This is a genomic window from Halomonas stenophila (genome assembly GCF_014192275.1).
GTDB lineage: Bacteria > Pseudomonadota > Gammaproteobacteria > Pseudomonadales > Halomonadaceae > Halomonas > Halomonas stenophila.
The window spans coordinates 1-56,518 of the sequence record NZ_JACHXR010000001.1; the positions used below are offsets into that span (position 1 = coordinate 1).

Sequence of the window (56,518 nt, forward strand, 5' to 3'; positions counted from 1 at the left end):
GTAGAGCGTGACATCAACTGCAACCGGCATCCCTGAGGTAGAACACCCCAACATCGTAACAGCCTAATTTATGACACAGTAGTACTAGGCTTTGTACGAAAACTGCCTGCGCTTGCCCATACGGCGTTAAAAATCGGCTCAAAGTACTCATTTACACCTCGTAAACTCCATCTTTTCGCCGATTTTTGCCTTGTCTGGCCATCGCTCGCCGACTTTTCGTAAAAAACCTGGCGCCGAGGGATCGGCGGGGGCGCAGGCCCATAAGAAAATTGCATGCCGGGGGATAAGGCGCCGGCTCTACTCGTGCGGCGGCGCGCCCGTCACCATGCCAGCGATCGTCAGCGTGATGACCGAAGCCACACGAGGAAGCCCGAGATGCCCACCCGCCATGCGTTCGTCGTTCATGAGCAGCCCCCTTCGATCGTCCTCGACGACGGGAAGCACTCACGGGAGATCAGCCCGCTGTGGCTGCGCGAACGGACCCAGGCGCCCGACCAGCTGGAGCCGTTGACCCGGCAGCGTCTGTTCGATTCCCACGCCATCGATACGGCGCTGACGCTCGATAGTGCGACCCGGCTCGACGAGCACCATGTGGTGCTCGCGTTCAGCGATGGCCATCGCGAGACCTATGATCTTCGCGTGCTGGCCGGCGAGCTCGACGGTGCCACGATCTTTCCCGCCGCCGAGCCCTGGGACGCCAGCCTGGATCGGCAGCGAGTGCGCTTCGACTGGCGGCGGGTGCGCGAGGAGCCGGCCTACTTCCGGGCCTCGCTGGAGGCCTACCTGCGCTACGGCTACCTCGTGCTCTACGGCGTGCCCACCGACCCCGAGCGCATCCTCCAGGTCGGCGGCCACTACGGCTACGTCAAGGAGACCAACTTCGGCCGCTACTTCGAGGTCTACTCGCGGCCCAGCGGCAATGACCTGGCCTATCGTAGCGTGGCGCTCGGCCCGCATACCGACAACCCGTATCGCAACCCGGTGCCGGGCATCCAGTTGCTGCACTGCCTGGTCAACGAGACCAGCGGGGGGCTCTCGACGCTGGTCGACAGCCTCAAGGTGCTCGAGCGGCTGCGCCACGAGACCCCCGACGGCTACGCGTTGCTCAAGACCATGCCGGTGCGCTTCCGCTTCGTCGATGCCGGGACCCAGCTGGTCACGCATCGCACCATGATCCAGACCGATGACGACGGCCATCCGACCGGGGTCCACTACAGCCCGCGCCTGGATGCCCTGCCGCTGCTCTGCGACGCCAAGACGCGCCTGTTCCATCGCGCGCGCCAGCGGCTCGGCGAGCTGTTCACGGACCCGACCTACGAGGTGCGTTTCGCCCTCGACGCCGGCGAGCTGCTGCTGTTCGACAACAGCCGCGTGTTGCACGGACGCACCCGCTACGATACCCGCGAGGGGCATCGCCATCTGCAGGGCTGCTACCTCGACAGCGACGGCCCGCGCGAGCGCTTCGCGAGCCTGCTGAAACATCGTGATTCGATCGAGGAGGTCGCCTGATGGAACAGGTCGCGTTCCGACAGATGAAGGAGGGCACCCGGGAAGAGTACGTTTTTCTCGAGCGCCTGGAAGACCAGTTCAACCAGGGCCTGGTGGATCGCCTCCTGCAGGCGCTGCGCCATCTGGAGCACGGCCTGAGCGGCTACCGGGTCTCGCGGCTGGAGCATTCGCTGCAGTCGGCCGCCCGCGCCGAGGCCGACGGCGCCGACGAGGACATGATCATCGGCGCCCTGCTGCACGATCTCGGCGACGAGCTTGCGCCCTACAACCACTCCCAACTGGCCGCGGCGATCATTCGCCCCTATGTGCGCGGCGAGGTCACCTGGGTGGTGCACCACCATGGCCTGTTCCAGACGTTCTACTATGCCCACCACTTCGGCGGCGACCCGAACGAACGTGACCGCTATCGGGATCACCCCTGGTACCAGAGCTGCGTCGACTTCTGCGAGCGCTACGATCAGGCCGCCTTCGATCCAGCCTATCCGATGCCGCCGCTCGAACACTTCGAGCCGATGCTGCGTCGGGTGTTTTCGCGCCCGCCCTTCGACCCGGCGGTGATCGGCGAGGAGCACCCGCTGGAGCCATGACGGGCCTGCAATGGCCTGATGCAGGCGCCCCTGCCTGGCGCTCGCGACATCGGCATCGCCCAACCCCTGGCATACGCTTCGATGTTGTCAGGCGCGGGAAGCTATTTCTTGCTGATGGACGGCGTCGATCAGCCAGTCGCCGATCGGCTGGATAACCGCGCTGCGATGATGCTTGACGCTGAGCCAGTAGCCATAGTCCTTGCGCGTCACGCGGGGGCCCAGGGCGATCAGCTGACCGCTCGCCAGGTAGTCCTTGACCAGCGGCGACCAGCCCAGCGCCACCCCCTGGCCGGCCAGCGCGGCGTTCAGCAGCAGGGCATAGTTGTGGTAGGCGAAGACGTCGTCACTCGGCACCAGGCTCAGCCCGGCATGCTGGCACCACTGGGTCCAGTCGAGCCAGCGCGGATCCTTGATGTCCTGGTGCAGCAGCGAGAGTTGCGTCAGATGCGATGCCGTCAGGGTGTCCGCCAGGCCATGCTCGCTCGCATAGTCGGGACGGCACACGGGAAAGACCGCCTCGCTGGCCACCAGCCGCCCCGCGTCCTGCGGCATGTAGGGGCCGAAGCGGATGGCGATGTCGGCGGCCTGTCGTTCCGGGTCGTCGGCACGGTCGATGGGCATCAGCTTGAACGTGAAGTCCGGGAAGGCCCGTTTGAGCGCCGGCAGCTGCGGCAGCAGCCAGAGGTGCGTGAAGCCCGAGCCGGCGGCGATCGTCACCGAGGGCGAGGGCCGTTGGCCATGGTGAATCAGTCGCTCGCAGGCATCGCGAATCTCCTTGAGATTGGGCGAGATGTCCCGAAAGAAGCGTTCGCCCTGGACCGTCAGCGTCAGGCGGGATCCCTGTCGATCGAACACCGGTAGGCCCAGCCGTTCCTCCAGGGTCCGGATACGCTGCGAGATGGTTGGTTGTGTCGTGCGCTCCTCCTCGGCGGCGGCCGTCATGGAGCCCAGCCGCACCGTGGCCTCGAAGGCGACCAGGGATTGCAGGGAAGGGAGTCTGTGGTTCATCGGGGCGATCGTTGGCCTGCGGAGCGTGGAGGAGGTATCGACAACGCCGTGGAGCGATAGCGTCGTACGCGTCCAAGGATTATCGCCAGGCGAGCGGGGGGAACGCCATAGCGCGCGCCCCCTAGACGATATCCAGCGGCGCCTTGCGCGTCGGCGCCGGGAAGGCGGCCTCGAGCCGGGCCAGGGCGTCATCGTCCAGGGTCACGTCGAGGGCGTCGGCGTTGTCGCGGACGTGGTCGGGCTGCACCGCCTTGGGGATGGCGATCAGATCGCGCGCTCCGTCGAGGGGCCTCACCGCCCAGGCCAGCAGCAACTGGGCCGGGGTCAGGTCGCGCTCGGCGGCCACCGCCTGCACCTCCGGATGGTCGAGCAACCGCCGGCGCAGCCGACCGGCCTGGGCCAGGGGGCAGTAGCCCATCAGCGGCATGCCGTGGTCGCGCTGCCAGGGGCGCAGGGCGTGCTCGATGCCCCGCGAGCCCAGGTGGTAGAGCACCTGGTTGACGGCACAGTCATTCCCTCCGGGCGTGGCCCGCAGGGCGTCCATGTCGTCCACGTCGAAGTTGGAGACGCCGAACCGGCGGATCTTGCCGGCCGCGCGCAGCCGCTCGAAGGCCTCCAGGGTCTCGTCCAGGGGAATGCCCCCGGGCCAGTGCAGCAGGTAGAGGTCGAGGTGGTCGGTGCCGAGCCGCCGCAGGCTCGCCTCGCAGGCGGCGATCGCGGTGTCACGACCGGCATTCCAGGGATATGCCTTGGAGACCAGGAAGGCGTCCTCGCGGCGCCCCGCCAGGGCCTCGCCGACCACTTCCTCGGCGCCGCCATCGCCGTACATCTCGGCGGTGTCGATCAGCCGCAGGCCGCGCTCCAGGCCCTGCTGGAGGGCGCGCACCTCGTCGCCCCGGGGGGCGAGGCCCTCGCCCATGAACCAGGTGCCCTGGCCGATGGCGGGCAGCTCGATGGCGGGTTCATGGCCGGTGGCGGCCAGGGTGACACGGGGTGGGATCGTCATGACGCCTCCTTTCGGTGTTTGTGGAAGTGTTTTCCATATATATTGGGATCAGGCTGGCCGGGATGCAATGCGGTCTTGTGTCCCGGGGAGATCAACCGCATGGTCTATCGTGTAGGAGCAAGGCTTCGACCCACCCAACGATCGAGGAGACGACATGAGCATCAAGAAGAACGGAAGCGCCGTCTGGCAGGGCGGTCTCAAGGATGGCCGGGGCACGGTCTCCACCCAGAGCGGCGTGCTCAGCGACGTGCCTTACAGCTTCGCCAAGCGCTTCGAGGGCGAGGCCGGCTCCAATCCCGAGGAGCTGATCGGGGCCGCCCATGCCAGCTGCTACTCCATGGCGCTGTCCATGATCCTCGGCGAGGCGGGCTTCACCCCCGAGCGCATCGCCACCCAGGCCACGGTCTCCCTGGAGGAAGTCGAGGGCGGCTTCGGCATCACGGCGATTCACCTGGATACCCGGGCCAGCGTGCCCGGCGCCGACGAGGCGGCCTTCCAGGACGCCGCCAACAAGGCCAAGGAGGGGTGCCCGGTCTCCAAGCTGTTCAATGCCGAGATCAGCCTGGACGCCAAGCTGGAGGGCTAAAAAGTGTCTGCGCTCGGCTAGACGGCGTTAAAAATCGGCTCAAAGGACTCATTTACTCTCCGTAAACTCCGTCTTTTGACTCGCGGCCTCCGTGTCGCTCGCTCTGCGAGCAGCGGAACTGCCCAAATCGGCATTCCTTGCCGATTTGTCGCAGATTTTTGCCTTGTGACCCACACGGATGTGGGAAATGCGTGGGCCCGTAGGGAACGGGCCTAGCTCTAGCCTTCGCTCGACGACTTTTTAGATATTGCTTGATATATGTCGCTGTATGACTCGCGAGGCCACCTTCGGGTGGCCTTCGCGCGTTCAGGGACGGCGCCGGGCGGCGTCCACCAGGGCGTGGATCAGGCGCTGCTGGGGACGGTTGAACACCAGCCACTCGGGATGCCACTGCACGCCGATCAGGAAGTCGTGATCGCGGGACTCGATGGCCTGCACCAGGCCGTCCCGGTCTCGGGCGACGATCGCGATGCCCTGGCCGGCCTCCTTCACCGCCTGGTGGTGCAGGCTGTTGATGCGGCACCAGGTGACCCGCAGGATGCGGTTCAACTGGCTGTCGCCGACGATGTCCACGGTCTTGCGGGGCAAGACGGTACGCCGCCTCTTGAGCCCCTCGTGGGTGGTATAGATATCCGGGTCCAGGGTGCCCCCCAGGTGGACGTTGATCAGCTGGGCCCCCCGGCAGATGCCGAGTACCGGCCGGCGCGCGGGGATGAAGCGTTCGAGCAGCTCGAGCTCCAACTGGTCGCGCTCGGGGTCGACCCGCACGTCGAGCTGCATCTCGCCGCCGTAGTGGTGGGCCTCGATGTCATCGCCGCCGCCGATGATCAGGCCATCGAGGGCCGTCGGCCGGGCGCGCGAAGGGGACAGCCGCAGGGGCCGGCCGCCGTGACGCCACACGGCGAACCAGTCGAACCACCAGGCGATCCGGCTCTTGCGATCCGAGGTAGTGATGCCGATCAGCGGACGCGGGTCTCGACTCATGGACGACGGCTCCAGCGACACAGGGCGGTCCACCAGCGGCGCGGAAGCGAAGGGCGGTGAAGGGCGAGGTACTGGGCGCCACGCTCGGCCAGGGTGGCCGGCGAGGTCGCCAGCACCTCCACCTCGAGCCAGCGGTTCCACTCGGTGACGGCCCCCCAGCCGGTCTCCGACAGCTGGGCATTGGGCAGCCGGTAGTGGAAGGTGGGGCGTGGCTTGACCAGGGCGTCGCTCAGCAGTTCGTGGGGGTGCTCCGGGTGCAGGTAGGCGAACAGCGGCAGCAGGTCCAGCTCGCGGTTGCGGGTCGGGTTGTCCTCCAGGTAGTCGTCGATCAGGGTCTCCAGGTCGGGCGTGTAGCCCGGGTCCAGCACCTTGATGGCATAGGCCCGGGGGAAGGGGTTGGCATGGGGCAGCATCTCCCGGGTGATGTCCACCCGGATCTGTTCGCGCAGCCACTTCGCGGTGAGCAGGTAGGCCCGCAGGTAGGCCAGGATGTCCTCGACGGCCAGGCTCGACACCTCGGGATTGAGATGCAGGCCGAAGCCGTACAGCAGGCTGGCGTCAGTGCCCTTGGCGCCATGGTGGCGCAGCGCCTCGAACAGCGCGTCGAGCTCGTCGAGCTCGTCCCAGGGCACCGGCGGGCAGACGATCTCGGTGGGCACCAGGCCGGTGACCACGTCGCCGATCAGTTCCCGGGTTCGCGTGTGGAAGTCCTGGCGCATGCGCTCCCACTCGCTGTCCTGGTAGGCATCGGGATCGATGAGCCGGTTGTCGGGATGGGCATACTGGGTGTCCAGCTCGATGCCGAAGTCGCCCCAGCGGGCGCCCGTCACCTTGAGACGGTGGGCGCTGACCACTTCCAGCCGGCCGCCGAACAGCGACTGCACGAGGCTGGCCGTCTCGCGGGGAGGCATGCCAGCGAACTCGATCTCGACGCCGACCCGGCGGCGGCGGCCATCGGCCTTGCAGGGCACGGGTGGCGGTTGGGGCGTCATGTCGGCATCCTGTGGCACGTTCGTCGGCAGCCTAACACACTGCCGTTGGCGGACAGGATGCGGCAAGATGCCGGCATGCCACACAAGGGAGACCCGACGTTGCCACGCCTGCCCCCCCTACGCGACGCCCTGCGAAGCCTGTTGACCCTGGTGCTTGTGCTGCTGCCCCTGGCGGTGGCGGCCCAGTCCCTGCCGCTGTCCGCCCTGGGGGGCGGTGAAGCCCAGCAGAACCACGACCCCGAGGCCATGCAGGCGTCCCTGGAGCGGATCATCGCCACCCTGGAGGACGAGGGGCGCCGCGGGGAACTGCTCGCCGACCTGAAGGCCCTGCGCCAGGCCAACGACGAGGTAGTGGACCAGGAGGGCATCGCCACGCCCCAGGGCCTGCTGGGGGCGCTGGCCGAGGCCTTCAACGCGATCGGCGAGCAGGCCGAGTCGGGGCGCTCGCCGCTCGACGAGTGGGGACGCCAGCTGCGCCGGGGCTGGTCGGAATTCTCGGCGCTGGTCCTGAGGACCGGCAATGCCGAGCTGCTGCGCTTCGTGATCGAGATGGCCGTGCTGACGGTGATCTGGGGCGGCCTGCTGATCATCCTCATCGCCCTGGGCCGCATGCTGGCCCAGCGGCGGGGATGGCCCCTGGACCTGCCCCGGGAGCCCAAGGGCGGCCTGCTGGCGATCCACTTCCTGCGCCGCCTGCTGCCTTGGGCGCTGGCCTTCGCCCTGGTGCTGGGCATCGCCCAGCTGGTGCCGGAGAGCGCCGGGCGCACCGCGTCCCTGGTGATCGCCTATGTGGCCCTGTGCGGGCGCACCCTGTCGGTGGTGGTGGAGTCGGTGATCTCGGTGTTCACCCGGGGGCACCGCTTCACCGCCGTGCAGATCCTCCAGCATCGCGGCCTGCGGCCGCTGTTCAGCATCGGCGCGCTGATCGCCCTGGGCGATGCCCTCAACTCGTCGCGCCTCAGCGAGCTGATCGGCGGCGACCTGGCCAGCCTGCTCTCGGTGCTGACCAACATCCTGGCGGCGCTGCTCAGCGGACGCTTCATCCTGCGCTTCAAGCGTCCCATCAAGCACCTGATCCGCAACCGCTCCTACCGCTATCGTCGCGAGCGCGGCGGGGCCACCGAGGTGGCCCGAGTGGTCGGTGGCCTGTGGCACGTGCCGGCGCTGCTGCTGGTGTGGGGCTCGCTGCTGGCGATCTTCGTCACCGGCGGCGACGTGGGCGCGGCCCTGGCCCGTTCGATCATCTCCGCCTCGCTGCTGGTGCTGACCCTGGTGGTGACCGGCCTGATCCGCCGCCATGCCGAGCGCCGCTCGAAGCGGCGGCGCCAGAGCGACTACCGTCGGCGCCTGGAGCGCTTCGGCTATGCGCTGTCCCATGTGCTGGCCTGGATCGCCTTCGCCGAGCTGTCGCTGCAGGTCTGGGGTGGCTCGCTGGTCGGCATCGGCCGGCAGGGCGTGGCCAGCGTGCGCATCGGTCAGGCGCTGCTGGGCATCGGCTTCACCGGGTTGCTGGCCTGGCTGGCGTGGATCTTCGCCGACACGGCGATCCAGCGGGCCCTGGTGTCCTCGGCGCGCTCCCGGGGCCGGCGGGTCAACCAGGCCCGGGCCCAGACCATCACGCCGATGATCCGTAACATCATCTTCGCCACCATCGTGATCATCGCCGCCATCGTCGGCCTGGCCAACCTGGGCGTGAACGTCACGCCGCTGCTGGCCGGTGCCGGGGTGATCGGCCTGGCCGTGGGCTTCGGCGCCCAGACCCTGGTCCAGGACCTGATCACCGGCATCTTCATCCTCATCGAGGACTCGCTGGCGGTGGACGACTTCGTCAGGATCAACGGCCACACGGGCACCGTCGAGGGCCTGACCCTGCGCACCGTGCGGCTGCGCGACCTCGACGGCATCGTGCATATCATCACCTTCAGCCGCATCGAGTCGATCCATAACATGTCGCGGCAGTTCGGCATCGCCCTGATGAAGATCCGCATCCCCTTCGACATGCCCATCGACGATGCCACCGAGCTGATGCACGACACCGCCCTGGCGCTGCGTCAGGACCCGATGATGCGTCACCACATCTGGTCGCCGCTGGAGATGCAGGGCATCGACCACTTCGAGGACGGCTGCGCCATCCTGCGCATGCGCTTTCGCACCTCGCCGGAGATGCAGTGGGACGTGGCCCGCGCCTTCAACCTGCTGCTCAAGCAGCGCATGGAGGAGCAGGCCCTGGACCTCGGCGTGCCACGCCTGAGCGTCAGCATGGAAGGCATGGGCGGCGGTCGCCTCGACGGCAGCCGCGAGCGGGGCGAGTCGCGCGATGCCGCGGGCCGCGAGCCGGGCGAGGCCGGGGTCGCCGACCCGGCCGGCGACACCAACGCCCGGCGGGCCTCGCCGGACCCCGGCACCTGACACCCGACCACTGCCCTCCGACTCATGGCCGGGCCCGGCAGCCGCCGGGCCCGGCCGCTTGCCATCCGGACCGCCCGTCCACGACCCCGTTACCGGACCGTTGAGATGACGCCGCTGGCCGGTGCGCGGCAGAGCGAGATGCGACCATGGTCGTAATGAGTAAACGTTTACGGTGTGGTCGTAAACGTTTACCTTTTCGCCATGTCGCCGACATCGGCGGCGTCTCCACCGCCCGCCAGGGCAACGCCAAGAGGAGCCAACCCATGACGATCAAGGTCACGGTCTGGGGCGAGAACGTCCACGAGCAGACCAACGACGTGGTAGCGCGCATCTACCCCGAGGGCATGCACGCCTGCATCGCCGCCGGGCTCAACGAGGACCCCGAGATCGAGGCCCGGTCCGTCACCCTGCAGGACCCCGAGCACGGCCTCACCGAAGCGGTGCTCGACGACACCGACGTGTTGCTGTGGTGGGGCCACGCGGCCCACGGCGACGTCCGCGACGAGATCGTCGACCGTGTCCAGGCCCGGGTGCTGCAGGGCATGGGCCTGCTGGCGCTGCACTCCGCCCACTACGCGAAGATCTTCAAGCGCCTGATGGGCACCACCTGTTCGCTGAAGTGGCGCGAGGCCGGCGAGCGCGAGCGGCTGTGGGTGGTCAATCCCGGCCATCCCATCGTCCAGGGCCTCGGCGACTATCTCGAGCTGCCGCATACCGAGATGTACGGTGAGCCCTTCGCGGTGCCCAACCCCGACGAGGTGATCTTCATCAGTGCCTTCGAGGGCGGCGAGGTGTTCCGCTCCGGCCTCACCTACAAGCGCGGCAACGGCAAGATCTTCTACTTCCGTCCCGGCCACGAGACCTACCCGATCTACTACGACGACCAGGTGCGCCGGGTGCTCAAGAACGGCGTGAAATGGGCGCGTCCCGAGGGCGCACGGTGGATCGACAGCTGCCCCAACGTGCCGCCCGAGCGGGCGCCGAACCCGGTGGAGGTGAAGGGCGAGGGACTGCACAAGCCTGGCGAGGAGGGCTTCAAGTGATGCGACTGGCGATCATCGGCGCCGGCAGCATGGCCGGCGAGCATGCCAAGCACTTCCGGGCCCTCGATGGCGTCGAGGTGGTGGCGGTCTGCGACCTGGACGACGCCAAGGCACGCGCCTTCGCCGAGGCGCACGACATTCCCGAGGCCCATTCCGACCTGACGGCCATGCTGGCCCGCGACGACATCCAGGCGGTGAGCAACGTCACCCCGGACGGCGTGCACAAGGCGACGACGCTTGCCGCCATCGCCGCCGGCAAGCACGTCCTCTGCGAGAAGCCGCTGGCCACCAACGCCGCCGACGCCGAGACGATGGCCGCGGCGGCCCGCGAGGCGGGGGTGATCAACATGGTCAACCTCAGCTATCGCGACGCCCCCGCGATCCAGCTGGCCCGAGAGCTGGTGGCCGAGGGCCGACTGGGGCGGGTGATGCACGTCGACGCCAGCTACCGCCAGAGCTGGCTGGTGAGCGACGCCTGGGGGCGCTGGGACCGGGACAGCCAGTGGCTGTGGCGGCTCTCCGAAGCGCACGGCAGCAAGGGCGTGCTGGGCGACGTGGGGGTGCACATCCTCGATTTCGCCAGCTTCCCGGTGGGCGACATCGCCGCAGTGACCTGCCGGCTCAAGTGCTTCGACAAGGCCCCGGACAACCGCATCGGCGAGTACCGGCTCGACGCCAACGACAGCGCCCTGATGCAGGTGGAGTTCGCCGGCGGCGCGCTGGGCACCGTCCAGGCCACCCGCTGGGCCACCGGCCATCACAACTCGCTGGCGCTCTCGATCCACGGCGATCGCGGCGCGCTGCGCGTCGATCTCGACGCGGCCCGGGACCGGGTGCAGGTGTGCCTCGGCGAGGACGTGCACCCCGCGCGCTGGACCGAGCTCACTGCGCCGCCGACGCCGAGCATCTACCGGCGCTTCATCGACGGCATCGAAAGCGGCGTCAACGACCAGCCCGACTTCGCCCGCGGCGCCGCCCTGCAGCGGGTGCTGGATGCCTGCTTCGACTCCGACGCCCAAGGGCGAAGCCTGGCCCTGACTACCGGGGAGCCGGCGGAGCGCCAGCCCGCCTGAGCCCTGCCTGTCTGTCGGCCTTCCTTCCCGTCCCAGCCATCCCAGGGCCGGCGAGCGGGCCGCGGTCGCAGCGCCCCCTCCTTCGGGCACAATCGGCGGCCGGCAGGGCATGGCGGTCGGCGCAAGGTGTGACACGAATGGAATAAACAATAATCACCGGGCTTGGCCCGGACAGGTCATGAGACGGCATTGAGGTTTCAGGCAATGTCCGGGCCGGATGTACAGGAGACAACGATGCATTCAGCGCAAACCCACAGGCGATGGCGCGATCTTTGGCGGCCACTCGCTCTGGTACCTCTGCTGGTCGCCGCAGGCGTGAGCAGGGCCGAGGCCCAATCGATTGAGGAAACCCTGTATCTGCGGGGCGAAATGAACGGCTGGGGCACCGGCAGCCCGATGACCTACCTCGGCAACGACACCTGGCAGGCCAATATCGACCTGGTCGCCGGCTACTATCGCTTCAAGATCGCGAATGACGGCTGGGACATCAACTATGCGGTCTACCAGGACCAGCCGTATGAGTTCGCCGTCGACGATGCCGTCGCCGTCAAGAACTGGGGCTCCAGTGGCGGCAACGAGAATATCCTGCCGGTCGATACGCTCAGCGGCTTCACGTTCACCTTCCAGGTACGGGACGGCAATCCGGACAACGCCACCCTGCTGATCGAGCAGACCGACCTCAGTGGTCCCGAGCCGACCCCGTTGCCGGAGAACCCGGACGACACCCTCAGCTGGCGCGGCGAAACCGCCGCGATCACGGTCGACGATGCCAATGCCGCCTATCGCAGCTATCGACATTTCACCACCGTCCCGTTGCGCGACAACGCGCCGCCGACCCGCATGGTGGAGTACAGCGAGCTACCCGGCGATATGACGCTGCGTTCCGGCAGCCTGCTGTTCGACGCGCTCTTTGCCCGGGCGCTGGACGAGGCGCGCCTGAACAGCGTCGATGCGATTACCGACGGCAGTTTCAACAATGGCCAGCCGACGGATTGCGACTGCTTCCAGACCGGTGACAAGTGGCATTATGTCTGGACCCGGGATACGGCGTACTCGATGGCGCTGGGGCTGTCGCTGTTCGATCCGACTCGTGCCAAGAATTCGCTGCTGTACAAACTCTCCGAGCGTCGGCAGCACGCGGCGCCCCATCTCGAGGACGGGCCGGAGATCGTGCAGGACACCGGTTCCGGCGGCAGCTGGCCGATCAGCACCGACCGTGTGAGCTGGGCACTGGGCGCCTGGGAAACGCTGAAGTATCTGCAGGGCGATGAGCGAGAAGCGTTCCGCGACCAGGCGTACGAGGCGATCGTCACGACCGTCGAGAACGACCGGCGCGCGATCTTCGACCCCGAGGATGGGCTCTATCGCGGCGAACAGTCGTTCCTGGACTGGCGCGAGCAGACCTATCCGAGCTGGACGGCAACCGACGTGGTCCATATCGGGATGTCCAAGTCGCTTTCGACCAATGTCGCTCACCATACGATCCTGGAAGTCGCGGCCGCCCTGGCGGACGAAAAGGGCAACGAGGATGCCCGTGATCGCTACACCGAATGGGCGGACGCGCTCAAGACCGCGATCAACCAGGAGCTGTGGCTGGACGGCGCCGGGCTGTACAGCACCCTGAAGACGACCACCCTCGATCCGGAGCCGGTCAAGGCGTTCGACCTGCTCGGTGAATCGCTGGCCGTGACCGAGGGGATCGCCAGTCCGGACCAGGCCGCCTCGATCGTCGAGAACTACCCGGTCACCGCAGCGGGCCCGCCCGTCATCTGGCCGCAGTACCCCGACGTTGCGATCTACCATAACCGTGGCATCTGGCCTTTCGTGACGGCCTTCGCGTTGCGCGCCGCCCGGGACGCGCAGAATGACGCGGCGGTGAATCACAACGTCATGTCTCTGGTGCGCCTGGCGGCGCTGAACCTGTCCAATATGGAGAACTACGAGTTTCTGACCGGCAGGCATACCCTGCTGGACGGCGACCTGACCGGTCCGGTCATCAACTCGCAGCGTCAGCTGTGGTCGGTCGCGGGCTATCTGTCGATGGTGCTGGACGGCGTTTTCGGCCTGCAGTCGACCCAGGAGGGCATCCGTTTCAAGCCCTTCTTGACCCGGGAACTGCGCAATACGCTGTTCGCCGACACCGATACCCTGACGCTGACCGATTTCCCGTACAAGGGACGGCATCTCAGCGTCAAGGTGGAATTGCCGGCCGTCGACGACAGCAGCGAAGGCTACTACGCCGTCGACGAGGTCGTACTCAACGGCCACAAGATCTCGGCCGACGACGTCATTTCGGTCAACGACCTGGCGGACGGCGGCAACGAACTGGTTATCCGACTGGCCGACAACGACTTAGCGCAGCCCGGCACGATCAACCTGGTCGAGGTCGAGGATCCGCTGAACCTGACCGATTCGGAGTACGATCGGATCTTTGCGCCGCGCGAACCGGCACTGCTGTCGATCGATGAAACGCGCAGCGGCCGGCTGCAGCTGACGCTCGACGACAACGGCGAGGAAAATGCGCGGTTCAACATCATTCGCAATGGCGAGCTCTATGCCGAGGGGATCAGCGGCACTACCTGGACCGATCCCGACGATGGCATCTGGCAGGCCACCGAGCGGCTGCGTCGCTTCACCCCCCAGGCGGGAACCTTGACGAGTAACGGTGCCGATCCGGTGTTCGAACGGGGGCGCTGGCATTTCGCCGACTGGGGAGCGCCCGACGAACTACTGGAGATACCGGAGTTGGAGGCGCGGGAGACAGGAAAACACTATCTCCAGGTGACCTATGGCAATGCGCTCAACAGCATCAACACCGGCATCACGGCCACGACCAAATGGCTCGAGGTCCGCGATCTGGCCTCCGGTGACCTTGTGGCAGAGGGCGTCGTGACGATGCCGCACCGCAGTAGCTTGGACGACTGGGGTGACTCGAGCCTGTTTGCGGTGTCGCTCGAGGCGGGCCATCGCTACAGCGTGACGATCAGGGATCATTACAACATGTCCTATTTCGAACACTTCGCCATCTACAACGGTGCCGGCGGTAGGGATGGGCCGGTCAACCGGGCGAATATCGCCGAGGTGAAGCTGATGCCGGAATCGACGCTGTATTGCTATGCGGTCGAACTGGCGTCCATGGGCTCGGGCAACAGGTCGCATCATTCGGAGCCACAGTGTTACCTGCCGGACTTCGAGTCCCGGATAGTCGATCTCAGCCATGATGTCGAGGCGCTGTCAGCGGTTGGCACCCTCAATAAAGGCCAAGCCAGTTCGCTACTGAGCGAGCTGGAACGTGCGGAAGTGCAACTGAGTCACGCCAATGACGGCAGTGCAGTCAATATGCTGCACGCCTTCAGCAATGACGTGAGTGACCTCGAGGCAGAGGGAGTGCTGGCGACCGAGGACGCCGACGCGTTCCGGTCGGCGGCCGACGCCTTGGTGCAGTCGCTCCAGTAGCGCCTGCCGACACTGGCATAAAACCCGATGAGCTCAAGATCAACCCGGTGTGCAAGCGCCGGGTTGATCTTTTTCGGTTAACCGGCTCGGAGTGCTACCGCTGATAGAAGAGCACGTTCTCGGCGGTAATCAGATGTATGCTGTCAAACAGTAGAAAAGTAGTCATTCCGCAGGCGAATACCAGCCGGATCGCCCGCCTCGACGGCCGCCAGTCGTGGTTCCTCGGCACTTTGAATCCAGGAATCTCAACGTCACGCCCAGGCAACCACCCAGATGGAGAAGGCCGCCGACGAGCACGAAGACACGGCCCGGGGCCTGCCTCAGGAGGGCGGCGAGCATCTGCCTGGCTGCAGCAGTACAACTGGCATCGGCCACATGCCGGTCTGGATTATCTGTCTCCGGTCAGCCGGCCTGAGCCGTGCCCGTCCGTGTGGCCCGGCATCGCGCGGCCGGCGGGCGGGTAGCAGTCGCACCGCCCCGTCCATTCGGGCACAATCCCGTGGTCGGCAACGGACGGTATCCGGCAGCAGACGGCGGTCGGCGCGAGGCCGGCCGCCCGGGGATGAGGCAGGCGATGAGCAGAGATCCGTCGAAGACGGCCAATATCCGGGAAATCGCGCGGCGGGCGGGCGTCTCCATCGCCTCGGTCAGCCGCGCGCTCAACGGCAAGCCGGGCATCAGCGAGGCGCTGCGCGAGCGCATCCTCGCCATCAGCCGCGACGTCGAGTACCGCCCCAGCGCCGCCGCGCGCCAGTTGATCAGCGGCAAGGCCGCGGTGGTGGGCATCTCGCTGGGGCGCCGCGACTTCGAGCTGCGACCCTACTATATCCTGCTCTATCAGCACCTGACCGTGGCGCTGCACCGCCAGGGCATGGTGCCGATCTTCTTCGCCCATGACCGCACGGCGACCCTGCCCGAGCAGGCCGGCGCCGCTCTCCTGCTCGGCGAGTTCGCCGACGACCCGCGCCCGGCGCTGATGAGCTCCCGGGGCGTGCCCTTCGTGCGCATCGGCCGGGCCGGGGAGGGCTTCTCGGTGGCGCCCGAGGATCGCCACGGCATCTACCTGGCCACCCGCCACCTGATCGAGGGGGGGCGGCGGCGCATCGCCTTCGTCGGCGACGAGCTGGAGAGCCCCCACAGCCAGCACCGCCTGGGCGGCTATCGCCAGGCGCTCGACGAGGCCGGCCTCGAGGCCTCGCTGATCGACATTCCGCCCAACCTGGAGCCGGCGCTGACCGGCTATCGCTGGCTGCGCCGGCGCCTCGCGCAGGACCCGCACGCCTATGACGGCCTGGTCTGCGAGAACGACGAGCTCGCCAGGGGCTGCCTGACGGCCCTGGAGGATCACGGCCTGCGCGTTCCCGGCGAGGTCGCGGTCACCGGCTTCGACGACCTGCCGACCCTGGCCGAGTCCCTGACCACGGTGCGCCAGGACATCGCCGGCATCGCCGCCATGAGCGTCGAGCTGCTGGGCGAGGCGCTGGCGGGCAGGCCGCCGCGCCATGTCTCGATGCCGGTGGAGCTGGTGGTTCGCGAGACCGGCTAGGGAGGCCGCTTCGCCTAGAGGAGGAAGCGACCCAGGGCGATGCCGGCGCCCAAGCGCCGCCAGGCCGTCCAGCGATCACTCCCTGACCCATGGCCAGGTGGGGCCTGCGGCGATCTCGATGGCCCCGGCCGGGTCTAATGAGAATGTGCTAGGTTGGAACATCGGCGGCGAGCGCCGAATCTTGACGGATGAGAGGGAGCCCGACCATGCGACCTTCCTTGAGGACCCTGCTGGCGCCGGTGGTATGGGTGGCCAACAAGCTCGGCACTCGTCGGGAAGTCTCGCGCGACGAGGCGCAGCAGGCCGAGGTGGACCAGGCCTGCGAGACCCTGGCCCTCTACCAGGCCTGGAGCGAGCCCGACTGCATCCAGGTGAGGCGGGAGATCACCCGGCTGGGGCTCGAGATCGAGACCCGGGACGTGCGCCTCGACCCCGAGCACACCCGGGTCCTGAAGGAGGAGGGCGGCAAGCTGGAGGTGCCCTGCCTGTACATCCACGAGCCGCAGGGCGAGGCGCGCTGGCTCTATGGCGCCCAGGCCATCATCGACTACCTCAGGGAGCGCTTCGGCTGACGGGCGCGCGTCTCGACCGGCACGCTTGCCGGCTCACGGATTCCAGCCGCCGCTCCCATAGGGACGCGTCAGCACCTCCAGGAGGTGACCATTGGGATCTTCGAAATAAACGCCTCTGCCGCCGTCACGGTGGTTGATTTCGCCTTCCCTTTTCTGTGCCGGGTCGGCCCAGTAGTCGAGCTTCCTCTCGCGGATACGCTGGAAGATCGCGTCGAAATCCGCCTCGTCCACCAGAAAGGCGTAGTGCTGGGGCGTGACATCTCCGCTCTGCTCCATGTAGTCGAGCTTGGCACCATTATCCGTGACGACCATATCGAACGGCCCCCACCGGCGCGGTGCCGGCAACCCCAGCACCTCCGCGAGGAAAACCGCGGACGCGTGGCTGTCATGAGCCGCCAGGATGGTGTGGTCGAAGTTGATGGCCATGGTCGTTTTCCCCTTGGGTGCGTGGCGCCATCGAGAACGGGCTTCGGCATCGATATGACGAGTATCGGCTTGGCGGTGGGCACCCGCCACCTGGTCAAAGGGGGACGGCGCCGCATCGCCTTCGTCGGCGATCGCCGAGCAGGAGGGACAGCCTGCCGTGTCGTCGGGGCCGAACATGAAGTGATAGTCGAGCAGCTCGAGCCGTGCCGCCAGCCACTCGTCATGGGTCCCGGTCCTGTGCGTGGTCATCGCGCCTCCCTGCCGGGGGGTGGGTCTTGGGTATAGACTACGCATCAGGCTTCGCCCTGGGGAGTGACAAGTGTGGCGGGATTGCGATGGACGCGCTGATCACGGCCGCGTCGCGTGCGCTGGCGACGGGTGATCCCCTCGACGCGCTCAACCGGGTCGCCCTGCGCGACGACGCACCGGCACTGGCACTGCGCGGCATCGCCATGGCACAGCTCGGCGATCTCGGGCGCGCCAAGGCCCTGCTGCGCGCCGCCGCGCGGGCGTTCGGCACCAGAGAACCCGCGGCCCGCGCCCGCTGCGTCGTCGCCGAGGCCGAGATCGCCCTCGTCTCGCGCGACCTGGGCTGGCCGGCGACGGCGCTCGCCGCGGCGCGGGCGACCCTCGAGGCGCATGGCGACCGGGTGAACGCCGCGCATGCGCGTTATCTCGAGGCCCGTCGCCTGCTGCTGATCGGCCGCCTCGGCGAGGCCGAGCATGTCCTCGACGGGCTCGATCCCGCGTCCCTGCGCCCCGCCTCAGGGGCCGCCCGGGAACTGGTGGTCGCCGGGATCGCGATGCGCCAGCTGCGCACCCAGGCGGCGCGTGCGGCGCTCGCCCGGGCCGAACAGGCGGCGTACGCTGCCGCCATCCCCGCACTGATGGCGGAGGTCGAGAGCGTCGCCCGCGCCCTGGAGACGCCGGTGGCGCGCCTGATCGCCCATGGCGAGGTGCGGCCCCTGCGGCTCGAGGCGGTCGAGGCCTTGCTGACCTCGCCGGCGCTCGTGGTGGACGCCTGCCGTCACCTCGTGCGCGATGCACACACGGTCATCCCATTGGACCGCCGCCCGGTGCTGTTTACCCTCGTCCGCCTGCTGGGCGAGGCCTGGCCCGACGGCGTGCCACGAGGCACCCTCGTCGCGCTGGCCTTCCGGGGGAAGCGGGCCGATGACTCCTATCGCGCTCGCTTGCGGGTCGAGATCGGCCGGCTGCGCCACGCGCTCGAGCCGCTGGCCGGCGTGACCGCGACGCCCCGCGGGTACGCGCTGGCGCCTTCCGGCAGCCGCGAGGTCGTGGTGCTGGCGCCGCCCGTCGAGGAGGCGCATGCGTCCCTGCTGGCCCTGCTCGCCGACGGCGAGGCCTGGTCGAGCTCGGCCCTGGCGCTGGCGCTCGGCATCAGCCAGCGCAGCGTGCAGCGGGGGCTCGACTCGCTGGCCACCGCCGGCAAGGTGCAGGGCTTCGGTCGCGGGCGGGCGCGGCGCTGGATCACCTCGCCCGTGCCGGGATTCCCGACAACCTTGTTACTCCCCGCGCCCCTGCCGAGTGGCTAGGCTGGATGCGTGAAGCCACCTCATCGGGAGAACATCATGAAGCGATCAACGGCGGACATCCTGGCGGAATACGGCCCTTTCCCGGATATCGAGGGGGTACATGGGGTCAGTCATGACGGGCGGCAGGTCTGGTTCGCCAGCGACGGCCGGCTCACGGCCCTCGACCCGGAAAGCGGGAAGATCCGGCGCTCGCTCGACGTCGCCGCCGATGCCGGCACGGCCTTCGACGGCCGGCACCTGTTTCAGATGGCCGGGGAACACATCCAGAAGATCGATCCGGATTCCGGCCGGGTGCTGGCCCGGATTCCGGCGCCACCGGGCGGCGGCAACTCGGGACTCGCCTGGGCCGAGGGGGCGCTGTGGGTGGGGCAGTATCGGGACTGCCGGATCCAGAAGGTCGATCCCGAGACGGGCGAGATCCTGCGCACCCTCGAGTCCGAGCGCTTCGTCACCGGGGTCACCTGGGTCGACGGCGAGCTGTGGCACGGCACCTGGCAGGACGACCAGAGCGATCTGCGGCGGCTCGACCCACGCACCGGCGAGCTCCTGGAGCGGATCGAGATGCCGTCGGGCGTGGGCGTCTCGGGGCTCGAGTCCGACGGTGGCGAGCGCTTCTTCTGCGGCGGCGGCAACAGCGGAACGGTGAGAGCCGTGCGTCGCCCCGGTCACGGCACCGCGATCGATTGAGGCCGGCTCTCGGGGCCGGCGTCGATCATCCATCTGGTGAGTCACCCCGCTGGTGGCCCGATGAGCGCTCGGGCGTCGTGCACCCCGCCGCCCGCGCCAGCAGCAGGGCCCGCTCGCGTGCGTTGCGGGTGAGTGCCGCGGCGCGTTCGAACTCGTCGCGCGCCTCGGGGATCCGGTCGAGCCGGACGAGCAGGTCGCCGCGCACGCTGGGCAGCAGGTGGTAGTGCGACAGGGCGGGTTCCGCGAGCAGGGCATCGACCAGCTCCAGTCCCGCCGCCGGCCCATAGGCCATGCCGACGGCGACGGCGCGGTTCAGCGCCACGACCGGCGAGGGGGCGATCGCGGCAAGGGCGTCGTAGAGCGCGGCGATGCGCGACCAGTCGGTCTCCTCGGCGCTCGCGGCCCGGGCATGGCAGGCGGCGATCGCGGCCTGCAGGGCATAGGGGCCGAAGGCGCCGGGCAGCGCCGCGGCGCGTTCGAGCGCGGCCAGCCCGCGTCGGATCAGCAGTCGGTCCCAGCGGCCGCGGTCCTGGTCGGGCAGCAGGATGGGGTTGCCGTCTGCGTCCACCCGCGCGGGCAGGCGCGAGGCCTGGATCTCCATCAGCGCCGTCAGGCCCTGGACCTCGGCCTCCTCCGGCAGGAGCCCGGCCAGCACGCGGCCCAGGCGCAACGCCTCGTCGCACAGGGCCGGTCGCATCCAGTCGTCGCCGGCGGTGGCGGCATAGCCCTCGTTGAAGATCAGGTAGATGACCTCGAGCACCGAGGCGAGACGCGGCGCGAGTTCGGCGCCATGCGGTACCTCGAAGGGCACCTGCGCCTCGGCCAGGGTGCGCTTGGCGCGCACGATGCGCTGGGCGATGGTCGGCGTGGCCTTGAGGTAGGCGCGGGCGATCTCGTCCGTGGTCAGTCCGCCGACCACCTTGAGGGTCAGGGCGGCCCGCGCGTCGGGCGACAGGATCGGGTGGCAGGCGGTGAAGATCAGCCGTAGCAGGTCGTCATCGATGTCGGCGTCGAGCGCGGCATCGAGGCGCTCGGTGAAGGCCGCCTCGGCCAGGGCGTGGCGGATCTCCAGCTCCCGGGCCAGCTCGCGATGCTTGGGGGCGGCCATGGTCTGGTGGCGCAGCTGATCGAGAGCACGGCGCCTGGCCGCGGTCATCAGCCAGGCGCCGGGATTGTCGGGAAGACCCGTACCGGGCCAGGTCTCCAGTGCGGCGACCAGGGCGTCCTGGGCGCAGTCCTCGGCCTGGCCCAAGTCGCGGGTCAGGCGCGCGACACCGGCGACGACCCTGGCCGCCTCGATGCGCCAGATCGCCTCGATGGTCTCGCCAAGCTTTCGGTCCGTCACGATGTGTTCCCGGGTGCTCCCGTCATGTGCACGAGCTCCCAGATGTGGCCGTCGAGATCCTGGAAACCGTGCTCGTACATGAAGCCGTGATCCCGGGGCTCACGGTAGCTCGCGCCGTCGGCGGCGAGGGCCTCGCGGACCATGGCGTCGACCGCCTCGCGGCTGTCGAGCGCGATGGCGACCAGCACCTCGGTGGCGGCACGCGCATCGCTCACCGGCAGCGGCGTGAACTCCGCGAACCTCTCGCGGGTGAGCAGCATCGCGAAGATATGGTCGCCGATGATCATGCAGGTCGCCGTGTCGTCGGTGAACTCGGGGTCGAAGGTGAAGCCGAGCCGGGTGAAGAAGGCGATCGACGCCTCGAGATCGGCGACCGGCAGGTTGACGAAGATCTGTCGGGTCATGATCGTCTCCTCAGGATCCCGGACAGGCGGTCCTGGCGGCGGCCTCGATGTAGAAGTCCATCGCCGCATTGGCGTCGCGGCAGACGAGATGCGGGGTGAGGCTGTGCATCCCCTCGGGGATCGGTGGGGCCGTGGTGTTCATAGGCGTCTCCTGGGAGCCGATAGGTTGCGATGAGGACGGCCCGCATGCCGCGGGCTCGATGGATCGACGAACGGCGGGCCGGCGGATCGACACTCGCCGAGGCTCAGTCAACCCACGTAGCAGGGGGCGCATTCGCGCACCTCGACCGTGGCGAAACGCGCGGCCGGGCACTGGCCGGCGATCGCCATGGCCTCCTCCCGATCGGCGCAGTCGATCAGGAAGAAGCCGCCGACCATCTCCTTGGATTCGGCGAAGGGGCCATCCCGCAGCGCCGGCTTGCCGTCGCGTTGCCGGAGCCGCACGCCGTGCTTGTCCGGGCGCAGCGAGCGGCTGGCCAGCAATTTCCCGCGGGCGGCGAGGTCGTCGCCGAAGCGGGTCATCTCGTCATACAGCGCACGTCCCTCGTCCTCGCCGCGCGATTCGCGATCCCCGCGCGCCTCGACGATCAACAGCAGGTAGTCCATGGCTTCCTCCACAGCAAGGTCAGCATAACGAATACTGGTCAAGCGGGTTGTCGATGACGTCAGGTCAGGACGCGCCACCGACCCCCAGGGTCTTGAAGCGATCGATCACCTCGGACTCGCCGAAGTCCTCCAGCTCGAACAGGCGGCGGACCTCGATCTCCGTCTCGCCGCCGTCGATCGCCGGGTTCGGAAAGCGTCGCACCCATTCGGCCGCCTCCTCGCGATTCTTGACCTGGATGAGGGTATAGCCGGCGATCAGCTGCCTGGATTCGGTGAACGGGCCGTCGACCACGCTGCGTTCGTCGCCGGCATACTGGATCCGCCATCCGCTCGAACTGGGTGCCAGGCCGGAGCCGTCGAGCAGCACCCCGGCCCTGGCCAGCTCTTCGTGGTAGGCGGCCATGCGGGCGAGCAGCGCCTCGCTCGGCATGACGCCGGCCTCGGACTCCTGGGTGGCCTTGACGATGATCATGTAGCGCATGGCATTCTCCTCGAATCGGCCGGCCGTTCAGCGATCGACCAGGACCTCGAACCCGCCATAGATCAGGCGCTTGCCGTCGAAGGGCATGGGGTTCGACTCGGGTTGCAGGCGGGGGTCGGCCATGACCGTCTCCATGCCCTGATTCCGGACATCACGGGAGGGCCACAGGATCCACGAGAAGATGACGGTCTCGTTCGGCTCACGCTTCACCGCCATCGGGAAGGACGTGACCTCGCCGTCGGGCACGTCGTCTCCCCAGCACTCGATTACCTGCAGGGCGCCATGCTCCTTGAACACCTCGGCCGCCTTGTCGGCGTGCTGCCTGAATGCCTCCTTGTTTGCGGTGGGGACTGCGGCAACGAATCCATCGACGTAAGTCATCATGGGTCTCCTTCAACGGCTGGGGGAAACGACAGCAACGTGCGTGCCCTTGCGCACCACCGCTGTCGCGGTGAACCATCCTCGAGCAGGTCCGGTGGCGGGGTGCACGTCCCTGCGTATCCCTACGACGGTTGACGCCGCCAGGAATCGACCGGTGCGTTGCTCAACGTGGAGACCGGCCCGCCGTCGAGCGCGGTGAAGACATGACAGCCGGCTGAGGCAAACGTCGGGCCGGACCATGGCAGTCGCCTCGACTCGACTATACTGATTGCCCGCTTGACGCTGGCGGAAGTACGGCATATCGGCGGCGTCTCCCTCGCAGGCCATCGCCGGTGGACGGGCGCCCCCTCGGCTGTGCCGGTCATCGACGACCGACGCGGGTGTCGAATCCGGGACTTGCCGTTCGACATGGTGACAGGGGCATGGTGGCCTCGGCGGTGGTTCACGGCGGGCCGCTGCGTTGAGCCACCGAGATGGCGCCATGCTGCCGTTCCGGTCCTGACGGGGCTCGGTTGGGTCGCGTCGAGGCGTCCATCGGAAGAGGCCTTCATGCTGAAGAAACTGCTCCTCGCCGCCCTCGGCGTGGCCATCCTGGTCGGCGCCCTCGTCTATGCCAAGCTCGACCAGTTCTCGACGATGGGCGAGGCCGCCGAGAACATGGTGCCGCCGCCCGAGACCGTCACCGCCATGACCGTGGTCGAGGCACAGTGGGAACAGTCGCTTCCCGCGACGGCCACGGTCTCGGCGGTGCAGGGGGTGACCGTCGGCGCGGAGATCGGGGGACGGGTGACGCGCATCGGCTTCGAATCCGGGGAGACGGTGACGGCCGGCGAGGTGCTGCTGCAAATGGATACGGCCAGCGAAGAGGCGCAACTCGCTTCGGCCGAGGCGACCGCCGCCCTGGCCAGGGCGGATTTCGCGCGGGCACGCGAGCTGGCCAGGAACAACATGGTCTCTCGAGAGGCGGCCGATGCCGCCGAGGCCAGGCTCAAGGAGAGTGCCGCCCAGGTCGACAACATGCACGCTCTGATCGCCAAGAAGACGGTCCGCGCGCCGTTTTCCGGCCGCCTGGGACTGCGTCGGGTCAATCTCGGTCAGGTCCTGAGCGAAGGCGATGCCATCGTATCGCTGCAGACGCTGGATCCGATCCATGTCGATTTCTCGATCCCGCAGCAACAGATCCGGCGACTGACACCGGGCATGCGCGTGCGGGTGACCACCGATGCCGCCCCCGGCGAGACGCTGGCCGGTGAGATCATCGCGATCGATCCCGAGATCGATCCGGCGACGCGCAGCGTGCGGGTCCGGGCGCGGGTCGCCAATCCCGACGAGGCGTTGTATGCGGGCATGTTCGCCCAGGTCGAGGTGCTGCTGCCGGACACGCAGTCGGTGCTGCCGATCGTGCAGACCGCCGTGCTCTACGCGCCCTACGGCGATTCGGTGTTCGTGGTCGAGCGCATCGAGAACGCGCAATCCGGCGAGACCGAGCGGGTGCTGCGCCAGCGGTTCGTCCGCCTCGGGCGGGCGCGCGGCGATTTCGTCGACGTCGTCGAAGGCCTCGCGGCCGGCGAGACCGTGGTGACCAGCGGGGTGTTCAAGCTGCGCACCGGCATGAGCGTGGTCATCGACAACCTGCTGGCGCCCCGGGCCGAGCTCGAACCGCATCCGGCCGAGTCCTGAAGCATGGAGCCATGAACGCCTTCACCGATATCTTCATCCGGCGCCCGGTGCTCGGCATCGTCGTCAACCTGATCATCGTGATCGCCGGACTGAATGCCTGGCATTCGCTGAGCGTACGCCAGTATCCGCTCAGCGAGAACGCCTCGGTGCAGATCACGACCGCCTACGTCGGCGCCAGCGCGGAGCTGGTGCGCGGCTTCATCACCACGCCCCTCGAGCGCGCCATCGGTGCGGCGGAAGGCATCGACTATGTCGAGTCGAAGAGCCTGCAGGGCATCTCGATCATCACCGCGCGGCTCAAGCTCGACTACGACTCGACCAAGGCGCTGGCCGATATCTCGTCCAAGGTCGACCAGGTGCGCAACGAGCTGCCCGCGGAGGCGGAGGTGCCGGCGATCAGCGTGCAATCGGCCGACTCGGAGTTCGCCGCCGCCTATCTGAGCTTCTCGTCCGACATCCTGACGCCGGAGCAGATCACCGATTACCTGACCCGGGTCGTGCAACCGCGACTGTCCGCGGTCACCGGCGTGCAGCGCATCGAGATCTTCGGCGCACGCACCTTCGCCATGCGCATCTGGCTCAAGCCCGAGCGCATGGCGGCGCTGCATATCAGCCCCTCGCAGGTACGCGAGGCACTGGCCGCCAACAACTACCTGGCGGCGATCGGCAGCACCAAGGGCGCGCTGGTCCAGACCCGGCTCGCGGCGAACACCGATCTCCAAAGCGTCGAGGACTTTCGTCGCCTGGTCATCTACCGGCAGGGCGACACCATCGTGCGCCTGCAGGACATCGCGGACGTCGAACTGGGTGCCGAAGACTACGACACTTTGGTGCGCTATTCGGGGCAGACGGCGGTCTTCGCCGGGGTGTTCCCGCAGCCCAATGCCAACATCGTCGAGGTGATCGACGGCGTGCGCGTCGAGCTCGACCGGCTGCGGCGCGACCTGCCGGCCGGCCTCGAGGCCAGCATCGGCTATGACGCCTCCGAATACGTCGACAACGCCATCCGCGAGGTGACGGGCACGCTCATCGACACCCTGTTGATCGTGATCGCGGTGATCTTCCTGTTCCTCGGTTCGGTGCGCTCGGTGCTGGTGCCGGTGATGGCGATCCCGGTCTCGCTGATTGGCGGCATCTTCCTGATGCAGGTGTTCGGCTTCACGCTGAACCTGCTGACGCTGCTGGCCATCGTGCTCTCGGTCGGGCTGGTGGTCGATGACGCCATCGTCGTGGTCGAGAACGTCGAGCGGCATCTGCGCGAGGGCCGCACGCCGCGCGAGGCCGCTCTGCTCGGGGCGCGTGAGCTCATCGCCCCGATCGTCGCCATGACCGTCACCCTGGTCGCGGTGTATATCCCGATCGGCCTGCAGGGCGGCCTGACCGGCGCGCTGTTCCGCGAGTTCGCCTTCACCCTCGCCGGGGCGGTGGCGATCTCCGGCGTGGTCGCCTTGACGCTCTCGCCGACCATGTCGGCGTCGCTGCTGCGCAGCGCCCAGGACGAAGAGCGCGGCCTGACCGGTTGGCTCAACCATCGTTTCGACCGCCTGCGCGAGGCCTATGGCCGCGGGCTCGGCATGACCCTCGGGGCGCGACCCGCGGTCTATCTGGTGTGGGGCGTGCTGAGCCTGTGCACCATCCCGATGTTCCTGTTCTCGCCCAAGGAGCTGGCACCGACCGAGGACCAGAGCGTGCTGTTCGGCATCATCAACATCGCCGCCAACGCGACCACCGACCAGAATGCCGTCTACGCCCAGGCGGCCGAACAGGTCATGCTGGAGGTGCCGGAGGCCGAACTGACCTTCCAGCTGCTGTTTCCGCCCTCGGTGGGCGCGACGCTGGGCGCCGACGGCTTCAGTGGCGTGGTGGTGAAGCCCTGGGGCGAGCGCACCCGGACGGTGACCCGCATCCTGCCGGAGGTCCAGGCGGAGGTGTCGAGGATACCGGGTATCCAGATGTTCATGACCACGCCGCCGGCGCTGCCGGGCGGCAGCAACTTCCCGGTCGAGTTCCTCATCACCTCGACCGCCGATGCCGAGCGCCTGTTCGAGTTCGCCCAGGCGTTGCGGGACCGGGCGCTCGAGAGCGGCCTGTTCGCCTTCCCTCCCGACATCGACATGAAGCTCGATCAACCGCAGGCGACGGTGGTGTTCGATCGTGACAAGGTGGCGGCGCTGGGGCTGAGCCTAGCCCAGGTCGGTGCCGATCTCGGCGTGGCCACCGGCGGTGACTTCGTCAACCGCTTCAACATGGGCGGTCGCAGCTACAAGGTGATACCGCTCGTCCAGCGGGTCGATCGGCTCAACAGCGAGCAGCTTCGCGACATCCATGTCGCCGGTCCCGATGGCCAGATGATCCCGCTGTCGGCGATCGCCCACCTCGAGCACTCGGTCGTGGCACGCTCGCTCAACCGGTTCCAGCAGCTCAACGCCGTCAAGCTCTCGGGGGTGAGCACGCGCACCCTGGACGAGGCCCTCGGCTTCCTCGAAGACACCGCCCGCGAGATCCTGCCGCCCGGTTATTCCTTCGATTACACCGGCGAGTCGCGACAGTTGCGCACCGAGGGCAACAGGTTCCTGCCGGCCTTCTCGCTGGCCGTGGTGATGATCTTCCTGGTGCTGGCGGTGCAGTTCAATTCGTTCCGCGACCCCTTGGTGATCCTCGCCGGCTCGGTGCCGCTGGCGATGTTCGGCGCGCTGATCTTCACCGTGCTGAAGATGCCCGATCCCAACATGGCGTACTGGACCAACGGCTGGACCACGACCATGAACATCTATGCCCAGGTCGGCATGGTCACCCTGGTCGGGCTGATCGCCAAGAACGGCATCCTCATCGTCGAGTTCGCCAACAAGCGGCAGCAACAGGGCGCGAGCAAGCTCGACGCCGTCCACGAGGCGGCGATGATCCGCCTGCGGCCCGTGCTGATGACCAGCGTGGCGACCATCGCCGGCCATTTCCCGCTGGTGCTGGTGACGGGGGCCGGCGCCGCGGCACGCAACTCGATCGGCCTGGTGCTCGTCGGGGGCATGGCGATCGGCACGCTGTTCACCCTGTTCGTGGTGCCGTCGCTGTATGTGCTGATGGCCAGGGACAAGCAGGCGGCAGGCGGTATCGCCGGCGGGGAAGGCGCATACCGATCATGATCGGCATGCGCGTCTGACCCCGCACTTCCGGCCCGGATAGTTCGGGTGCTTCGTCACGGCATGGAGATTCGACGATCCAGCATGCGCCCCCTGCGCCAGCCAAGTCGGCAGCCGACGCCGCCATGCCACGGCGCTGGCGATGGCGTCGATGCGGGCCTGGTCGAAAGTGGCCGAGGCCGGAGGCGGTATATGTGACGGGGTAATCGGCGGACAGCCCCCCGTCACCCAGTTACCGGCCCCCCTTCGCCGTCGTCGCGGTCCCCCTGTACGGGACCGCCAGAGGACGGCGACGAACGTCGCCTTACAGCGTCTCGTCCAGCAGCATGGCCAGCCGCTTGTGATGCAGGGCGTCGGCGGCCGCGTCGTAGGAGGGGGCGTCCTTGGCCGTGAAGCCGTGGGCGGCGCCCTGGTAGAGCTCGGTGGTGAAGTGCACGCCGGCGTCGGCCAGCGCCTCGTCCAGGCGGGCGATCTGCTCGGGGGGCAGCAGCTCGTCCTTGTCGGCGTGGCCGAGATAGACGCGCCCCTCGATGGTGCCGACCACATGCACGGGGCTTGCCGGGTCGTCGGCCTCCGCCAGCCGGGCCGAGTGAAACCCGGCCGCGGCGGCCACCCGGCCGGGGTGTTCGGCCGCCATGCGCAGCGCGAAGGCCCCGGTCAGGCAGTAGCCGACCACGCCCACCCTGCCGTCCGCGAACTCGGCCTCGCTATCGATGCCGTCGAGGAGGGCGGTGAAGTCGCGGGATTGCGCCTCGGGTGTCAGGTGGGCGGCATACTCGAGCAGGGTGGGCCGCACGTCCGGATCGCGGAAGGACTTGCCCTCCGGCACGACGGCACCGGTTGCATCGCGGTAGTAGACGTTGGGCATCAGGACGGCGTAGCCGTGGTCCGCGACCCGCTGGGCCTTCTCGTGATAGCAGGGGCGCAGGCCGCCGATATCGGTGAACAGCACCACGGCCGGCAGCGGGCCGCCGGCGTCGTCGGGCGTGAAGACATGGGCGTCGATGGTGCCGTCGGCGGCGGGGATGTCGATAGCGCGAGACATGAAGGGGCTCCGGGGTGTCGATGGCGGATATCGTCAGGGACAAAGGTAACCAGAGACGAATCTAACCGGAGACGGGCCCGCTGGCGAGGTCGTTACTGCCCGGCCCCGATGGTCAGTCGCAGGGCCTGCAGGCCGTCGAGCTCGAGGCGCACCTCCTCCGAGAAGAGCGGATGGCCATGCAGGCGCAGGTCGACGGTGGCCGAGGCGCCCTGGTAGTTGACGTCGGCGGAGATCGTCGCCTCCGTGCCCAGGGGGGCCAGCGGGCCGTAGTCGACGCCCTCCACCTCCAGGGCGGTCAGGCCGACGTCGGCGAGCGCCTGCTCGACGTCGTCCTTGACGGTCATGCCATAGCTGACATAGAGCCCGCCATAGGCCAGGCCGACGATCACGATGAGGGACAAGAGGCGGCCCACGGCGGTCTCCTTGGTGAGGGCATGAGGAATCGTGGCGGCGTTTATACCACAGAACGGCGGGCGCGGGGCCCCCAGCCGCCCTCGCGGATCGCGAGGCAGCCCGCCACGTCGAGGTTGTAGAGATACAGCCAGGCCGGCCCGAAGGCGGTGGGGTGCACGACCCGGTCGTAGGTGCCGCTCGCCGGGTGGCGGACCCGGTAGTCCTCCAGCCGGTCGAGGTCGGCGAGCAGCGCCGCATCGACGCGAAACACCTCGATCTCGACGCCCCGCGAGGGCTCGAGCCGAGCGCCGGGGTAGGGGCCCAGGTCGTAGAGGGTGGCGTCAGTGAGCCGATCCGTGCCCACGAAGTCGGCACCCTCCAGCCAGTGGTGATTGCGCAGGCCGCGCTTCAGGGTGCCATAGACGGCGACCAGGGGCGTGCGCTCGATGGCGATGGCGGGGCTAGGCATGGGGGCTGTCCTCTCCGCGAGTGGGCGGACGCCAGTTTAACAAAGCTCGCCGTTCGGGGCTGATCCGGCGACAGCTCTACGAGGAGGCGCTGTGAACCCATCCCTGGGCGCTACCGACGCCCTGCGGCGCTCTCGCATCCTGCTCCGCTTGCAGGGCCGGTGCTGGCCATCCATGGCCAGCCCGTTCGGAGCAATGCTCCTCACCCATGGCGTAGGACCTCCTCTACAACCTGTCCCCGGCGCCCCTCACTCGTTCAGGGGGAGCGCCGAGGGCTCAGTCCATCGCCGAGTCGCGGCCCAGGTTCTCGGGGCCGAAGGAGTCCGGCAGCAGCTCGTCCATGGTGTAGCGGCGGAGCAGCCGGCCCTCGGCGTCGACCACGCGGATCCGCGTCTCGGGGGTGGCGAACTCGCGGAGGCGCTGGCGGCAGTCGCCGCAGGGCGTGCACAGGTGCTGGCCCGGCCCGATCACGTAGACCTCGCGCAGCTCGCGCTCGCCGGCGCTGGCCATGGCAGCGATGGCCGAGGCCTCGGCGCAGAGTCCCTTGTAGTGGGCCACCTCGACGTTGGCGCCGGCATAGCGGGTGCCGCTCTCGCTGACCACCAGGGCGCCCACCGGGTGGTGGGAATAGGGCGCATAGGCGCGGTCGCGCACTTGGATCAGCGCCTCGACGATGCTCGCCTCGATCTCGCCGCTCATGCGCCTGCCTCCCCGGCCGCATCGTCACGCAGCACGCCGTCCAGGGCGATGGTCACCATCTCGTCGAAGGTGGTGGCGCGCGCCTCGCTGGACAGGGAGTCGCCGTTGACGATGTGGTCGGAGACCGTGCAGATCGTCATGGCCCGGGCGCCGAACTCCGCGGCCACCCCAAAGAGGCCGGCGGCCTCCATCTCCACGCCGACGATGCCGTAGCGGCGCAGGGTCTCGATCAGCGCGGTGTCCGGGTTGTAGAACAGGTCCGCCGAGAAGAGGTTGCCGACCTTCACCGGCACGCCCTGGGCCGCGGCGGCATCCACCGCATGGCGGGTCAGGTCGAAGTCGGCGATGGCGGCGAAGTCGTGGCCGAGGAAGCGGGTGCGGTTGACGCCGGAATCGGTGCTCGCGCCCATGCCGATCACCACGTCGCGCACCGCCACGTCGTCGCGGACCGCCCCGCAGGAGCCGACCCGGATCAGACGCTTGACGTCGTAGTCGGTGATCAGCTCCTTGGCGTAGATCGACACCGAGGGGATGCCCATGCCGTGGCCCATCACCGAGATCTCGCGGCCCTGGTAGGTGCCGGTGTAGCCGGACATGTTGCGCACGCTGTTTACCTGGCGAACGTCGCTGAGGAACGTCTCGGCGATGTGCTGGGCGCGCAGCGGGTCGCCGGGCATCAGCACGGTATCGGCGAAGTCGCCGCGTTTGGCCTCAATATGGGGGGTAGCCATCAATGCTCTCCTTGGCGGGGGGGATCGGGGAGGAAGCTCTCGCCGTCGTCCATAGGCGGCAGGCCGAAGTGCTCGGCCAGGCTCTGGCCGATGTCGGCGAAGCTTTCGCGTGCGCCGAGCGAGCCGGCGGCGAGGCCGGCGCCCACGGCCAGCACCGGCACGTGCTCGCGGGTGTGGTCGCTGCCGGTCCAGGTCGGGTCGCAGCCGTGGTCGGCGGTGAGCACCAGCAGGTCGTCGGGTGCCAGGCGCTCGAGCAGCTCGGGGAGCCGGGCGTCGAGGGCCTCCAGGGCGGCGGCATAGCCGGCCACGTCGCGACGGTGGCCGTAGACCATGTCGAAGTCGACGAAGTTGGTCATGACCAGGGTGCGGTCCCCGGCCGCCTCGAGCGCCGCCAGGGTGGCGTCGAACAGGGCGTCGTGACCGTTGGCCTTGATCGTCTCGCTGATGCCGCAGTGGGCGTAGATGTCGGCGATCTTGCCGATCGCCACCACCTGGCCGCCATCGTCGTGCAGGCGCTGGAGCACCGTGGGGGCGGGCGGCTCGACGCTGTAGTCGCTGCGCGCGGCGGTGCGGGTGAAGCTCGCGGCGTCGTCGCCGGTGAAGGGGCGGGCGATCACCCGGCCGATGTTGTAGGGCTCGAGCAGGCGCCGGGCGATCTCGCAGACCTCGTAGAGCCGCGCCAGGCCGAAGGTCTCCTCGTGGGCGGCGATCTGGAACACCGAATCCGCCGAGGTGTAGACGATGGGCTTGCCGGTGCGCACGTGCTCCTCGCCGAGGCGGGCGATGATCTCGGTGCCGGAGGCGTGACAGTCGCCCAGCACGCCGGGTAGCTCGGCCTCGCGGATCAGTGCCTCGAGCAGCGCCCGGGGGAAGCTGTGCGTCTTCGCGGTGAAGTAGCCCCACTCGAAGCGCACCGGGACCCCGGCGAGTTCCCAGTGGCCGGAGGGGGTGTCCTTGCCCGAGGAGAGTTCGCGGGCATGGCCGTAGGCCCCGTCGACCGCCGTCGGCGGCGTGACCCCCTCGGCCCAGTCGCCGGTGCACTCGCGGTGGGCATGGAAGAGCCCCAGCCGGCCCAGGTGGGGCAGGTGCAGCGGGCCCTGGCGGGCCTCTCCGTCTGCTTGGCCCCGGGCGCAGGCCGCGGCGATATGGCCCAGGGTATCGGCCCCGGCATCGCCGAAGGCCGGGGCATCCGGGGTGGCACCGATGCCGAAGGAGTCGAGGACGAGCACGAGGGCGCGGGTCATGAGGCCTCCCGACGAATGACGTCTCGTATCAGTGTAGGGGGCTCGGCGGGGGGCTCGCCGATCTCGATGGCCTCGCGCAGGCGGTGCTCGGCGCGCTGGGCATCGTGCTCGCTTCGGGCATGGATCATCGCCAGGGGCTGGCCGGCCGAGACCCGCTCGCCCAGCGCGGCGATATCGGCCAGGCCCACCGCCGGGTCGATGGCGTCCCCCGGCGCGCGGCGGCCGCCGCCCAGCTCCACCACCGACAGGCCCAGCGCCCGGGTGTCCATCCGCCGCAGGTAGCCGGCGCGTTCGGCGCGAACCTCGCGCAGTACCGGCGCGGCGGGTAGGTGGCGATCGGCGGCCTCGAGCAGGTCGGCCGGCCCGCCGAGGCCGGCCACCATGCGCGCGAAGCGCTCGGCGGCCGCGCCCGAGGCCAGGCGCGCGTCGAGCTTGGCCAGGGCGGCCTCGCGGTCCGGGGCCAGGCCGCCGGCCAGCAGCATCTCCGCGGCCAGGGCCCGGGTCACCTCCAGCAGGCGGCCGTCGCGGCGCTCGCCGCTGAGCACCGCCAACGCCTCGCGGACCTCGAGGGCATTGCCGGCGCAGGGCGCCAGCGGCTGGCTCATGTCGGTGAGCAGTGCGGTGGTCGGCGTGCCGGCCTGGCTGGCCACCTCGGCGATGGTGGTGGCCAGCTCTCTGGAAGCGTCTTCGGTGGGCATAAAGGCTCCGCTGCCGACCTTGACGTCCATCACCAGGGCATCGAGGCCGCAGGCGAGCTTCTTGCCGAGGATCGAGGCGACGATCAGCGGTAGCGATTCCACGGTGGCGGTGATGTCGCGCACCGCGTAGAGGCGCTTGTCGGCCGGGGCCAGCTCGCCGGTCTGGCCGATGATCGCCACGCCGACGTCCCTGACCAGGCGCCGGAAGGTGGCGGTATCGGGGCTGACCGAGTAGCCGGGGATCGACTCGAGCTTGTCCAGGGTGCCGCCGGTGTGGCCCAGGCCGCGGCCGGAGATCATCGGCACATGGCCACCGCAGGCGGCCACCCAGGGGCCGAGCACCAGCGAGACGAGATCGCCCACGCCGCCGGTGGAATGCTTGTCGAGCACCGGGCCGGGCAGGTCGAGCCCGGCCCAGTCCAGCACCTCGCCGGAGTCGCGGACGGCCTCGGTCAGCGCCACGGTCTCGGCGGCGTCCATGCCCTGAAGATAGATGGCCATGGCCAGCGCGCCGACCTGGGCGTCGCCGAGGCCGCCGTCACTGATGCCGGCGACCAGCTCGCGGATTGCCGCGGCGTCCAGGGCCCCGCCGTCGCGCTTGGTGCGGATGGCCTCCTGGGGCAGCATCAGTAGCCCGCCTCGGGGGTGGCGACGCCACCCGCCAGGCCGAGGGTGACGAGCAGGTCGTCGAGCAGGCCGGAGGCGCCGAAGCGGAAGTGGGCCGGGGTGACCCAGGCCGCCCCCATGAGTCGCTCGGCCAGGGCCAGGTAGGCGTCGGCATCCTCGGCGGTGCGCACCCCGCCGGCGGCCTTGAAGCCCACGTCGCGGTCGCTGTCGCGGATCACCTCGAGCAGGATCTGGGCGGCCTCCAGGGTGGCGTTCACCGCCACCTTGCCGGTGGAGGTCTTGAGGAAGTCGGCGCCGCCGGCGACCGCGAGCTCCGCGGCACGGTGGATCAGCGCCGGGTCCTCGAGCTCGCCGGTCTCGAGGATCACCTTGAGGGTCTTGTCGCCGCAGGCCGCCTTGCACATCTCGACCAGTTCCTGGCCCACGGCCTCGTCGCCCGCCAGCAGGGCGCGATAGGGAAAGACCACGTCGACCTCGTCGGCCCCGGAGGCCACGGCCTCGCGGGTCTCCCGGGCAGCGCCCATGACGTCGGCGTCGCCGTGGGGGAAGTTGGTGACCGTGGCGATCTTCACCGTGTCGTTGAGCCGGTGGGCGGTCAGGGCCCGGCGGGCCGGGACGATGAAGTTGGGGTGGACGCAGACCGCCGCCGGTGTCCCCGCCGGGGTCTTGGCCCGCTGGCACAGCGCCTCGATGGTGGCATCGGTGTCGTCGTCGTTGAGGCTGGTGAGATCCATCAGCGAGAGAGCCTGGCGGGCAGCGCGTTGCAGATCGGTCATGGGATCGTCCTGTAAACGGGAATGGAGGCGCCGCGGTGGTGGCCGCGGCACGGGCCGGTTTCCTCAGGCGCCCAGCGCGAGGAAGAAACCGGCCAGGGTGGCGGACATCAGGTTGGACAGGGTACCTGCCAGCACGGCCTTGATGCCAAACCGCGCGATCTCGTGACGGCGGGTGGGGGCGATGCTGCCCAGGCCACCGAGCAGGATGGCGATCGACGACAGGTTGGCGAAGCCGCACAGCGCGAACGACAGGATCGCCGTGGTGTGGGCCGACATCACCTCGCCGGTGGCGGCGACCACCTGCTCGCCGTCGATATAGGGGGCCAGGTTGATATAGGCGACGAACTCGTTGACCACCAGCTTCTGGCCGATGAAGGAGCCGGCGAGCGTCGCCTCTTCCCAGGGCACGCCGAGCAGGAAGGCCAGCGGCGAGAACAACCAGCCGAGGATCAGCTCCAGGCTCAGCGACTCCACCCCGAACCAGCCGCCGACGCCGCCGAGCATGCCGTTGATCAGGGCAATCAGGCCGATGAAGGCCAGCAGCATGGCGCCGACGTTGGCGGCCAGGGCGAGCCCCGAGGAGGCGCCGGCGGCCGCGGCGTCCAGCACGTTGCTGGGATGGTGTTCCTCGGCATCGAGGCGTTCCTCCGCCTCGTCCATGTCGTCGTTCGGTGCCTCGGTCTCGGGCAGCAGCAGCTTGGCGAACAAGAGCCCGCCGGGGGCGGCCATGAAGGAGGCGGCCACCAGGTACTCCATGGGGATGCCCAGCGCCGCATAGCCGGCCAGCACCGAGCCGGCCACCGAGGCCAGGCCGCCGCACATCACCGCGAACAGCTGCGAGGGCGTCATGCGGGCGATGAAGGGGCGCACCACCAGCGGCGCCTCGGTCTGGCCGACGAAGATGTTGGCGGTGGCCGAGAGCGACTCGGTGCGCGAGGTACCCAGCGCCTTCTGCAGGGCGCCGCCGAGGATGCGGATCACCCACTGCATGATGCCGAGGTAGTAGAGCACGGCGGTCAGCGACGAGAAGAAGATGATCACCGGCAGCACCTTGATGGCGAACACGAAGCCGGTGGCCTCGACGTCGGCCAGGCCGCCGAACAGGAAGTCGATGCCGTCGTTGGCGTAGAGCACCACCTGGCTGACCGCGTCGGACACGGTCTCGAGTACCGTCTGGCCCACGGGCACGTAGAGCACGAAGGCACCGAGGCCGGCCTGGATGGCGAAGGCGCCGCCCACGGTGCGCAGGCGGATCGCCCGGCGATTGGAGGAGAAGATCAGGGCGATGGCGATCAGCGTCGCCATCCCGACGAGACTCATGAGCAGGGTCATGGTGAGATCCTTGTGGTTGGTGGCATGGGCCCGGTCACGGCCCCATGACCGGCGATGGCTCACGGGAAATGGTATGTCACAGGAAGTTGATCTTCAGGGTGTAGATCATCGCATTCTGGTAGTCGTCGGCGGTACCCAGCTTGTTGTGCGAGTAGCGATACTGCACGCCGGTGGTGATGGCATCGGTCGGGTGCCACCACAGGGCCGCCGCGCCATTGGTGCCGACGGGCCCGGCCTTGTCGCCGACGAAGTTCTGCTCGAGATAGGCGTCGTCGCGCTCGAAGGTCTGCTCGTGCCAGTTGGTGAGGCTGAAGGCCTGATCGAAGGCGGTGAAGTCGTAGCCGGCGACCCAGCCGGCCATGTAGCCATTCATGCCGGTATGGCCGCTGCTCTGCACCCGGGCCGCGCCGAGGAAGGGCTTGATCCACAGGCCATTGGCGAAGGTATGACGGTAACCGACCCCGAGGATCTGGTCCTGCTCGCGGACATCGAAGTCGTGGTCGCGGAAGTCGTAGACATGGACATAGACCGAGAAGGGGGAGTCGCCCAGATAGAAGTGCGAGGTCACCTTGGCGGCGGTGCGGAAGTTGTCCTTGCCGCCGCTCTGCTCATCGAAGCTGCCGTGGTTGGGGTTCTCGGCGTCGAAGAAACCGTAGACCTCGCCCCAGTCGAAGCCCACGCCGCCCTCGAGCTCGAGGTAGACGAAGTCGCCCTTGGCGGCGTTGCTCGCGGTGCGGCGTTCGGTGCCGTCGGACCAGTCGAGGTAGTTGATCGAGGCATTGGCGAACGACCAGCTCGGGGTCAGGCCGTCGGCCTGGGCGACGGGGGCGAGACCGGCCAGCAGCGATGCGCCGGCGATACTCAGGGGCAGGCGGCGTGCAGGGTAAGACATGGAATCCTCGTGTTGTCGTTGTATTGGGTGCGGGTGCCCTTCCGGCCGGCCGGCCGGACGACCGGCCGGAAGGGGCGTCAGTCGACCAGGCGCAGCAGTTCGTCGTAGGACTGGTCGAAGGCCGCGAGGCCCTCGCGCTGGAGGCGCTCGCCGATGGCATCCAGGTCGATGCCCAGGGCGTCCAGCTCGGCCAGTTGCTCGCGGGCCTGGTCGAGGCCGCGGGGCAGCGTCTCGGCCGCCTCGCCGTGGTCGGCGAAGGCCGCCAGGGTGGCATCGGGCACGGTGTTGACGGTGTCGGGGCCGATCAGCTCTTCCACGTACATGACGTCGGAATAGGCCGGGTTCTTGGTGCCGGTGCTGGCCCACAGGCAGCGCTGGGGCCGGGCCCCGGCCGCCCTCAGCGCGGCGAAGGCCTCGCCGCCGAAGACCTCCTGCCAGCGGGCATAGGCGGCCTTGGCCGAGGCCACGGCGATCCGGCCGCGCAGGTGGGCGGCGGCCTCCGGCAGCCGGGCGTCGATCAGGCTGTCCACCCGGCTGAGGAAGACGCTCGCCACCGCCCGCATGTGGTCGACCGGCTTTCCGGCGGCGTGACGAGCGGCCAGGCCCTCGCGGTAGGCGGCGAAGACGTCGTCCAGGTGGCGCGGCGAGAACATCAGGGTGACGTTGACGTTGAGGCCGGCGGCGATGGCGTCGCGGATGGCCGGCAGGCAGGCCCGGGTGGCCGGGATCTTGATCATGGCATTGGGCCGGTCGATGGCGGCCCACAGGCGCTCGGCGGCGGCCAGGGTGCCGGCCGCGTCCTGGGCCAGGCGCGGCGAGACCTCGAAGCTGACATGGCCCTGATCACCACCGGTGGCGTCATAGCGGGGCCGCAGCAGGTCGCAGGCCGCGCGGATGTCGGGCAGCACCAGGGCCTCGAAGCGACGCTCCGGGTCGGGTTCCCGGTCGCGCAGGCGTGCCAGGTCGTCGCGGTAGAGCGGATCCTCGGCGATGGCCTTGTGGAAGATCGCCGGGTTGGAGGTGACGCCGGCGATGGCGTCCTCCTTCAGCCAGCGCTCGAGGCGGCCGCTCTCGAGCAGCCGGCGCGACAGGTTGTCCAGCCAGACCTGCTGGCCGAACTCGGCGATGCGACTCAGACGACTCATGCGGAAACCTCCTGGGATGCGCGGGTGGGGGCCAGCCGCCGGCGGGCCCGTGCGGTGACGGCCTCGGCGGTGAGGCCGAAGTGGCGATACAGCGCGTCGGCCGGGCCCGATTCGCCGAAGCTGTCGAGCCCCACGACATCGCCGTCGAGCCCCACGTACTTGCGCCAGTAGTCGGTCACCCCGGCCTCCACCGCCAGGCGCGGCACGCCGGGCGGCAGCACGGCGTCGCGGTAGTCGCGCTCCTGTCGGTCGAAGGTGAAGGTCGAGGGCAGCGACACCACCCGGGCCTGGACGTCCTCGTCGGCGAGCCGGACCCGGGCCTCGACGGCCAGCTCGACCTCCGAGCCGGTGGCGATCAGCACGATATCCAGCGCTCCCGTCTCGCGGGCGAGCACATAGCCGCCGCGGCGGATCTCGGCCTGCTGCGTGGCGTCGCGCGGCTGGGCGGACAGCGCCTGGCGGCTGAGGATCAGGCTGGTGGGCGTGTCGGTGTGCTCGAGGGCGACCCGCCAGGCCACCTGGGTCTCCACGGCATCGCAGGGGCGCCAGACATCCATGTTGGGCATCAGGCGCAGGGTGGCGGTCTGCTCCACCGGCTGGTGGGTGGGGCCGTCCTCGCCGAGGCCGATGGAATCGTGGGTGAAGACGAAGATCGGGTTGATCTTCATCAGCGCGGCCATGCGCAGGGCGTTGCGGGCGTATTCGGAGAACATCAGGAAGGTGCCGCCGAAGGGCCGCAGGCCGCCGTGCAGGCACAGGCCGTTCATGACGGCGGCCATGCCGAACTCGCGCACCCCGTAGTGCAGGTAGTTGCCCCCGCCGCGATGGCCGACTGGGCGAGCCTGGTCCCACAGCGTCAGATTGGAGCCGGCGAGATCCGCCGAGCCGCCGATGAGCTCCGGCAGCCCCGCGGCGAAGGCCTGGATGGCCTGCTGGCTGGCCTGGCGGGTGGCGAGCCGATCCGCCCGCTTGGCCACGGCCTCGAGATGGCGTTGGGCTTGGGCCGCGAAGTCTTCCGGCAGGGCGCCGGCGAGGCGGCGCTCGAACTCCGCAGCGGCCTGGGGATGGGCCTCGGCGTAGCGGGCGAACAGCGCCCGCCATGCGGCCTCGTCCCGGGCGCCGGCGTCCCGGGCGCTCCATGCCTCGGCCACGTCGTCGGGAATCATGAAGGGCCCGTGGGCCCAGCCCAGGGCCTCGCGGGCGGCCCGGATCTCGGCGTCGCCCAGCGGCGCGCCGTGACTGGCGTGGCTGCCCTGCTTGGTGGGCGCGCCTTTGCCGATCAGGGTCCGGCAGGCGATCAGGGTGGGGCGGTCGTCGGCCTTGGCCCGGGCGATGGCGGCATCCACGGCCGCCACGTCGTGACCGTCGACGGCCTCGATCACCTGCCAGCCGTAGGCGGCGAAGCGCCCCGCGGTGTCGTCGGTGAACCAGCCCTCGACCTCGCCGTCGATGGAGATGCCGTTGTCGTCGTAGAGCACGATCAGCTTGCCCAGCCCCAGGGTGCCGGCCAGGGAAGCGGCCTCGTGGCTGATGCCCTCCATCAGGCAGCCGTCGCCGACGAAGGCGTAGGTGTGGTGGTCGACGAGCGGGAAGCCGTCGCGGTTGAACGTCTCCGCCAGCAGCCGCTCGGCGAGCGCCAGGCCCACGGCGTTGGCCAGTCCCTGGCCCAGCGGGCCGGTGGTGGTCTCGACGCCGGGGGTGTAGCCGAGCTCGGGATGGCCCGGGGTACGGCTGTGCAGCTGCCGGAAGGCGGCCAGGTCGTCGCGCGAGAGGTCGTAGCCGGTCAGGTGCAGCAGGGCATAGAGCAGCATCGAGCCGTGGCCGTTGCTGAGCACGAAGCGGTCGCGGTTCGCCCAGTCGGGATTGGCCGGGTTGTGGCGCAGGTGGCGGTGCCACAGGGCGACGGCGATCTCGGCCATGCCCATGGGCATGCCGGGGTGGCCGGAGCCGGCCCGCTGCACGGCGTCCATGGCGAGGACGCGCAGCGCGTTGGCGAGGGTGTCGGTATCGGGCGTTGTCATTATCGGTGTCCAGCTAGTGAAGGATCAGCGGTTGATCGTGGGCTGAGAAAGTGGGCCTTTCCTGGCGACAAGCCCCGAGGTATCGGACCATCGCGGGGGCGCTGTGAACCCATCCCTGGCGTAGGCCCCTCGCTTCGACTTGTCCCCGGCGGCCCCGCCACAGAGTGTTTGGCGAAAGCGCTCACCCCCCCTGTGGCTTCTCGGGGGCGATGAAGGTGTCCATGAACAGCGTCATCAGGCGCGGGCCGTCCACGTCCACGCAGACCCGCTGCGACGGGTAGTCGTCCCACGCGGTGGGCGGGTAGTCCCGGTCGTCGGGGCGCTGGATGGTCTGGCCCCTGGCCAGGCCGTCGCGCACCGCCCGGACCGGGCCACGGCGTATCGTGAAGAGGCTCGGGTCGAGCACGTAGGCGGCGGCGCTGGAGTCGTGGACATAGCAGCCGTCGATGGCCTCGCGCTCGGAGTAGAAGTCCACGTAGTGGCGCGAGATTCGCCACATGAAGTCGCCGTCCTCGCCGCCCAGCTCGCGCAGTCGCGCGAAGTCGGCATTGCGCATCAGCACCCGGTGGGTGACGTCCAGGCCGACCACCGTGACCGGCCAGTCGGCGGTGAAGACGAGGTCGGCGGCGTGGGGATCGCCGTGGATATTGGCCTCGGCCACCGGGGTGATGTTGCCGCCCTGGCCATCGACGCCGAAGGCGCCGCCCATCACCACGACCTCCTTGACCAGGCCGGCGATCGCCGGAGCCTCCTTGAGCGCCAGGGCCAGGTTGGTCAGCGGACCGACGGCGATCAGCGTCACCTCGCCGGGGTGGCGGCGCACCGTGTCGATGATCAGTTGGTAGGCGGGGCGCGGGTCCAGTGGAAGGGTCGGTTCGAAGGAGAGGCCGGCGTTGCCCAGGCCGTCGTCGCCGTGGACGAAGGTGGGCGGCGCCGACTTGGGCATCGCCAGGGGCTCCGCCGCCCCCCGGGCGACGGGGACCTCGAGGCCGAAGCGCTCGGCCAGGTAGCGGGCGTTGCGGGTGGTGGTGTCGGTGCGGGCGTTGCCGTGCACCGTGGTGATGCCCTGCAGGTCGAGGCCCGGGTGGCGATGCAGGAACAGCAGCGCCATGGCGTCGTCGATGCCGGGGTCGGTGTCGAAGAGCACCCTGGTGGGGGCGTGGATGGCCATCGTCGTTCTCCTGTGGGAGGTCAGTGGTCGGCGAATTCGTCGCGGCGGGGAATCGACGCCTGAGCGCCGGCGCGGGTCACGGCGAGGGCGGCGGCGGCCTGGCCGTCGCGGATTGCCGTCGCCACGGTCTCGTCGCGCAGCAGCGCCGCGGCGAAGCCGCCGACGAAGGTGTCGCCGGCCGCGGTGGTGTCGACGGCCGCTACCCGTGGGGCGGGATGATGGTGCAGGCCGTCGTCGTCGGCCGCGACCACGCCCTGGGCGCCCAGGGTGACGAGGATCTGGCGGCAGCCCGACTGGCGCAGGCGCTGGATCGCCTGGGCCGCCTCGTCGGGATGGCCGACGGGGTGGCCGGAGAGGACGGCGGCCTCGCTCTCGTTGACCACCAGCCAGTCGACCAGCGCCAGGACGTCCTGCGGCAGCGTCATGGCCGGGGCGGCGTTGAGCAGGGTGGTGCAGCCACGCGCGCGGGCCCGGCCGAGGGCGTAGCGTACGGTCTCCAGGGGCACCTCGAGCTGGCAGACCAGCAACTTGGCTCGACCCAGGAGGGCGTCCCAGCGCCCCACATCCGCCGGGGCCAGCTCGGCATTGCTGCCGGGGATGACCACGATGCGGTTCTGGCTCGCATCGTCGACCTGGATCATGGCCACGCCGGTTTCGGCGGTGGGGCTCACCCTCACGCCCTGGCGCTGGATGCCTTCCTGGTCGAGGCCAGCGAGCAGGGCATGGCCATGGGCGTCGTCGCCGACGCAACCGATCATCGCCGTCGAGGCGCCCAGTCGAGCGAGCGCTACGGCCTGGTTGGCACCCTTGCCGCCGGCAGTCGTGGCCAGGCCATGGCCGGTCAGCGTCTCGCCTGGCTGCGGATGGCGCGGCGTGCGCACCACCAGGTCCATGTTCAGGCTGCCGACGACGACGACCTCGGCAGTCAGGTGGTTGTGGAGGGCTCCGTTGGGAGGTGTCGCGTCCGGGTGACGGGATTCCATGGAGGGATTCCTCTAGGGCATGTGATTGTTTTCTCGCCACACTAGGTTAAGAAAAACGTTTGCGCAATCGTTTTTCTGATACCCTTCAGGATATCAGCCTTTCGTCGAATGAGGTGGAGGGATCGAAGGCGCCAAGGGGTATGGTGTGGGATCGCCCCTCCTGATGAGCGGCGATGTCATTCTCAAATCAATGGGTTATGCTTGTTTTCGGCAGGTGAGGGAGAGGCAAGGCGATGACTGGTACTCAGGGGGCCTGCGAGAAGGCCCGGGACGGGGAAGCCCGATGGTGACGATTACCGATGTGGCCAGGGCGGCGGGGGTGTCCGTCTCGACGGTGTCCCATGTGCTCAACGGCACCCGCTTCGTCAAGGCGGAGACCCGCGAACGGGTCATGTCGGCGATCGAGCGGCTCGATTACACCCCCAGCACCTCGGCGCAGTCGCTGAAGAAGAACGTGACCCATACCATCGGAATGATCGTCACCAGTTCCACCAACCCCTACTTCGCGGAAGTCGTCTCCGGGGTGGAGGCGTCCCTCTATGCGTCGGGCTTCAACCTGATGCTCTGCAACTCGGGGCGTGATATCGACAAGCAGCGCAGCTATATCCGCACCCTCAAGGGCAAGCGCATCGATGGCCTGCTGGTGCTGGAGTCGATGATCTCCGAGGAGTTTCTGGACCTGCTGGCGTCCTGTCCCTTCCCGGTGGTGCTGATGGACAATGAGGCCCCGGCGCTGGCCAGTGTCGTCGATGATTCCGAGCATGGCGGCTACCTGGCGACTGCTCAATTGATCGCTCAGGGGCACCGGGCGATCGGTTGCATCACCGGGCCTGCCGACCACCACCAGTCGCGGCAGCGCTACCGCGGGTTCCAACGCGCCCTCGCGGAGGCCGGGATCGAGCTCAACCCTGACTGGGTGTATGCCGGCAGCATGGAGGCCGATGGCGGAGAGGCGGCCATTCAGGCGCTGTGCCGAGCTCGGCGGCGGCCCACGGCGCTGTTTGCCTTCAATGATCTCTCGGCCCTGGGGGCGATGGGAGAGGCGAGGCGGCAGGGACTGCGCGTCCCCGAGGACCTCTCGATCATCGGTTACGACGACATCGAGATCGCGCGTCTCTTCTCTCCTTCGCTGACGACCGTGCGCCAGCAGGCCGGGGTACTCTGCCGGGAAGCCAGTCGCCTGCTGACGACGGCCATTGCCGACAAGAAGGCGAGCGTCGAGCACCTCGAGGTTGCACCGGAGCTGGTGGTGCGCGATTCCGTGCGGACGCTGTCGGCGAACCGGTAGCCAGCTTCTTCGCCGTCGCCGGGTGCGCGTCCGCCGGCCCCTCATCCCGGGCATGCCGGCGAGCCCGAGGGCCCACAATTCTGTCGCGGGTCAAGGTCCTGACCGGCGAGGCTTGCTATGTTGATAAGAGCACGGCCGGGGACGGCCGCCGCTACCGCCCAACGCCTACCCATGCTCTGGAGGCCTCACCATGCATGCCGCCGACGTCATGACGCCCCATGTGATCACCGTGTCCCCCGACAGTGAAGTCCGCGAGATCGCCAGCCTGCTGCTGGAGCATGGCATCAGTGCCGTCCCGGTGGTCGACAAGGACGACCAGGTGCTCGGCATCGTCAGCGAGGGGGACCTGATTCGCCGCTTCGAGAGCGAGGAAGCGGAAAAGGCCCATGGTTCCTGGTGGCTGCGGCTATTCTCCATGGCGGACAAGGACGCCGAGTATGTGCGCACTCACGGGCGTCTGGCCAGCGAGATCATGACCCCGTCGCCGGTCACCGTGGAGGAAGACGAGCCGCTGCATCGCATCGCGGCGTTGCTGGAGAAGCGCGGCATCAAGCGGGTGCCGGTGGTCCGTGACGGCCGCCTGGTGGGCATCGTCAGCCGTGCCAACCTGCTGCGTGGCTTCTCGGTCGCTTCGCCGGGCGACGCGCCGCTGGCCGATGACCGGGCGATTCGCGAGGCCATCCTCAAGGAAATCGATGCCCATACCGGGGTGATCGTCGATCGCCTCAATATCATCGTCTCCGGCGGCAACGTCCAGCTATGGGGGCTGGTGGAAAGCAAGGAGCAGCGCTGGGCGGTCCAGGTGGCCGCCGAGAACACCCAGGGCGTGAAAGCCGTGGAGAACAACCTGGGCTTCATGCCCAAGGGCATGGGCTCCTTCTAGGCCCGGCGTCATCCGCCCATCGGACCGATCACCACCGCCGCCAGAGGGTGGTGCGACACCCTGCGTCAAATCGTCCCTTCCGTTTCGCCTTCACTGTTTGCACAATTCCGGCCTCGCGGCCACCGTGCGCTCGTGACACCGTTCGACGTGTCCCGATCCTGAGGCCGTGAGTCAGCCCCGGAGTCCTCTCCACGACGGTCGCATGATCCCGGCAGGGTGAGCTCGACCTGCGCCGGAGAGGTCTTGGGCATGCATATAGCTTGCTTAAAATGAATAGGCTATGCGCCTGTCACCAAGCCCCTGACGAGGTCGAAACATGAGTCGAACCCCCTCCCTGCGCAAGCTCGGCGCCCTGCTGCTGGCGGCGCTGCCCTTGCTACTGGCGGGCTGCAGCTCGGCGTTGCTGGATCCCAAGGGACAGATCGGGGAAGAGCAGCGCACCCTGATCCTGACCGCCTTTGGTCTGATGCAGATCGTCGTCGTCCCGGTCATCGTGATGACCCTGCTGTTCGCCTGGCGCTACCGTCGCAGCAACCGTGACGCTACCTACCAGCCCGACTGGGCCCACTCCAACAAGATCGAAGCCGTGGTCTGGCTGATTCCCTGCGTGATCATCGCCTTCCTGGCGCTGCTGACCTGGTACACCTCCCATAGCCTCGACCCGCACAAGCCCATCGCCGCCGACGACGGCCAGGAGCCGATGGAGATCCAGGCGGTCTCGCTGGATTGGAAGTGGCTGTTCATCTACCCGGAGCAGGGCATCGCCACGGTCAACGAGCTGGCCTTCCCCGAGGACACGCCGGTGCGCTTCCGTGTCACCTCAGGCTCGGTGATGAATGCCTTCTTCATCCCCCGCCTGGGCAGCCAGATCTACGCCATGGCCGGCATGGACAACGACGTCCACCTGATCGCCGACGAGCAGGGCATCTATCCGGGCCGTTCCACCAACTACAGCGGTGCCGGTTTCTCGGGAATGACCTTCGACGCCCACGTGGGCTCCGAGGAGGACTTCGACGCCTGGGTCGCCGAGGTGCGTGAGTCGTCCCGGTCGCTGAGCTTCCCCGAGGAGTACTACGCGCTCGCCTCGCCCAGCGAGAACGACGAGATCCAGTACTTCTCCGAGGTATCCCCGGCTCTCTACGAGAGCATCCTCAAGAGCTTTCATGCCGGTGGCGAGCACGCCGAGCACATGGCGGCCTACGCCGACGAGCGCCAGGGCGCCCACGGTCATGGCGGTGGCCACGGCGAACCGGCCGAGTCTCACGGTGCGTCCCCGAGCACGAAGGGAGCGGAGTAAATCATGTTAGGAAAACTCAGTCTCGAGGCGATCCCCACCCACGACCCGATCATCATGACGACCTTTGCGGCCGTCGTGCTGGGTGGGCTCGCGGTGATGGGCGGTGTCACCTACTTCAAGAAGTGGGGCTACCTGTGGCGGGAGTGGATCACCTCCATCGACCACAAGAAGCTCGGCATCATGTACTTCATCGTGGCCCTGGTGATGCTGCTACGCGGCTTCGCCGATGCCATCATGATGCGCAGCCAGCTGGCCATGGCCTCGGCCGGGGCCGAGGGCTTCCTGCCGCCGGAGCACTACGACCAGATCTTCACCGCCCATGGCGTGATCATGATCTTCTTCGTGGCCATGCCCATGGTCATCGGCCTGATGAACCTGGTGGTGCCGCTGCAGATCGGCGCGCGTGATGTGGCCTTCCCCTTCCTCAACAACCTGAGCTTCTGGCTGTTTGCCGCCGGCGTGGTGCTGGTCAACGTCTCGCTGTTCGTGGGCGAGTTCGCCAAGACCGGCTGGCTGGCCTATGCGCCGCTATCGGGACTCGAATACAGTCCCGGGGTCGGGGTCGACTACTGGATATGGGCGTTGCAGATATCGGGGATCGGCACGACCCTGACGGGGATCAACTTCTTCGTCACCATCCTGAAGATGCGCACCAAGGGCATGACGCTGTTCCGCATGCCGATCTTCACCTGGACCTCGCTGTGCGCCAATATCCTGATCATCGCCTCCTTCCCGATTCTGACGGCGACGATCGCCCTGCTGACGCTGGATCGTTACCTGGGGATGCACTTCTTCACGAACGATTTCGGCGGCAACATGATGATGTACGTCAACCTCATCTGGGCCTGGGGCCACCCCGAGGTGTACATCCTGATCCTGCCGGCCTTCGGCGTGTTCTCCGAGGTCATCGCGACCTTCGCCAGGAAGCGCCTGTTCGGCTACAACACCATGGTCTGGGCCACGGTGGCGATCACCTTGCTGTCGTTCATCGTCTGGCTGCACCACTTCTTCACCATGGGGGCGGGCGCCAACGTCAATGCCTTCTTCGGCATCATGACGATGATCATCGCCATCCCCACCGGCGTGAAGATCTTCAACTGGCTGTTCACCATGTACCGCGGCCGGCTGGAATTCACCTCGCCGGTACTGTGGACCCTCGGCTTCATCATCACCTTCACCCTCGGTGGCATGACCGGCGTGATGCTGTCGCTGCCGGCGGCGAACTTCGTGCTGCACAACAGCCTGTTCGTCATCGCCCACTTCCATAACGTCATCATCGGCGGCGTGGTGTTCGGCATGCTGGCGGGCCTGACCTACTGGTTCCCCAAGGCCTTCGGCTTCACCCTGGACGAGAAGTGGGGCAAGCGCTCCTTCTGGTGCTGGATCATCGGCTTCTACGTGGCCTTCATGCCGCTCTACGTGTTGAGCTTCTTCGGTGCCGTGCGCCGCATGCAGTCCTATGCCAACCCCGAGTGGCAGCCGATGATGGTCATCGCCTGGGTGGGGGCCCTGATCATCGCCGCCGGCATCGCCTGCACCGTGATCCAGTTCTACGTCAGCCTGCGCGATCGTAAGCAGAACCAGGACGTCACCGGCGACCCCTGGGATGGCCGCACCCTCGAGTGGTCTACCTCCTCGCCGGCGCCGTTCTACAACTTCGCGCACCTGCCCGAGGTGAAGGGCGTCGATGACTTCTGGACGGTCAAGCAGGCCAACGGCGGCCAGCCGCCGCTGTCCGAGCCGCCCTACCAGGACATCCACATGCCCAAGAACACCTGGGAGGGCCCGGTCATGGCGCTGTTCGCCACCATCGCCGGCTTCGCCCTGGTGTGGCACATCTGGTGGCTGGTCGCCGTGGGCAGCCTCGGGGTCTTTGCGGCCTTCATCGCCCGTGTCTTCAACGAGGACGTCGACTACTACGTGCCGGCGGCAGAAGTAGAACGCATCGAGCGTGAGCACCGTCAGCGCTTGAAGCAGAAGGGCGAGCTCGCGTATTCAACTCGGCTGGGGGTGCAGGCGTAATCATGGCTACCGATACTCTGAGCAACCACGGTCATGCCCACGGGCATGACCACCACGACGATCATCACGACACGGCGGGCACCAAGGTCTTCGGTTTCTGGGTCTACCTGATGAGCGACCTGGTGATCTTCGGATCCCTGTTCGCAACCTACGCCGTGCTCCTGCGGGGCACGGCCGGAGGCCCGACCCCGGGCGAGATCTTCGAGCTGCCGTTCATCCTGGTCGAGACCTTCCTGCTGCTGTTCTCGAGCTTCACCTACGGCATGGCCGTACTGTCCATGAACGCCAACCAGGCGGCCAGGGTCGGCCGCTGGCTGTGGATCACCTTCGCCCTGGGTGCCGCGTTCGTCGGGATGGAGATCTACGAGTTCCAGCACCTGATCCACCTTGGCTTCGGCCCGGATCGCAGCGGCTTCCTGTCGGCCTTCTTCACCCTGGTCGGCACCCATGGCCTGCACGTGACCTTCGGCCTGATCTGGATCCTGGTGATGATCCTCCAGGTCAAGCAGAAGGGCCTGACCGGCGTCACTCGCCCGCGGATCATGTGCCTGAGCCTGTTCTGGCACTTCCTGGACATCGTCTGGATCTGCGTCTTCTCCTTCGTCTACCTGATGGGAGTCCTGTGACATGAGTGCACATACGCACGACGAGCACAGCCACGGCAGCGTCAAGTCCTATGTGATCGGCCTGATCCTGTCCATCGTCCTGACCATCATCCCCTTCGGGGTGGTGATGACCGGGGCCCTCGACACCCTGGCGACGGTGATCACCATCGTGGTGGCGGCCGTGGCCCAGCTGCTGGTGCAGCTGGTGCTGTTCATGCACATGAATACCAAGGCCGATGAAGGCTGGAACTTCATGTCCTTCGTCTTCACCGTGACGATCCTGGTTCTGGTCATCGGAGGTTCCCTATGGATCATGCATCATCTGCATCTGAACATGATGATCGGCTGACTCCGGTGCCGACCCTGCGCCAGGACTATCTCACCCTCACCAAGCCGGGGATCATCGGTGGCAACACCATCTCGGTGCTGGGCGGCTTCTTCCTGGCCGCCCGCGGGGAGGTGGACCCGCTACTGCTGCTGGCGACCCTGGTCGGGCTGGCGCTGGTGATCGCCTCCGGCTGTGCCTTCAACAACGTCATCGACCGGGACATCGACGCCCTGATGACGCGCACGCAGAACCGTCCGCTGGTCCAGGGCCGGCTCACGCCGGCCGCCACGCTGCGCTTCGCGACCCTACTCGGGGTCGCGGGCTTCGCCCTGCTGGCGCTGTTCACCAACGGCCTCACGGTGGGGCTGGCGGCGTTCGGCTTCGCCATCTACGTGGGGGCCTACAGCCTGTGCCTGAAGCGTCGCTCCGCCTACGGCACCCTGGTGGGCAGCCTGTCCGGGGCGGTGCCGCCGGTGGTGGGCTACTGCGCGGTCACCGGGGCGTTCGATACCGGTGCCCTGACGCTGCTGGTGATCTTCTGCCTGTGGCAGATGCCGCACTCCTACGCCATCGCCATCTTCCGGCTGAAGGACTATCGCGCGGCCTCGATCCCGGTGTTGCCGGTGGTCAAGGGCATCCACACGGCCAAGCACTATATCCTCGGCTATATCCTGGCCTTCGTGGCGGCCTCCCTGGCACTGAGCGTGGCGGGCTACGCGGGACCGGGCTACTTCGCCGTGGCCCTGGGCATGGGCGGCTACTGGCTGTACCTGGCCCTGCAGGGCTATCGCGCCGATGACGAGGAACGCTGGGCCCGTCGGGTCTTCGGCTTCTCGATCCTGACCATCACCGCCCTGAGCCTGATGATGTCGCTGGATGCGAGCCTGCCGCCGGCCGCGCCGCTCTGGGCCGCTGCGTTGAACTGAGTGTCCCCGGCGCGCGGCATGCCGTCCCGCCTCCTGCCTATACTGCGTGTGTCACCTGACACAATGGACCGACGGGCCGCTCGGCCCGTCGACGGCAGGAGGTAACGCGATGTTGACACATACCTGGGGACTGCTGGCCCACCCGCAGCGCGAGTGGCGCCAGATCAAGGAGGAGCGCGAGACGCTCACCCACCTCTACGAGCACCATGTGCTGTTGCTGGCGGCCATCCCGGTCATCTGCTCCTATATTGGCACGACCCAGGTGGGGTGGGGGCTGGGGGGCGAGACCACGATACGGCTCGGCTACCTGGATGCCCTGGGCGCCGGGATCGTCTTCTATCTGGTAATCCTCGCGGCGGTCTACGTGGTGGGCAAGGTGATCCGCGCCATGGCCAAGCGCTTCACGACGCCACCGAGACAGAGCCAGTGCATCGTGTTCGCCGGCTATGTGGCCACGCCGATGTTCCTCAGCGGCATCGTGGCGGTCTACCCGCTGGTCTGGCTGTGCCTGCTGGCCGGCATCATCGGGCTCTGCTACACCGCCTACCTGCTGTACCTGGGGATTCCGGCCTTTCTCGGCATCAGTCGCGAGGAGGGCTTCATCGTCTCGAGTACCACGCTCGGCATCGGCGTGCTGGTGCTGGAGGCCCTGCTCGGGTTGACGGTGCTGCTGTGGGGCTACGGGGAGCGGATCCTGCTCTCGTTGCTCGGCGGCTGAGGTCCGAGCCTCCCATCGAACCTCCAGACACACGAAGGGCGGCCAATGGCCGCCCTTCGTCGTGCCGGGGGAGTGGCCTCAGGCTTGCTCGTGGCCGGACTCGACCGCCGTGAGGGCGCGTTCGAGGTGCTCCAGGCTGCGCTCGATGTGGTGCAGCTTGTCGAGGCCGAACAGGCCGATGCGGAAGGTCCGGAAGTCGTCGCCCTCGTCGCACATCAACGGCACGCCGGTGGCCACCTGGACGCCGGCGGCGGCGAACTTGACGGCGATATCGGGATCCTGGGTATAGCAGACCACCACGCCGGGCGCCTCATGGCCCGGGGCGGCGACGCTCCGGTAGCCGTGCTCGGCGAGCAGCTCGCGGACGCGGCGCCCCAGCTCGAGCTGTTCGTCGCGGACCTTGTCGAAGCCGTAGTCCGCCGTCTCGGCCATCACGTCACGCAGCCGGCGCAGGCCGTCGGTGGGCATGGTGGCATGATAGGCATGGCCACCGGCCTCGTAGGTCTCCATGATCGACAGCCACTTGCGCAGGTCGCAGGCGAAGCTCGAGCTCTCGGTCTCGTCGATGATCTCCCGGGCCAGGCGCGAGAGCATCACCATGCCGCAGCAGGGCGAGCCGCTCCAGCCCTTCTGGGGCGCGCTGATCAGCACGTCGACGCCGACGTCCTGCATGTCGACCCAGACGGTGCCCGAGGCGATGCAGTCGAGCACCAGCAGGCCACCCTCGTCGTGGATGGCCTCGGCGATGCGCCGCAGGTAGTCGTCCGGCAGCTGGATGCCGGAGGCGGTCTCGACGTGAGGGGCGAAGACCAGGTCGGGCTTCTGGTCCTGGATCGACTCGATCACCTCCTCGAGGGGGGGCGGCGCGAAGGGCGAGGTGGGGTCGTCGTCATCCAGCCGGCGTGCCTTGCGCACGCCGAGGTCGGACGGGATGTCGCCCTTCTGCAGGATCTGGCTCCAGCGGTAGCTGAACCAGCCGTTGCGGATCACCAGGCAACGCCGGTCGGTGGCGAACTGGCGGGCGACCGCCTCCATGCCGAAGGTGCCGCTGCCCGGCACGATCACCGCGGAATGGGCGCGGTAGACCCGCTTGAGGGTGGCGGAGATGTCGCGCATCACTTCCTGGAAGCTCTTCGACATGTGGTTGAGCGAACGGTCCGTGTAGACCACCGAGTACTCGAGCAGTCCATCGGGGTCGACATCGGCTAACAGTCCGGTCATTGCGGTCTCCCTGTTGTGGTGCGGGCCATCACGTATGGCTCAGAGGATATGCGCAAACTCCCCCTCAGGCCAGGGCGAGCGGCATCGTGCTCACCCTGCGTCATGACCATGACGGGCCAGGGGCCGGGTCGTCCCTCGCCATGGGCTTGGCCCGGCAGGGCGTGATCCCTCAGCGATCCGCCGAGACGAGATCGGCCGCTTCCGGCAGGGCTTCCCGGTTGATGTTGGCGATGGCCTCGGCGGCGCGCTGCAGGGCCGGCAGGCAGGCCATGGCCTTGTCGCGATTCATCCGCATCACCGGGGCCTGGATGGCCAGGCCGGTGTTCGATGGTCCCGCCGGGTTGGGCGCCAGCACGGCGATACACAGCAGTCCGGGCAGGAATTCCTCGTCATCGAAGGCGTATCCCTGGCGACGCACGGTCTCGATCTCGGCCTCCAGGGCCGCCGGGTCGGTGAGGGTGTTGTGGGTGAACGCCGTCAGCGGTATCTGATCCAGCAGCCGCCGGCGCTGGGCAGGGGCCATCTGGGCCAGGAACAGCTTGCCGCTGGCCGAGCAATGCACCGGTACTCGGGAGCCGGGGTGCAGATAGAAGCGCAGGGGAGCCGATGTCTCCACCCGGTCGAGGTACAGCACCTCGCCGCCGGACAGTGCGGTGATGTTGCAGCTCTCGCCGACCTCGTCGACCAGCTGCGTCAGCACGGCATGGCGTGCCCCTTGTATCGTGTCGTTGAGCAGGAGCGACTCGGCCAGCCGGCGCAGGCGGCTGCCCTTGCTGTAGTGCCGGCCATCGGCCTCTCGCTGCAGCATGCCCGAGGACTCCAGCTGCTGGAGCATGCGGTGCAGGGTCGGCTTTGGCAGGCCAGTCTCGTCGACCATGCCCTGCAGCGTGAAGAATTGGTCCTTCCCCGCGATGACCTCCAGCAGGGCCAGCAGGCGCTGTGCCGGCGTATCGCCCTCGAGGCGGCTCATGTCGGTTCGATTGGTGGTCATGATCAGCTCTCCCTTTGCCGACAAGGTAATGTGTTCCTGAAAAGAAATCAATTTGTACCGTTTTATGGAATTTCTGTTGACGGGTCCCGGCGGTGGCGCTAGCTTGTATCTGCGTTCCATATATCGGAACTTCTCGTACCACAAACAGGATTCGCGAGAACAACATCCATCCCAGCGCTCCCGTGGAGGTTCCCATGAGCACCGACAACACCGCAGACACCCGCCAGGCCGTGCAGGGCAAGCAGACCATGACGCCCTCCGAGGCCTTCGTGGAGACCCTGGTCGCCAACGGCGTCACCGACATGTTCGGCATCATGGGCTCGGCCTTCATGGACGCCATGGACATCTTCGCCCCGGCCGGCATCCGCCTGATCCCGGTGGTCCACGAGCAGGGCGCGGCCCACATGGCCGACGGCTATGCCCGGGTGTCCGGCCGCCACGGCACGGTGATCGGCCAGAACGGCCCGGGGATCTCCAACTGCGTGACCGGCATCGCCGCGGCCTACTGGGCGCACAGCCCGGTGGTGATCGTCACCCCCGAGGCGGGCACCACCGGCATCGGCCTGGGCGGCTTCCAGGAGTGCCATCAGCTGCCGATGTTCCAGGAGTTCACCAAGTACCAGGGCCACGTGACCCACCCGGCGCGGATGGCCGAATACACCGGACGCTGCTTCGACCGGGCGATGTCGGAGATGGGCCCGACCCAGCTCAACATCCCGCGCGACTACTTCTACGGCGAGATCGAGTGCGAGATTCCCGCGCCGTCGCGGCTGGACCGCGGCCCGGGCGGCACCCGGAGCCTCGACGAGGCGGCGGCGCTGCTGGCCGAGGCCGAGTTCCCGGTGATCGTCTCCGGCGGCGGGGTGGTGATGGCCGACGGCGTGGAGGCCTGCCAGGCGCTGGCCGAGCGGCTGGGCGCGCCGGTGGTCAACAGCTACCAGCACAACGACTCCTTCCCGGCCAGTCATCCGCTGTGGTGCGGCCCGCTGGGCTACCAGGGCTCCAAGGCGGGCATGAAGCTGATCGCCCAGGCCGACGTGGTGGTGGCGCTGGGCACCCGGCTGGGGCCGTTCGGCACCCTGCCGCAGCACGGCCTGGACTACTGGCCGAAGGACGCCAAGATCATCCAGATCGACGCCGACCACAAGATGCTGGGGCTGGTGAAGAAGATCGCGGTGGGCATCTGCGGCGACGCCAGGGACGCCGCCGAGGCGCTCACCGAGCGCCTGTCGGGTCGCGAGCTGGTGTGTGACGCCAGCAAGGGGAGCCGCGCCGAGCGGATCGCCGAGGAGAAGGCCGCCTGGGAGCGCGAGCTCGACGAGTGGACCCACGAGCAGGACCCGTTCAGCCTGGATGCCATCGACGAGGCCGCCGGCGAGACACCGTTCTCGGGCGGCGAGTACCTGCACCCGCGTCAGGTGCTGCGCGAGCTGGAGAAGGCGATGCCCGAGGACGTGATGGTCTCGACCGACATCGGCAACATCAACGCCGTGGCGCACAGCTACCTGCGCTTCGACAAGCCGCGCAGCTTCTTCGCGCCGATGAGCTTCGGCAACTGCGGCTATGCGCTGCCGACCATCATCGGCGCCAAGGTGGCGGCACCGGAGCGGCCGGCGATCGCCTACGCCGGCGACGGGGCCTGGGGCATGAGCCTGATGGAGACCATGACGGCGGTGCGCCACGCCATCCCGGTGACCGCGGTGGTGTTCCACAACCGCCAGTGGGGCGCGGAGAAGAAGAACCAGGTGGAGTTCTACAACCGGCGCTTCGTGGCCGGCGAGCTGGACAACCAGAGCTTCGCCGAGATCGGCCGGGCGATGGGCGCCGAGGGCATCACCGTGGACCGCCTCGAGGACGTGGGCCCGGCGCTGAAGAAGGCGGTGGACCTGCAGATGAACGAGGGCAAGACCTGCATCCTGGAGATCATGTGCACCCGCGAGCTGGGCGACCCCTTCCGCCGCGACGCCCTGAAGAAGCCGGTGCGGCTGCTGGAGAAGTATCAAGATTATGTCTAAGACGGGCGGCGTCGCTCACTCGCTGAGCTGACGCCCATGCCAAGCCCCGGCCTCACCGGCGAGGAAACGCGCCAGGCCGGGGCTTTTTCATGACCGCAGCATTCCTCCCCATCACGACGGTTTCGAGGAGACGATCCATGAAGGACTTTCTGATCATCGGTGGCGGTGTCATCGGCATGATGACCGCCTGGCAACTGGCCGAGGCCGGACATGAGGTGACCCTGCTGGAGCGAGGACCCTGCGGCGGCGAGGCCTCCTGGGCCGGAGGCGGCATCGTCTCGCCGCTGTATCCCTGGCGTCATCCGGCCCCCGTTTCGCAGCTGGCGAGCTGGTCGGAAGGCCGCTATGCCCACCTGACGGCACACCTGGCCGAGGCCACCGGCATCGATCCGGAGTTTCGCCGACAGGGGCTGCTCTATCTCGACCTGGAGGATGAGCCCAGTGCCATGGCGTGGTCGAGTCAGGTCGACAAGCCGCTGAGCCGGATCGATGCCTACGCCGTCTATGCCCGGGAGCCGCGCCTGGTCGACGGCCTCGAGGGTGGCCTGTGGATGCCGACCCTGGGCAGCCTGCGCAACCCCCGGCTGGGCCAGGCGCTGCGTGCCAGGCTGCAGGCCTTGCCCGGCGTCACCCTGCACGAGCACTGCAGGGTCGACCGCCTGGAGGTCGAGCGCGGCCGGGTCGGCGGCGTCGAGTCCGCCGCCGGACGCTTCACGGCGGGTCACGTGATCCTCTGCGGCGGGGCCTGGACCGCCCAACTGCTGGCCCCCCTGGGGATCACCCTGCCGGTGCGGCCGGTCAAGGGGCAGATGATGGTGTTCAGGACGCCGACCGTCACCGGCAGCCGGCAGTGGCTCGAACGGGTGGTGTTGCGCGGTGGGCGCTACCTGATCCCCCGCGCCGACGGGCGGGTGCTGGTGGGCTCGACCCTGGAGGAGGCCGGCTTCGACAAGACCCCGACCCCGGAGGCCCGCGATTCCCTGTATGCCAGCGCGGTGGCCATCCTGCCGGCCCTGGCCGGGTGCGAGATCGAGCATCACTGGTCGGGCCTGCGGCCGGGAGCGCCCGAGGGGCTGCCGTTCATCGGCGAGATCCCCGGCGTGGCGGGGCTCTCCGTCAACGCCGGCCACTATCGCAATGGCCTGGTGCTGGCGCCGGCCGCGACCCGCCTGCTGGTCGACGAGCTGCTGGGGTGCACGCCGATCCTCGACCCGGCCCCCTTCCAGCCGGCCGCGCGCCTCGCCTCTCCGGCGGCGCTGGCCGCGACCGGCTGAGCCGGGTTGCAGCGCTGGTCCAATCGCCCGCCGGCAACTGGCGCTAATGCCGAGCGGGCGGGGGCAGTAGGCTCGTTAGCGATGAGGGTCGAGCCTCACCGGCCCCCTCCGCTTCGCTTTACCTCACAACGACAATTCTCAGGAGACCGAGATGAGCCAACCCGATACCGCCTTTCTCGAGGCCTTCAGCGACGCCCTGAACCGTCACGACATCGATGCCGTCATGGACATGATGACCGAGGACTGCGTGTTCCATGCCATCGCCGGTCCAGACCTGCAGGGCAAGAGCTTCGTGGGGCAGGCGGAGGTGCGTCAGGGCCTCGAGAACGCCTGGAAGACCGCACCCGATGCCAGCTGGGTCGACGCCGAGCACTACGTGATCGGCGACAAGGGCTTCACCGAGTCCACCTACCAGGGCACCACCACCGATGGCGTGCGCAGCGAGGCGCGCATGATCGATGCGTTCACCTTCCGTAACGGCAAGATCGCGGTGAAGAACGCCTTCCGCAAGAACCGTCCGCCCGTCAACGCCTGAGCCGGCGAGGACGAACCACGGCATCCGACTGCGAGGAGTCCGATCATGGAGACAACAATGCCAAAAGCCGAGGCGGCGACGCAGCAGGCGACCTCTCCGGCCCAGCCGTACGATCCGGCCTATGATCCGCTCAAGAGTGCGACCCCGGGAGCGGGGCGCGACTATGCGCCCACCTACTGGATCGGCACGGCCGGCGAGCCCCCGGCGGACGACGGCCCGATCACGCAGGACACGGATGCCGATGTGGTGATCATCGGTTCCGGTTTCACCGGCCTCACCGCCGCCATCTTCCTGGCCCAGGAATACGGCATCCAGGCCACGGTGCTCGAGGCCAACCGCAGCAGCTGGGGCTGCTCGACCCGTAACGGCGGGCAGGCCCAGTGCGCCTCCGGCCGCCTCAAGCGCTCGCAGTGGATCCAGCGTTACGGGCTGGATACCGCCCTCAAGCTCCATCGCGAGTGCCTGGACGCCATGGACACCTTCAAGGGGCTGATCGCCGATATCGATTGCGACCCCCAGCCGGGCGGCCACCTCTATGTGGCCCATCGGGACAAGGTCATGCCTGGCCTCGAGAAGGAGGCGAAGCTGCTGCGCGAAACCTTCGACTATGATGCCCGGATCCTCGACGCCGACACCGTCAAGCGCGAGTGGATCGGCGACCAGGAGGCGGCCGGGGCCATGCACGAACCCGAGGGCATCGGCATCCACGCCGGCAAG

The 56,518-nt window shown here is 68.3% G+C and carries 52 protein-coding genes (1 of these 52 cut by a window edge); 25 read left to right on the forward strand and 27 right to left on the reverse strand.

The genetic code is table 11. From position 1 onward, the window contains the following. The first annotated feature begins 375 nt into the window (after window positions 1-375). Window positions 376-1,509, forward strand: coding sequence for a TauD/TfdA family dioxygenase (locus FHR97_RS00005; protein WP_183381728.1), 1,134 nt, complete (start codon window positions 376-378; stop codon window positions 1,507-1,509). Further along, complete coding sequence (locus tag FHR97_RS00010) at window positions 1,509-2,096, forward strand: HD domain-containing protein (protein ID WP_183381729.1); 588 nt, start codon at window positions 1,509-1,511, stop codon at window positions 2,094-2,096. The genes FHR97_RS00005 and FHR97_RS00010 overlap by 1 nt, the downstream gene beginning before the upstream one ends. An 87-nt stretch (window positions 2,097-2,183) precedes the next feature. Here FHR97_RS00010 and FHR97_RS00015 read toward each other — a convergent pair whose 3' ends face one another. Next, entirely contained in the window at window positions 2,184-3,104 is a 921-nt protein-coding gene (locus FHR97_RS00015; RefSeq protein WP_183381730.1) for a LysR substrate-binding domain-containing protein, read from the reverse strand. Between the two features lie 121 nt (window positions 3,105-3,225). Next, window positions 3,226-4,110 carry an aldo/keto reductase gene (locus FHR97_RS00020; protein ID WP_183381731.1) on the reverse strand — a complete coding sequence of 295 codons (885 nt, stop codon included), beginning with the start codon at window positions 4,108-4,110 and terminating at the stop codon, window positions 3,226-3,228. Between the two features lie 154 nt (window positions 4,111-4,264). Here FHR97_RS00020 and FHR97_RS00025 point away from each other — a divergent pair, with 154 nt between their 5' ends. Beyond that, entirely contained in the window at window positions 4,265-4,696 is a 432-nt protein-coding gene (locus tag FHR97_RS00025; RefSeq protein ID WP_183381732.1) for an OsmC family protein, read from the forward strand. A gap of 306 nt (window positions 4,697-5,002) precedes the next feature. On the opposite strand, the gene FHR97_RS00030 is transcribed toward FHR97_RS00025, so the two are convergent. Next, window positions 5,003-5,680: a gamma-glutamyl-gamma-aminobutyrate hydrolase family protein gene (locus FHR97_RS00030; protein WP_183381733.1), complete on the reverse strand. Its 678-nt coding sequence runs from the start codon at window positions 5,678-5,680 to the stop codon at window positions 5,003-5,005. Then, the gene (locus tag FHR97_RS00035; RefSeq protein ID WP_183381734.1) at window positions 5,677-6,672 is read right to left on the reverse strand and encodes an amidoligase family protein; all 996 of its coding nucleotides are present in this window, start codon (window positions 6,670-6,672) and stop codon (window positions 5,677-5,679) included. The genes FHR97_RS00030 and FHR97_RS00035 overlap by 4 nt, the downstream gene beginning before the upstream one ends. Window positions 6,673-8,295: 1,623 nt before the next feature. Here FHR97_RS00035 and FHR97_RS20665 point away from each other — a divergent pair. The 6 genes from FHR97_RS20665 (at window position 8,296) to FHR97_RS00065 (ending at window position 16,771) form a co-directional block, all read left to right on the forward strand. Beyond that, on the forward strand, window positions 8,296-9,081 hold the full coding sequence (locus FHR97_RS20665; protein WP_425486061.1) for a mechanosensitive ion channel family protein: 786 nt from the start codon (window positions 8,296-8,298) through the stop codon (window positions 9,079-9,081). A gap of 263 nt (window positions 9,082-9,344) precedes the next feature. Further along, window positions 9,345-10,124 (forward strand): ThuA domain-containing protein, encoded by a 780-nt coding sequence (locus FHR97_RS00045; RefSeq protein WP_183381736.1) that lies wholly within the window; start codon window positions 9,345-9,347, stop codon window positions 10,122-10,124. Then, entirely contained in the window at window positions 10,124-11,197 is a 1,074-nt protein-coding gene (locus tag FHR97_RS00050) for a Gfo/Idh/MocA family protein (RefSeq protein ID WP_221187627.1), read from the forward strand. The genes FHR97_RS00045 and FHR97_RS00050 overlap by 1 nt, the downstream gene beginning before the upstream one ends. Before the next feature lie 234 nt (window positions 11,198-11,431). Further along, window positions 11,432-14,653 (forward strand): MGH1-like glycoside hydrolase domain-containing protein, encoded by a 3,222-nt coding sequence (locus FHR97_RS00055; protein ID WP_183381738.1) that lies wholly within the window; start codon window positions 11,432-11,434, stop codon window positions 14,651-14,653. Between the two features lie 574 nt (window positions 14,654-15,227). Beyond that, window positions 15,228-16,199 (forward strand): LacI family DNA-binding transcriptional regulator, encoded by a 972-nt coding sequence (locus FHR97_RS00060; protein ID WP_183381739.1) that lies wholly within the window; start codon window positions 15,228-15,230, stop codon window positions 16,197-16,199. Between the two features lie 206 nt (window positions 16,200-16,405). Further along, window positions 16,406-16,771, forward strand: a complete 366-nt coding sequence (locus tag FHR97_RS00065; protein ID WP_183381740.1) for a glutaredoxin family protein — start codon at window positions 16,406-16,408, stop codon at window positions 16,769-16,771. 33 nt (window positions 16,772-16,804) lie between these two features. Here the strand turns inward: FHR97_RS00065 and FHR97_RS20195 are convergent, their stop codons facing one another. Next, entirely contained in the window at window positions 16,805-17,446 is a 642-nt protein-coding gene (locus tag FHR97_RS20195) for a VOC family protein (protein ID WP_183381741.1), read from the reverse strand. 86 nt (window positions 17,447-17,532) lie between these two features. Between FHR97_RS20195 and FHR97_RS00075 the strand changes: the two genes are divergently transcribed. Together FHR97_RS00075 and FHR97_RS00080 are read left to right on the forward strand one after the other, a co-directional pair. Continuing rightward, window positions 17,533-18,753, forward strand: coding sequence for a helix-turn-helix domain-containing protein (locus FHR97_RS00075; protein ID WP_183381742.1), 1,221 nt, complete (start codon window positions 17,533-17,535; stop codon window positions 18,751-18,753). A 36-nt stretch (window positions 18,754-18,789) separates the two neighbouring features. Then, window positions 18,790-19,440, forward strand: a complete 651-nt coding sequence (locus FHR97_RS00080) for a Vgb family protein (protein WP_183381743.1) — start codon at window positions 18,790-18,792, stop codon at window positions 19,438-19,440. A gap of 25 nt (window positions 19,441-19,465) precedes the next feature. On the opposite strand, the gene FHR97_RS00085 is transcribed toward FHR97_RS00080, so the two are convergent. The 6 genes from FHR97_RS00085 to FHR97_RS00110 all read right to left on the reverse strand — a co-directional run bounded on the left by FHR97_RS00085 (window position 19,466) and on the right by FHR97_RS00110 (window position 22,657). Next, the gene (locus tag FHR97_RS00085; protein ID WP_183381744.1) at window positions 19,466-20,785 is read right to left on the reverse strand and encodes a sigma-70 family RNA polymerase sigma factor; all 1,320 of its coding nucleotides are present in this window, start codon (window positions 20,783-20,785) and stop codon (window positions 19,466-19,468) included. Then, window positions 20,782-21,189, reverse strand: a complete 408-nt coding sequence (locus FHR97_RS00090) for a VOC family protein (protein WP_183381745.1) — start codon at window positions 21,187-21,189, stop codon at window positions 20,782-20,784. The genes FHR97_RS00085 and FHR97_RS00090 overlap by 4 nt, the downstream gene beginning before the upstream one ends. Window positions 21,190-21,199: 10 nt before the next feature. Next, window positions 21,200-21,331, reverse strand: a complete 132-nt coding sequence (locus tag FHR97_RS20455; RefSeq protein WP_281380432.1) for a hypothetical protein — start codon at window positions 21,329-21,331, stop codon at window positions 21,200-21,202. Window positions 21,332-21,438: 107 nt separating this feature from the next. Further along, complete coding sequence (locus FHR97_RS00100) at window positions 21,439-21,795, reverse strand: YciI family protein (protein ID WP_183381746.1); 357 nt, start codon at window positions 21,793-21,795, stop codon at window positions 21,439-21,441. A 64-nt stretch (window positions 21,796-21,859) separates the two neighbouring features. After that, window positions 21,860-22,276, reverse strand: a complete 417-nt coding sequence (locus tag FHR97_RS00105; RefSeq protein WP_183381747.1) for a YciI family protein — start codon at window positions 22,274-22,276, stop codon at window positions 21,860-21,862. 27 nt (window positions 22,277-22,303) lie between these two features. After that, window positions 22,304-22,657, reverse strand: a complete 354-nt coding sequence (locus tag FHR97_RS00110) for a DUF1428 domain-containing protein (RefSeq protein WP_183381748.1) — start codon at window positions 22,655-22,657, stop codon at window positions 22,304-22,306. Between the two features lie 549 nt (window positions 22,658-23,206). On the opposite strand from FHR97_RS00110, the gene FHR97_RS00115 reads away from it, so the two are divergent. Both FHR97_RS00115 and FHR97_RS00120 read left to right on the forward strand, forming a co-directional pair. Beyond that, window positions 23,207-24,337 (forward strand): efflux RND transporter periplasmic adaptor subunit, encoded by a 1,131-nt coding sequence (locus FHR97_RS00115; RefSeq protein WP_183381749.1) that lies wholly within the window; start codon window positions 23,207-23,209, stop codon window positions 24,335-24,337. Window positions 24,338-24,348: 11 nt separating this feature from the next. Further along, window positions 24,349-27,477, forward strand: a complete 3,129-nt coding sequence (locus FHR97_RS00120) for an efflux RND transporter permease subunit (RefSeq protein WP_183381750.1) — start codon at window positions 24,349-24,351, stop codon at window positions 27,475-27,477. 301 nt (window positions 27,478-27,778) lie between these two features. Here FHR97_RS00120 and FHR97_RS00125 read toward each other — a convergent pair whose 3' ends face one another. The 14 genes from FHR97_RS00125 to rbsK all read right to left on the reverse strand — a co-directional run bounded on the left by FHR97_RS00125 (window position 27,779) and on the right by rbsK (window position 41,698). Then, complete coding sequence (locus FHR97_RS00125; protein WP_183381751.1) at window positions 27,779-28,519, reverse strand: dienelactone hydrolase family protein; 741 nt, start codon at window positions 28,517-28,519, stop codon at window positions 27,779-27,781. A gap of 92 nt (window positions 28,520-28,611) precedes the next feature. Then, entirely contained in the window at window positions 28,612-28,932 is a 321-nt protein-coding gene (locus FHR97_RS00130) for a hypothetical protein (protein WP_183381752.1), read from the reverse strand. Between the two features lie 41 nt (window positions 28,933-28,973). Further along, window positions 28,974-29,381, reverse strand: coding sequence for a gamma-glutamylcyclotransferase family protein (locus FHR97_RS00135; protein ID WP_183381753.1), 408 nt, complete (start codon window positions 29,379-29,381; stop codon window positions 28,974-28,976). 274 nt (window positions 29,382-29,655) lie between these two features. Further along, entirely contained in the window at window positions 29,656-30,078 is a 423-nt protein-coding gene (gene cdd / locus FHR97_RS00140) for a cytidine deaminase (protein ID WP_183381754.1), read from the reverse strand. Further along, window positions 30,075-30,809, reverse strand: coding sequence for a purine-nucleoside phosphorylase (deoD, locus tag FHR97_RS00145; protein WP_183381755.1), 735 nt, complete (start codon window positions 30,807-30,809; stop codon window positions 30,075-30,077). Before deoD ends, cdd begins: the two co-directional genes overlap by 4 nt. After that, window positions 30,809-32,053 (reverse strand): phosphopentomutase, encoded by a 1,245-nt coding sequence (locus FHR97_RS00150; RefSeq protein WP_183381756.1) that lies wholly within the window; start codon window positions 32,051-32,053, stop codon window positions 30,809-30,811. The genes deoD and FHR97_RS00150 overlap by 1 nt, the downstream gene beginning before the upstream one ends. Further along, window positions 32,050-33,378 (reverse strand): thymidine phosphorylase, encoded by a 1,329-nt coding sequence (gene deoA / locus FHR97_RS00155; RefSeq protein WP_183381757.1) that lies wholly within the window; start codon window positions 33,376-33,378, stop codon window positions 32,050-32,052. Before deoA ends, FHR97_RS00150 begins: the two co-directional genes overlap by 4 nt. Then, on the reverse strand, window positions 33,378-34,154 hold the full coding sequence (gene deoC / locus FHR97_RS00160) for a deoxyribose-phosphate aldolase (RefSeq protein WP_183381758.1): 777 nt from the start codon (window positions 34,152-34,154) through the stop codon (window positions 33,378-33,380). Before deoC ends, deoA begins: the two co-directional genes overlap by 1 nt. Window positions 34,155-34,217: 63 nt before the next feature. Next, a complete protein-coding gene (locus FHR97_RS00165) occupies window positions 34,218-35,486 on the reverse strand; it encodes a NupC/NupG family nucleoside CNT transporter (RefSeq protein WP_183381759.1) in 1,269 nt (422 codons plus the stop codon). A 76-nt stretch (window positions 35,487-35,562) separates the two neighbouring features. Then, entirely contained in the window at window positions 35,563-36,378 is an 816-nt protein-coding gene (locus tag FHR97_RS00170) for an outer membrane protein OmpK (protein WP_183381760.1), read from the reverse strand. A gap of 77 nt (window positions 36,379-36,455) precedes the next feature. Next, window positions 36,456-37,523 (reverse strand): transaldolase, encoded by a 1,068-nt coding sequence (gene tal / locus FHR97_RS00175; protein WP_183381761.1) that lies wholly within the window; start codon window positions 37,521-37,523, stop codon window positions 36,456-36,458. Further along, the gene (gene tkt / locus FHR97_RS00180) at window positions 37,520-39,544 is read right to left on the reverse strand and encodes a transketolase (protein WP_183381762.1); all 2,025 of its coding nucleotides are present in this window, start codon (window positions 39,542-39,544) and stop codon (window positions 37,520-37,522) included. The genes tal and tkt overlap by 4 nt, the downstream gene beginning before the upstream one ends. 181 nt (window positions 39,545-39,725) lie before the next feature. Next, window positions 39,726-40,715: a nucleoside hydrolase gene (locus FHR97_RS00185; RefSeq protein WP_183381763.1), complete on the reverse strand. Its 990-nt coding sequence runs from the start codon at window positions 40,713-40,715 to the stop codon at window positions 39,726-39,728. Window positions 40,716-40,735: 20 nt separating this feature from the next. Next, the gene (gene rbsK, locus FHR97_RS00190; protein WP_183381764.1) at window positions 40,736-41,698 is read right to left on the reverse strand and encodes a ribokinase; all 963 of its coding nucleotides are present in this window, start codon (window positions 41,696-41,698) and stop codon (window positions 40,736-40,738) included. Window positions 41,699-41,981: 283 nt separating this feature from the next. Between rbsK and FHR97_RS00195 the strand changes: the two genes are divergently transcribed. The 8 genes from FHR97_RS00195 (at window position 41,982) to FHR97_RS00230 (ending at window position 49,765) form a co-directional block, all read left to right on the forward strand. Beyond that, complete coding sequence (locus FHR97_RS00195) at window positions 41,982-42,986, forward strand: LacI family DNA-binding transcriptional regulator (protein ID WP_183381765.1); 1,005 nt, start codon at window positions 41,982-41,984, stop codon at window positions 42,984-42,986. A 190-nt stretch (window positions 42,987-43,176) separates the two neighbouring features. Further along, window positions 43,177-43,869 carry a CBS domain-containing protein gene (locus FHR97_RS00200; protein WP_183381766.1) on the forward strand — a complete coding sequence of 231 codons (693 nt, stop codon included), beginning with the start codon at window positions 43,177-43,179 and terminating at the stop codon, window positions 43,867-43,869. 316 nt (window positions 43,870-44,185) lie between these two features. Continuing rightward, on the forward strand, window positions 44,186-45,166 hold the full coding sequence (gene cyoA / locus FHR97_RS00205) for a ubiquinol oxidase subunit II (RefSeq protein ID WP_183381767.1): 981 nt from the start codon (window positions 44,186-44,188) through the stop codon (window positions 45,164-45,166). Between the two features lie 3 nt (window positions 45,167-45,169). Next, window positions 45,170-47,188, forward strand: coding sequence for a cytochrome o ubiquinol oxidase subunit I (cyoB, locus tag FHR97_RS00210; protein ID WP_183381768.1), 2,019 nt, complete (start codon window positions 45,170-45,172; stop codon window positions 47,186-47,188). A 2-nt stretch (window positions 47,189-47,190) separates the two neighbouring features. After that, window positions 47,191-47,814 (forward strand): cytochrome o ubiquinol oxidase subunit III, encoded by a 624-nt coding sequence (gene cyoC, locus FHR97_RS00215; protein WP_183381769.1) that lies wholly within the window; start codon window positions 47,191-47,193, stop codon window positions 47,812-47,814. 1 nt (window position 47,815) lies between these two features. Further along, the gene (gene cyoD, locus FHR97_RS00220) at window positions 47,816-48,142 is read left to right on the forward strand and encodes a cytochrome o ubiquinol oxidase subunit IV (RefSeq protein WP_183381770.1); all 327 of its coding nucleotides are present in this window, start codon (window positions 47,816-47,818) and stop codon (window positions 48,140-48,142) included. Next, window positions 48,100-49,047, forward strand: a complete 948-nt coding sequence (gene cyoE / locus FHR97_RS00225) for a heme o synthase (protein ID WP_183381771.1) — start codon at window positions 48,100-48,102, stop codon at window positions 49,045-49,047. Before cyoD ends, cyoE begins: the two co-directional genes overlap by 43 nt. 109 nt (window positions 49,048-49,156) lie before the next feature. Continuing rightward, window positions 49,157-49,765 carry a Yip1 family protein gene (locus FHR97_RS00230; protein ID WP_183381772.1) on the forward strand — a complete coding sequence of 203 codons (609 nt, stop codon included), beginning with the start codon at window positions 49,157-49,159 and terminating at the stop codon, window positions 49,763-49,765. Between the two features lie 78 nt (window positions 49,766-49,843). On the opposite strand, the gene FHR97_RS00235 is transcribed toward FHR97_RS00230, so the two are convergent. Both FHR97_RS00235 and FHR97_RS00240 read right to left on the reverse strand, forming a co-directional pair. After that, window positions 49,844-50,986 (reverse strand): aminotransferase class V-fold PLP-dependent enzyme, encoded by a 1,143-nt coding sequence (locus FHR97_RS00235; RefSeq protein ID WP_183381773.1) that lies wholly within the window; start codon window positions 50,984-50,986, stop codon window positions 49,844-49,846. Window positions 50,987-51,155: 169 nt separating this feature from the next. After that, complete coding sequence (locus FHR97_RS00240; RefSeq protein WP_183381774.1) at window positions 51,156-51,977, reverse strand: IclR family transcriptional regulator; 822 nt, start codon at window positions 51,975-51,977, stop codon at window positions 51,156-51,158. A 194-nt stretch (window positions 51,978-52,171) separates the two neighbouring features. On the opposite strand from FHR97_RS00240, the gene xsc reads away from it, so the two are divergent. The 4 genes from xsc to FHR97_RS00260 form a co-directional block, all read left to right on the forward strand. After that, window positions 52,172-53,992 carry a sulfoacetaldehyde acetyltransferase gene (xsc, locus tag FHR97_RS00245; RefSeq protein WP_246403635.1) on the forward strand — a complete coding sequence of 607 codons (1,821 nt, stop codon included), beginning with the start codon at window positions 52,172-52,174 and terminating at the stop codon, window positions 53,990-53,992. Window positions 53,993-54,129: 137 nt separating this feature from the next. Continuing rightward, window positions 54,130-55,266, forward strand: coding sequence for a glycine oxidase ThiO (gene thiO, locus FHR97_RS00250; RefSeq protein WP_183381775.1), 1,137 nt, complete (start codon window positions 54,130-54,132; stop codon window positions 55,264-55,266). Window positions 55,267-55,417: 151 nt separating this feature from the next. Next, window positions 55,418-55,801, forward strand: a complete 384-nt coding sequence (locus tag FHR97_RS00255) for a nuclear transport factor 2 family protein (RefSeq protein ID WP_183381776.1) — start codon at window positions 55,418-55,420, stop codon at window positions 55,799-55,801. A 57-nt stretch (window positions 55,802-55,858) separates the two neighbouring features. Then, window positions 55,859-56,518, forward strand: partial view of an NAD(P)/FAD-dependent oxidoreductase gene (locus FHR97_RS00260; protein ID WP_221187628.1) — the 5' end (the start) only. Its footprint extends 768 nt past the window's final position; the window shows 660 of its 1,428 coding nt (coding positions 1-660); its start codon is at window positions 55,859-55,861; the stop codon falls past the right edge of the window.

Coding starts and splice junctions, on each gene's coding strand:
- FHR97_RS20455 (WP_281380432.1), bottom strand. CDS start 21,331: ATGAACACCACGGCCCCACCGATCCCCGAGGGGATGCACAGCCTCACC.
- FHR97_RS00005 (WP_183381728.1), top strand. CDS start 376: ATGCCCACCCGCCATGCGTTCGTCGTTCATGAGCAGCCCCCTTCGATC.
- FHR97_RS00060 (WP_183381739.1), top strand. CDS start 15,228: ATGAGCAGAGATCCGTCGAAGACGGCCAATATCCGGGAAATCGCGCGG.
- FHR97_RS00025 (WP_183381732.1), top strand. CDS start 4,265: ATGAGCATCAAGAAGAACGGAAGCGCCGTCTGGCAGGGCGGTCTCAAG.
- FHR97_RS00110 (WP_183381748.1), bottom strand. CDS start 22,657: ATGACTTACGTCGATGGATTCGTTGCCGCAGTCCCCACCGCAAACAAG.
- cyoB (WP_183381768.1), top strand. CDS start 45,170: ATGTTAGGAAAACTCAGTCTCGAGGCGATCCCCACCCACGACCCGATC.
- FHR97_RS00015 (WP_183381730.1), bottom strand. CDS start 3,104: ATGAACCACAGACTCCCTTCCCTGCAATCCCTGGTCGCCTTCGAGGCC.
- FHR97_RS20665 (WP_425486061.1), top strand. CDS start 8,296: ATGATCCGTAACATCATCTTCGCCACCATCGTGATCATCGCCGCCATC.
- FHR97_RS00150 (WP_183381756.1), bottom strand. CDS start 32,053: ATGACCCGCGCCCTCGTGCTCGTCCTCGACTCCTTCGGCATCGGTGCC.
- deoA (WP_183381757.1), bottom strand. CDS start 33,378: ATGCTGCCCCAGGAGGCCATCCGCACCAAGCGCGACGGCGGGGCCCTG.
- FHR97_RS00230 (WP_183381772.1), top strand. CDS start 49,157: ATGTTGACACATACCTGGGGACTGCTGGCCCACCCGCAGCGCGAGTGG.
- deoD (WP_183381755.1), bottom strand. CDS start 30,809: ATGGCTACCCCCCATATTGAGGCCAAACGCGGCGACTTCGCCGATACC.
- FHR97_RS00100 (WP_183381746.1), bottom strand. CDS start 21,795: ATGGACTACCTGCTGTTGATCGTCGAGGCGCGCGGGGATCGCGAATCG.
- FHR97_RS00235 (WP_183381773.1), bottom strand. CDS start 50,986: ATGACCGGACTGTTAGCCGATGTCGACCCCGATGGACTGCTCGAGTAC.
- FHR97_RS00240 (WP_183381774.1), bottom strand. CDS start 51,977: ATGACCACCAATCGAACCGACATGAGCCGCCTCGAGGGCGATACGCCG.
- FHR97_RS00030 (WP_183381733.1), bottom strand. CDS start 5,680: ATGAGTCGAGACCCGCGTCCGCTGATCGGCATCACTACCTCGGATCGC.
- FHR97_RS20195 (WP_183381741.1), bottom strand. CDS start 17,446: ATGACCACGCACAGGACCGGGACCCATGACGAGTGGCTGGCGGCACGG.
- FHR97_RS00010 (WP_183381729.1), top strand. CDS start 1,509: ATGGAACAGGTCGCGTTCCGACAGATGAAGGAGGGCACCCGGGAAGAG.
- deoC (WP_183381758.1), bottom strand. CDS start 34,154: ATGACCGATCTGCAACGCGCTGCCCGCCAGGCTCTCTCGCTGATGGAT.
- FHR97_RS00120 (WP_183381750.1), top strand. CDS start 24,349: ATGAACGCCTTCACCGATATCTTCATCCGGCGCCCGGTGCTCGGCATC.
- FHR97_RS00165 (WP_183381759.1), bottom strand. CDS start 35,486: ATGACCCTGCTCATGAGTCTCGTCGGGATGGCGACGCTGATCGCCATC.
- rbsK (WP_183381764.1), bottom strand. CDS start 41,698: ATGGAATCCCGTCACCCGGACGCGACACCTCCCAACGGAGCCCTCCAC.
- cdd (WP_183381754.1), bottom strand. CDS start 30,078: ATGAGCGGCGAGATCGAGGCGAGCATCGTCGAGGCGCTGATCCAAGTG.
- tkt (WP_183381762.1), bottom strand. CDS start 39,544: ATGACAACGCCCGATACCGACACCCTCGCCAACGCGCTGCGCGTCCTC.
- cyoC (WP_183381769.1), top strand. CDS start 47,191: ATGGCTACCGATACTCTGAGCAACCACGGTCATGCCCACGGGCATGAC.
- thiO (WP_183381775.1), top strand. CDS start 54,130: ATGAAGGACTTTCTGATCATCGGTGGCGGTGTCATCGGCATGATGACC.
- cyoA (WP_183381767.1), top strand. CDS start 44,186: ATGAGTCGAACCCCCTCCCTGCGCAAGCTCGGCGCCCTGCTGCTGGCG.
- FHR97_RS00170 (WP_183381760.1), bottom strand. CDS start 36,378: ATGTCTTACCCTGCACGCCGCCTGCCCCTGAGTATCGCCGGCGCATCG.
- FHR97_RS00195 (WP_183381765.1), top strand. CDS start 41,982: ATGGTGACGATTACCGATGTGGCCAGGGCGGCGGGGGTGTCCGTCTCG.
- FHR97_RS00075 (WP_183381742.1), top strand. CDS start 17,533: ATGGACGCGCTGATCACGGCCGCGTCGCGTGCGCTGGCGACGGGTGAT.
- FHR97_RS00115 (WP_183381749.1), top strand. CDS start 23,207: ATGCTGAAGAAACTGCTCCTCGCCGCCCTCGGCGTGGCCATCCTGGTC.
- FHR97_RS00020 (WP_183381731.1), bottom strand. CDS start 4,110: ATGACGATCCCACCCCGTGTCACCCTGGCCGCCACCGGCCATGAACCC.
- FHR97_RS00105 (WP_183381747.1), bottom strand. CDS start 22,276: ATGCGCTACATGATCATCGTCAAGGCCACCCAGGAGTCCGAGGCCGGC.
- FHR97_RS00255 (WP_183381776.1), top strand. CDS start 55,418: ATGAGCCAACCCGATACCGCCTTTCTCGAGGCCTTCAGCGACGCCCTG.
- cyoE (WP_183381771.1), top strand. CDS start 48,100: ATGGATCATGCATCATCTGCATCTGAACATGATGATCGGCTGACTCCG.
- FHR97_RS00135 (WP_183381753.1), bottom strand. CDS start 29,381: ATGCCTAGCCCCGCCATCGCCATCGAGCGCACGCCCCTGGTCGCCGTC.
- FHR97_RS00125 (WP_183381751.1), bottom strand. CDS start 28,519: ATGTCTCGCGCTATCGACATCCCCGCCGCCGACGGCACCATCGACGCC.
- FHR97_RS00045 (WP_183381736.1), top strand. CDS start 9,345: ATGACGATCAAGGTCACGGTCTGGGGCGAGAACGTCCACGAGCAGACC.
- FHR97_RS00055 (WP_183381738.1), top strand. CDS start 11,432: ATGCATTCAGCGCAAACCCACAGGCGATGGCGCGATCTTTGGCGGCCA.
- xsc (WP_246403635.1), top strand. CDS start 52,172: ATGAGCACCGACAACACCGCAGACACCCGCCAGGCCGTGCAGGGCAAG.
- FHR97_RS00035 (WP_183381734.1), bottom strand. CDS start 6,672: ATGACGCCCCAACCGCCACCCGTGCCCTGCAAGGCCGATGGCCGCCGC.
- FHR97_RS00090 (WP_183381745.1), bottom strand. CDS start 21,189: ATGACCCGACAGATCTTCGTCAACCTGCCGGTCGCCGATCTCGAGGCG.
- FHR97_RS00200 (WP_183381766.1), top strand. CDS start 43,177: ATGCATGCCGCCGACGTCATGACGCCCCATGTGATCACCGTGTCCCCC.
- FHR97_RS00065 (WP_183381740.1), top strand. CDS start 16,406: ATGCGACCTTCCTTGAGGACCCTGCTGGCGCCGGTGGTATGGGTGGCC.
- cyoD (WP_183381770.1), top strand. CDS start 47,816: ATGAGTGCACATACGCACGACGAGCACAGCCACGGCAGCGTCAAGTCC.
- tal (WP_183381761.1), bottom strand. CDS start 37,523: ATGAGTCGTCTGAGTCGCATCGCCGAGTTCGGCCAGCAGGTCTGGCTG.
- FHR97_RS00050 (WP_221187627.1), top strand. CDS start 10,124: ATGCGACTGGCGATCATCGGCGCCGGCAGCATGGCCGGCGAGCATGCC.
- FHR97_RS00185 (WP_183381763.1), bottom strand. CDS start 40,715: ATGGCCATCCACGCCCCCACCAGGGTGCTCTTCGACACCGACCCCGGC.
- FHR97_RS00080 (WP_183381743.1), top strand. CDS start 18,790: ATGAAGCGATCAACGGCGGACATCCTGGCGGAATACGGCCCTTTCCCG.